Below are 55,408 nucleotides of genomic sequence, written 5' to 3'. Positions count from 1 at the left end.
TTGATGACGTCGGCCCCCATGTCGCCCAGCAGCATGCAGCAATAGGGCCCGGCCATGATCTGGCTGACATCCAGGACGCGCAGATTGGCGAGTGGAAGCGTCATTGTGTAGTCCTCGGATTAGGTAGCGTGGTGAATGCAGGATGCAAAGAGGAGAAGTCAGCGGGCAGGAGTCAGCGGGCAAGAGTCAGCGGCCGACGAAGGCGGGACGCGACTTGGCGAGGAAGGCCCGGTAGCCGATGGCAAAGTCTTCGGTATCGAAGCAGTCATAGGCCTCGTCCAGTTCCGCGTCGGTCAGGGGACGCGCGTCCGCCAGCCGCTGCACGAAGCGCTTGTGCCAGCGCGCGACCAAGGGCGCGCCCGCGGCGATGCGGCGCGCGGCGGCGCTGCCCTCTTCGTCGACCGTGGCATCGTCGACCACGCGATTGACCAGGCCCTTGCGCTGGGCCTCTTCCGCGCCGAAGACCCGGCCTTCCAGCACGATTTCCAACGCCACCGCGCGGCCGGCCAGCGCCACCAGTCCGCTCAGCTCGCCATAGGACATGACCAGCCCCAGCCGGTTGATGGGCGCGCCGAAGCGGCTGGACTCGCCGCAGAGGCGCATATCGCAGACGGCCGCCAGCTCCAGGCCGCCGCCCACGCATGCGCCATGGATGAGAGCCAGGGTCGGGTGGCGGCTATCGGCCACCGCACGCATGGCGCGGTGCGTCACGCGGCCATAGGCGCGCGCGGCTTCCTTGTCCCGCCGAGTGCGGGGGAACTCCTCGATATCGGCGCCGGCCGAGAAGGCCCGTTCGCCGGCCCCGCGCAGGATGATGCAACGCACGTCGTCATCGGCGCCCAGCCGATCCATGGCGTCCGCAAGGCCCTCCCACATGGCCTGGTTCATGGCGTTCATCTTTTCCGGGCTGTTGAGGATGACGGTGGCAATGGCGCCGTCGCGTTCGACGATGATGGGTTCGGACATGAGGATCTCGTTCTGGAGCCGGCGCGGACGGCGCGGCGGAGGTTCAAAGTGTAGGAACGCCCCGCGCGAGGGGCCAAGCGAGAAATATTGCGGCGCCTTTCAAGAAAAACTCGTGCGTGGCTGTGAGAAAAACTCAGCGCCGGTTCAAAAAATTCAACGTTGCGATCCCCTCGCCGGTCTTCCTACACTTCCTGCCATCCATACCGCCGCGCCACGAAGCGTCGGCGGACAACGACGAGGAGACACCCATGAACCGACGCCAGCTACTGACGGCAGCCGCCGCCTCGGCGCTATTGCCCGCGACGCTTGCCCCGTTCGCCAGCCGCGCCCAGGGCGCCTTGCCCAACCCCATGCGCGTCGTCGTCGGCTTCCCACCCGGGGGCGGCACCGACATGGTCAGCCGCCTGCTGGCGCAGAAACTGGGCGCCATGTGGAATATCTCCGTCGTCGTGGAAAACCGCGCGGGAGCGGCAGGCGTCATCGCGGCCGACTATGCCGTCAAGCAGCCGGCCGACGGCAGTTGCCTGCTGATGACCAACTTCAGCAACCACGCGGTTGCGCCCAGCCTCTATCCCAAGCTGGGCTACGACGTCGATCGCGATTTCACGCCCATCATGCTCGCCGGCATTTCTCCCAGCATGCTGGTCTGCCGCGCCGACCAGCCGGCGCGCACGCTGCCGGCGCTGGTGGAACGCTGCCGCAAGGCGCCCGGCACCGTCACCTTCGGGTCGGCCGGCCCCGGGTCCGTGCAGCACCTGGCGCTGGAAATGTTCAAGCTGCGGGCCGGCATCGACGCGCTGCACGTGCCCTACCGCGGTTCCGGCGCGATGATGGCCGACCTGCTGGGCGGACAGATCGACTACAGCTTCGAGACCATGCCGTCGGCGACGCCACAGGTCGCCAGCGGCAAGCTGGTGGCCATCGCGCAGACCCGTCTGCGCCGCTCGCCCGCGCAGCCGGACGTGCCCACCGTCGCCGAACTGGGCTATCCGGGTTTCGACGCCAGCACCTGGTATGGGCTGGTGGGGCCCGCCGGCATGGATGCGGCGCTGGTGAAGCGCCTGAACGCGGACCTCAATACCATCCTGCGGCTACCCGACGTCGTCGAGAAAATGAAGACCTACGGCGCGGAGGACGGCGGCGGCAGCCCCGAACAGTTCGCGGCGTTCATCGCCGCGGAAAAGACCAAGTGGGCCAAGGTCATCCATGACGCCCACGTCACCGTCTGACGCACCTGAGGCCCCTGCGGTCTCTGAGGTCTCTGAGGTCTCTGAGGTCTCTGAAGTGCCCGAGGTCCCCGACGTCCATATGAACCGGCACGGCGCCCGCGCCATGCCGGTCCCGTCTCCACACAGATGCCGCGGGAACACCCCGCGCGCGGTCCAGGCCAGCCCATGACCCCTATTACCTGCATCGAGGACCTGAGGGTCCTGGCGCGCCGCCGCGTGCCCAAAATGTTCTACGACTACGTCGACGTGGGATCGTGGACCGAATCCACTTACCGCGCCAACGAAACGGATTTCCAGCGCATGCTGCTGCGCCAGCGCGTAGCGGTGGACCTGACGACGCGCGACACGCGGGCAACGATGCTGGACCGCGCGGTCAGCATGCCGGTTGCCATCGCGCCCACCGGCCTGACAGGCATGGTCCGGGCGGATGGCGAAATCCTCGCGGCGCGCGCCGCCAAGCGTTTCGGCATTCCCTTCACGCTGTCGACGGTCAGCATCTGCTCCATCGAGGACATCGCCGACGCGACCGACGGCCATCCCTTCTGGTTCCAGCTGTACATGATGCGCGACCGGAACTTCGTGGAAAAGCTGATCCGGCGCGCCCACGCCGCGCATTGCGACGCCCTGGTGCTGACGCTGGACCTGCCCATCAGCGGACAGCGCCACAAGGACTTGAAGAATGGCCTGACCGCGCCGCCTCGCCTGACCCTGCTGAATCTGCTGAACATGGCCGGCAAGCCCGGCTGGTGCCTGCGCATGCTGCGCACGCCGCGCCGCACCTTCGGCAATATCGTCGGCCACGCGGAAGGCGTGGGCGACATGGCATCGATGGCGGACTGGAGCTCGCGCAACTACGATCCCTCGATGACGTGGGACGACATCGCCTGGGTGCGCCGCCTCTGGGACCGCAAGCTCATCCTCAAGGGCATCCTGGACCCCGAGGACGCGGCCAAGGCGCAGCGGGCCGGCGCCGACGCCATCGTCGTTTCCAATCACGGCGGCCGCCAGCTGGACGGCGCGCCGTCCAGCATTCGCGCCCTGCCGGCCATCGTCGACGCCGTGGGCGCGCGCACCGAAGTGCACCTGGACAGCGGCGTGCGCAGCGGCCAGGACGTTCTCAAGGCGCTCGCACTGGGCGCACGCGGCGTTTTCATTGGCCGTGCGATGCTCTACGGCCTGGGCGCGCTGGGCGAGGCCGGCGTCACCCTGGCCCTGGAGATCATCCGCAAGGAACTGGATCTCACCATGGCCTTCTGCGGACGAACCGCCATCGGGCAGGTGGATGCGGACGTGCTGCTGCGGGACACGCCGGAATTGCCGCGGGCGCTGGCGGCGTAACGGGGCTAGCGGGCCTAACAGGCGTAACGGGCGAGGCGGTCGAGGCGGGCGCGAGGCGGGCCTCCCCGCGCGCCAGCAGGAGGGGAAAGCCTGAAGGCTGCGCTGAAAGCCCGCGCGGCGCAGGGGCTGGGCGAAAACCGCTATGCTCCCGGCTTGGCCCCGTCCATCAAGAAAAGGCGACAGCGGCGCGGGCACGATGCCGTCGCTGCAAAAATCATGACCCTCAAGCAACTCGAAGCGTTTTACTGGGCGGCGAAGCTGGGAAGCTTCGCCATCGCGGCGCAGCGGCTGCACGTCACGCAATCCTCGCTCTCCAAGCGCATCGCCGAACTTGAAGCGTCCATCGGCGCGCCCCTCTTCGACCGCTCCAGCCTGCGCGCGGTGTTGACCGACCTCGGCCAGCGCACCGTCCCGCTGGCCAGCCAGATGCTGTCCCTGAGCGATACGGTGCGCGGCCTGGTCGCCGCCCCCGAAGGCCTGCACGGCATCTGCAAGTTCGGCATCAGCGAACTGGGCTCCCTCACCTGGCTGCCCCGTTTCGTGGCCAAGCTGCGCGATGCGCATCCGGGCCTGGTCCTGCGTCCGTACGTGGACCTGGCCCGCCAGCTGGAACGTCGCGTCATGCGGGGCGAACTGGATTTCGCCGTCTCGCCCGGGCCGTCGCCCGAAAGCGACCTGCAGGCCGAGGTCATGAGCGAGGTCCGCTTTTCCTGGATGGGCGCGCCGGCACGCATGGGTTCCTGTCGCGCGCTGCGCCCGGACGATTTCGAGCGCCATCCCGTCATCACGATGACCGAGGACTCAGGCCTCACGCGCGCCTTCGACGCCTGGGCGGCGGCCCAGGGCCTGCAAGTCCAGCGCATCCTGGCTTGCAACAGCCTGCTGGCGATCACGGGCCTCACCGTCGCGGGCATCGGCATCAGTTTCCTGCCGGCGGCCTACATGGGCGCGTGGGTCAAGCAGGGAACGCTGGTGGAGCTCGCCAGCACGCCGCCGCTGCCGACGCTGGACTATTGCTTCCTGTCCCGGCGTGACGACAGCCGCGGCATGATACGCACCCTGCGGAACTTCGTCCGGGAGGCCGTCGACTTCTCCGGCGGCCTGCCCGCTCCGCCGGTCGTCCATGGCGGATGAACCGCGGACAGCCTCTCTTGTTTCTTTTTTTGAATAAAAGCCCAGTCGTTTAAATCGCTTTTCAGCACGATGGCTCCTGTCTCATGATTACGTCCACGAGAACGAAAAATCAGGAGACCAAACATCATGCAGCGCCACTCGACGCGTATCCGCCCCTGGGCTACGGCCCTGCTCCTGGCGGGCGTCCTGCCCGCCGCCCACGCCGCCTGGCCTGACGACCAGCCCATCGAGGTCGTCGTGGGATTCGCCGCCGGTGGCGGCACGGACCTCATGGCGCGCGCGCTTGCGCCCTTCATCGAGAAGCGCCTGGGCGGCCACGCGCGGGTCGTGGTGCTGAACAAACCGGGCGCCTCCGGCGAAATCGCCAATGCCTATGTCGCCCGCGCCAAGGCCGACGGATACACCCTGGGCATCATCAACGTACCCGGATTCAGTTTCCTGCCGCTGTACAAGAAAACGCAGTACCGCGTGGAGGACTTCACGCTCGTCGCGCGCGTGGTGAACGACCCCACGGTCCTCATCGCCAAACGCGACGCCAGGTACGCCAGCCTGGCGCGGATCGTCGACGCCCTGGCCAAGAGTCCGAAATCTCTGTCATTCGGCTACAACGGCGTGGGCACCAACGGCAATCTGGCCTTGCTGCAACTACAAAAGATTGCCAAGGTCCAGCCGAACGATGTCCCGTTCAAGGGGACGGCGGAATCCAAGACCGCCGTGCTGGGCGGCCACCTCGACTACGCCTTCGTCAGCGCCGGCGAAGTGCCCGAGTTGCGCAGCGGAACCTCGAACCTGCGCGCGATCGCGCAGTTCGGCGAACAGCGGTCCTCGGCCCTGCCCGACATTCCGACGGCGACCGAGGCCGGCTATGCGGTGACGATGACCTCGGAGCGCGGATACGCGGCGCCCAAGGGCGTGCCGGCGCAGGTGATCGCGCGGCTGCAAAAGGCCATCGCCGACAGCATCGCCGATCCCGATTTCATCAAGGCGGCGAGCAGCGACGCGCCCGTATTGGCCTACCTGCCGGGCGCCGAGTGGCAGGCATCGCTGGCCAGGCAGGCGCCCGCGCTGCGCGAGATCGCCGACCGGATGCCCAAGGAATAAATGCGCAAGAATGCTGGCGCCGGACTGGCGCCGGCCAGTGATCAGGCTGGAGCGACATCGATGTACAGAGTGAGCAGGCTGGACTTATGGGTCCACCCGGTCTTTGACGAACTGATCGCCCGCGCGGCGGACTTGAGTGTGCTGCCGGCGCGCGGCGACGACGCCGCCACCCTGGCAAGGTTGGGCGCATCGCACGCCTATCTCGTCTCCGCCGCGCGAGACGAACTACCGGCGGCCTGGCACGTATCGCGAGAACTGCTGCGCGCGTGCCCCGACCTGCTGTGCGTGGCCTCTTCCGGGGCCGGCTATGACACGGTCGATGTCGCCGCCTGCACCGACGCCGGCGTCGCCGTGGTGAACCAGGCCGGCATGAATGCCGACTCCGTGGCGGAGCACACATTCGCGCTGCTATTGGCGGTGCAGCGGCGCATCGTCGTCTCGCACCGGAAACTCAGCACCTGTTCGGGCTTCAGCCGTGAATCGCTCATGGGCCACGAGATCCGCGGCACGCGCATCGGGCTCGTGGGCCTGGGCCACATCGGCCGCCGCGTCGTGGGCATTGCGAAAGGCTTCGGCATGACCGTCTGCGCCCATGACCCCTACCTGGACGCAGAGACCATCCGGGCATGCGGCGCGGAGCCTGTCAGCCTGGCGACCTTGCTGGCCACCTCGGACGTGGTCTCCCTGCATTGCCCCTTGAACGACGAGACCCGCGGCCTGTTCGGCGCGCGCCAATACGCCGCCATGAAGCGTGGCGCGGTATTCCTGACGACGGCGCGGGGCGGCATCCACGACGAGGACGCGCTGGACGATGCGCTCGCCTCGGGCCACCTGGCCGGCGCCGGACTAGATGTGTGGCGCGTGGAACCTCCGCCCAAGGACGCGCCCCTGCTGCAACGGGACAACGTCGTGGCATCGTTTCATACCGGCGGCGTCACCCACGAGGCGCGCCGCAACGTCGCGCGCGGCGGCGCCGAACAGATCCTGATGATGCTGCGCGGCGAACGCCCGCCGCGCCTGGTCAACCCCGAGGCCTGGCCTGCCTTCATGAAGCGGCTGGACGGACTGAAGCGGCTGGACGGGCGCTGACCGCGCGAACCGCAACGGCCAAAGGATCCCCGAGGGACATGGCGGGATTTATTCCTATCCAGACTTATTCCATGAAAATTACTCTCTTGCTGTGATCAAACCTCACCCTTAGCATCGGTGGCATCTTCCAGCCGGAGCCGCCATGACCTCGCCTGTCCCGACCTTTTCCCATGCTCTCGTCACCCGCGACGACCGGGGCATCTACACCCTGCAAATCCACGATGCCAAGAGCCTGAATATCCTGGCCACGCCGGTCACCCTCAGCCTGATCGAGGCCGCCCGCTGGATCGCGGCCCAGGACGATGCCCGCGCGGTCGTCATCCGCGGCGCTGGCGACAAGGCCTTCGTCGGCGGCGCCAACATTTATGAAATGGCCGAACTGGATCCGCAAGGCGCCCGCGTCTTCATCACGCGACTGCGCGACCTCTGCGACGCGGTCGCCGCCATCCCGGTCCCGACCATCGCGCGCCTTCCGGGCTTCTGCCTGGGCGTCGGCATGGAACTGGCCGCGGCCTGCGACATCCGCCTGGCGTCGGCCGACGCGGTCTTCGGCATGCCCGAGGTCCGCGTGGGCATTCCGTCCGTGATCCACGCGGTGCTCTTCCCGGCCATCATCGGGCAGGGACCCACCAACTGGCTGCTCCTGACAGGAGACACCGTGGACGCGAACCAAGCCGCGCAATGGGGCTTCGTGGAGTTCGTCAGCGAGACCGGCGGACTCGATGCCCTGGTCGAACGCACGGCGGCGTCCATCGCGGCGAGCGGCCCGCGCGCCGTGCGCGCGCAAAAAGGCTTGCTGCGCTATTGGAGCGAGTCCACGGCGCAGGCCGGGCTGGACCGCAGCGTGGCCGTGTTCGGCGACGCCTACACCACGGACGAGCCGCGGCGCTACATGGCGCCCTTCCTCGACCGCAAGAAGCGCCAGGAGGCCCGGTAATGCCCGGTACGCTCGCGGGCGTGCGCGTCGTCGACATGACCTCGGTGGCCATGGGTCCCTACGCCACGCAGATCCTGGCTGACCATGGCGCCGAAGTCATCAAGGTCGAATCGCCGGAAGGCGATGTGTTCCGCATGTCCGCGCCCGCCGCGCATGCGGGCATGGGCCCCGCCTATCTCAATCTCAACCGCAACAAATACAGCGTGACGCTGGACGCCAAGGCGCCCGCCGACCACGCCAGCCTGCTGCGCCTGATCGACGGCGCCGACGTCTTCGTCTCGAACGTCCGTCCGGCGGCGCTTGGCAGGCTGGGGCTGGACGCCGCGACGCTGCGCGCGCGCAATCCCCGCCTCATCCATTGCGCGGCCGTGGGTTTCGGCCAGGATGGTCCCTATGCGGCCCATCCGGCGTTCGACGACATCATCCAGGCGATGAGCGGGCTGGCAGACCTGCAGGGCCGCAACAGTGGCGCGCCGTCCTACGTGAACACCATACTCGCCGACAAGGTGGCGGGCCTGACACTGGCCTACGCCATCCCGATGGCCTTGTACGAGCGCGAGCGCTCCGGACAGGGGCAGGCCATCGAGGTTCCCATGTTCGAGACGCTGGTCTCGTTCACCCTGGTCGAGCACATGAGCGGCCACAGCTTCGTTCCCCCGCTGGGCCCCATGGGCTACAACCGGGTCTTGTCGCCGCAACGCCGTCCTTATCGGACACGGGACGGATACCTGGCCTTGCTCCCATATACCGATGCCCAATGGCGGCGATTCTTCGCCCTGGCCGGACGCGATGACCTGGCCTCGGATCCCCGCTACGCCGACGCCGCGGCCCGGGCGCGGCATTTCGACGAGCTATACCAGGACCTGGCGGACATCGTCGTCCTGCGCGGCACGGACGAATGGCTGGCGCAACTGGCGGACGCGGACATCCCGCATGGCCCGGTGAACACGCCGGAAGCCCTGCTCGACGATCCTCACTTGCGGGCGACGGGGTACTTCCAGCGCATGGAGCACCCCACCGAAGGGACGTTGACGACGACAGGAATCCCGGTGCGCTTCTCGCGCACTCCCGGCGCCATCGGCCGCCCCGCGCCGCGCCAGGACGCCGATCGCGATATGCTCCCGCTTGCGCGCTGAGGCAGCCATGGCCGAGAGCGCACGCCGGCGACCTCGACCATGAACATCACTCTCAAGCAATTACGCGTTTTTTGCGCGCTCTACGAACTGCGCAGCTTCACGGCGGCCGCCCGCGCGGCCTTCGTCACCCAGTCCGCCGTCAGCAAGCTCTGCGCGGAACTGGAGGCCGAAGTCGGCCAGCCCCTGTTCGAGCGCTCGACGCGCAGCGTCACCCCCTGCGAGGGCGCGGCGGACTTCTATGCCTACGCCCAGGAAATCCTCGGCACCGTGCGCGCCGCCGAGCGCAGCATGTCGGGCCTGCGCACCCTGGAACGCGGCACCGTGGGCCTGGCCACCTCGCCGCTGATGATGGCCGGCCTGCTGGGCGACGTGGTGGCGGATTACCACCGCGCCTATCCCAGTGTGAAACTGGACCTCTTCGAACTGTCGACCGATGACACCATAGAGCACGTGCGCAACGGCTACGCCGACTTCGGCATCGTCTCCATCGAAACCCCGGCGGACGAACTGGCCACGCGCGTCATATACCGCGACACCTTCCACGTCGTGGCCGCGCCCCGCCACCCGCTGACGCGCAAGCGCCCGGTGACGTGGAAGGACGTGGCCGCCCATGACCACATCATGCTGCGCAACGTCTATAGCGTGCGCCGCAGCCTGGACCGGGTCGCGGCCGACCTGGACCTGGAATTCCGCTATCGCGTCGAAGCGGGCATGCTGGTCTCCGCGCTGAAACTCGTGGGCGCGGGGCTGGGCATCACGGTCGTGCCCGGCTATGCCTGTGACCTGGCGCGGCAACTGGGCCTGCGCATCCTCGCCATCGACGGCGCGCGCAGGCACGGACACGAACTGTGGCTGATCCAGCGCCGCAACGCGCGCCTGTCGCTGGCGGCGTCGACCTTCCTGCAAGCGACGGAGAAATATCTCGTCCGGCGACAGGCGGGGGAAATTAATCCCGGACTGGAATAAGTCTATGAAAATTAGTCCATTGTTGAGATAAGCGCCACGCACGCATCATACGGCTTGAGTTAAAGAGGCCACCCACGGCCCCTGACAGGAGACAAGCATGACTCAACCGTCCGGCGCACGGCGCCGACTACTGGCCGCCGGCCGCCTCGCCGCCCTGGCGCTTTTCGCATGCGCGCTGCCCAAGGGCGCGGCGCTGGCGCAGCCGGCCTACCCCGACAAGCCCATCACCATCGTCGTGCCGTTCTCGCCCGGCAGCGCCACCGATACCAGCGCCCGCATCATCGCCGAAAAACTCGGCCCGCGCCTGAGCGTGCCCATCGTGATCGAAAACAAGCCCGGCGCGTCCGGCACGATAGGCTCGTCGTTCACTGCGCGCGCACAGCCTGACGGCTACACGCTGATCCTCACCAGCAGCTCGACCCACTCGGCGACACCTGCCCTGTTCCGCAAGCTGTCCTTCGACCCAACGGGCGATTTCATCCACATCATCCGTATCGCCACCATCCCGATGATGCTGGTGGTGCGTGACGATGCGCCCTATCAGTCCTTGCAGGCCCTGGTCAAGGCGACCCAGGCCAAGCCCTTGAACTACGCCTATGGTTCGCCCACGAGCCAGATCGCCGGCGCCACATTCAACACCGTGGCCGGCGCGGCCGCCAATGGCGTTCCTTACAAGAGCCAGCCGCCGGCCGTGACCGACCTCATGGGCGGCCACGTCGACTACCTCTTCGCCGACCTCTCCGTCGTCACGTCCTTCATCCATTCCGGCAAGCTGCGCGCACTGGCCTACACCGGTCACGAACGCGCCAAGGAATTCCCCGGCGTGCCGACGCTGGCAGAACTGGGCTACAAGAACTTCGACCTGGTCGTCTGGGTAGGGGTCGCCGCGCCGGCCGGCACGCCCGACGCCATCGTGCAAAAGCTGAATCAGGAGGTCGCCGCCATCCTGCGCGAGCCCGACGTTCTCAAGCGTTTCGAGACCCTGGGCATGCAGGTATCGCCCAACACGGTCGAGGAACACCAGGCATTCGCCCAATCGCAGCGCCGGATATGGACGCAGCGCGCGATCGACGCGAAAATCGAACCTCAATAAAGACGGGAAGTCCGGTCACCAGCCATGAAAACGAGGCCATGCCTGGGTGTCGCCATCCGCGGACAGGGCCTCGTATTTCTCGAATTGCGCGCCCGTGGCGCAGGCATGGTTGGGCAGGATGCGCAGCCGCGAACCGATGGGAAAGCGCGCGACGATATCGCCGTCGATCCCGTCCTCACGGGCCACGATGCCATGCTCCTGGTTGGCGCCGACCATCAGGTAGCCGGCCAGCGGCGCGCCGTCCAGGCCGCAAACCTGTCCGTACTGGAAGTCCCGCTGCTGCCTGGACGTCCCCCTGTCCCGGCTCATCGCCATCCATCCGGCGTCCACGATAACCCAGCCCTTCTCGGGCTGGTGGCCGATCACGGTGGTAACCACGCTCAGCGCGATATCGTCCATGGCGCACACGCCGACGTTGTGCATCACCAGGTCGAAGAAAACATAGACACCGGCGCGGACCTCGGTGACGCCTTCCAGATGCGTGGCGCTCAGCGCCGTGGGCGTGGATCCGACACTGACCACGGGGCAGGGCAATCCCGCGGCGCGCAGCCGCTCCGCGGCCATCACGCAGCCGGCGCGCTCCTGTTCCGCCATGGCGCGCAAGGCGTCCGGCGTATTCAGTTCATAGCTCGATCCCGCGTGCGTCATCACGCCCTTCAGGCGCATGCCGCCTTCATGCAGGACCATGGCCACCTGCAATAGTTCGTCGCCTTCGGGATGCAGGCCGGAACGGTGGCCATCGGTATCGACTTCCACCAGGACCGGGAACGCTTCGTCATGCGCACGGCCGAAGGCTACGATTTCCCGGGCGGATGCCACGCTGTCCGTGATGATGGTCAGGTCGCATCCGCGCCGGCGCAGCTCCAGCGCGTGCGGCAGGCGATGCGGCGCGATGCCGACCGCGTAGAGAATGTCCACGACCCCGCCGGCGAAGAACTGCTCGGCTTCCTTCAGCGTGGAGACCGTGATGCCCCGCGCGCCCGCGTCCCGTTGCGCCTGCACGACGGCCGCGCACTTGGTGGTCTTTACATGCGGGCGGAAGGCGACGCCCAGCGCGTCCATGCGATCCTGCATGCGCGCGATGTTCCTCATCATGCGCGGCAGCTCGATGACGGCGGCGGGGGTGTCCAGGGTGTTCAGTGTCGAGGTCATGATGCGATTGCGTATGCGATTGTGGTTTTCCCGGCATGTACTCTACGCGGCGCGACGGCGTCCGTGGTTTAAAGATCCGACATCAATCGTTAAATAGAATTTAATGCCGGCGTCCACCACCGGCAGCTTGCGACGGGCTTGGCTCCTGAAAACCAGCCCGGTACGCGGGCGCGTTTCAATTGATTCCCTTATTGCTTCTTTGACACGCAACAAGTATGTTGCATCTCCAAAGGGTCATCCGCGCACCCCCCACGGCGGCCAGTCCCTGCAACAACAAGAGGAGACAACGATGAGGCCCATGGTTTCAAGCAAGGCCCCCGGCCGTCGACAATTCCTGCGCCAGGCAGGATCGCTGGGGCTGGCGAGCGGGCTGGGTGGCGCCACGCTGGACGCGCTGGCCGCCGCCCCGGGGACGGCGACACTGCCCTTTCCCAACGGCGAGCGCGACCTGGTATCGGGTTATCCACAGAAGCGCGCCATGATCCGCCAGACCACGCGGCCGCCGCAACTGGAAACACCCTTCCAGGTATTCAACGAAAGCATCATCACTCCCAACGACGCCTTCTTCGTCCGCTATCACCTGGCCAACATTCCCACCAGCATCGACGTGGCGAAGTACCGCATCAAGGTCGGCGGCCTGGTGACGAAGCCGCTGGAAATCAGCGTGGACGACCTGAAGAAGAACTACGGCAAGCCCGTGGACATCGTCGCCGTCACGCAATGCTCCGGCAACAGCCGCGGCTTCTTCCTGCCGCGCGTGGGCGGCGGCCAGTCGGGTAACGGCGCCATGGGCAATGCGCGCTGGACCGGCATCCCCTTGAAGCGCATCCTGGAAAAGGCGGGCGTGGGCGCCGGGGCCAGGCAGGTGTCCTTCGAGGGCCTGGACCGCCCGGTGTTGCCCGCCACGCCGGAATTCGTCAAGGCCCTGGACATCGCCCACGCCATGGACGGGGAGGTCATGCTCGCCTTCGCGATGAACGGCGCCGACCTGCCCATGCTCAATGGCTATCCGGTGCGCCTGATCGTGCCGGGCTATTACGGCACGTACTGGGTCAAGCACATCGCCGACATCAAGGTGCTGGACCACGAGTTCGACGGCTTCTGGATGAAGACTGCCTATCGCATCCCCGACAACGAGACCGCGTCGGTGGAGCCGGGCACGGCGCCGGCCAAGACCCGCCCCATCGGCCGCTACAACGTCCGCTCCTTCATCACCAGCCTGGCCGACGGCGCCGGCGTGCAAAAGGGCAAGCCGGTCGCGGTGAAAGGCATCGCCTTCGACGGTGGCAAGGGCATACGCTCGGTGCAGTTTTCCGCCGACGGGGGCAAGACCTGGAAGAATGCGACGCTGGGCAAGGACCTCGGCCCCTACTCCTTCCGCGAATGGCGCATCGCCTTCACGCCGGAACACGCGGGCGCCTACGAACTGAAGGTGCGCGCCACCAACAATGCCGGCCAGACGCAACCCATGGAGGCCTTGTGGAACCCCGCGGGCTATATGCGCAACGTCGTCGAGACCGTGCGCGTGAACGCCGCCTGAAGGAGCCGACATGAACCTGCCATCATCGAACGTCCGCGCGGCCGCCCGCGCGCTTTTCGTGACTTGCTGCGCGGCTTGCGGCCTGCTCGCGTCCGGCGCGGCCTGTGCGCTGGACGTGCAGCTTCCGCAAGAGACCGCCACGCTGCGACCGTCCAGCCTGCCCGGCGCCGCCAACGCCGCGCAGTGCCTGATGTGCCATTCCGCCGACTACATGTCGTCGCAGCCGCCGATGGGCAAGAGCTTCTGGGAAGCCGAGGTCAACAAGATGATCAAGACGTACGGCGCCCCCATCCCGGTCGACCAGGTCTCCGCCATCACGGAGTACTTGAACAGCGTCTATGGCGCGGATGCGCAAAAGCCGGCGAAATAGTAGATAAAGGCTGAAGCCTGAAAGCGGGAACCAAGCAAGCCGCACGGCTGTCCATCCTCCCGGATGCCGGGCTGGCGGGAAGACCTGTAATCTTCCTGTCAGCGCCGGATTGATATCGTCGCTTGCCCCACCGTGCCGTGCGTCCCGCACGGGCCGGCGCCAAGCTTTCAGCGTTTTTTCAGCAATATGAAGCTATCCCGCCGTACGTGGCTGCGTCACAGCCTGGCCGCTCCCTGCGGCCTCGCCATCGCCCCTTTTCTGTCCCTGCGGGCCGACCCCGCCCTGGCCGCCGCGTCGCCTTCCTATGCCATCGTGATGAATTCCGGCGAGGCCAGCGTCTCCGTCATCGACATGGCGACGCGCAAGATCGTCCGCACGCTGCCCACGCTGCGCGAACCCAGCCACTGGGCGTTGACGCCGGACCGCAGCCAGCTCTACATCGCCGACGCCAGCGGCAACGCGCTCTTCGTGGTGGATCCGCGCAAGGCCACCGCGATCGGGCACAAGACCATCGCGGATCCTTATCAGCTGGGCTTCAGCCCGGACCATCGCTATCTCGTCGTCAATGCGCTGCGGCTGAACCACGTGGACATCTACCGGGCCGACGACCTGTCGCTGGTGAAGCGCTTCGCGGCGGGCAAGATGCCCAGCCACCTCGATTTCGCGCCCGACGCCCGCACCAGCTTCAGCTCGATGCAGGAGTCCAATTCCCTGGTGGCCTTCGACCTGGCCAACATGACGGTGCGCTGGACGGCCCAGGTCGGCGCGACCCCCGCCGGCGTGCTGTGGCACAACGGCAAGATCCTGGTCTGCGTGATGGGCGCCGACCATGTCGCCGAGGTGGACCCCGCCAACGGCAAGGTGCTGCGCAGGATCAAGACCGGCGTGGGCCCGCACAATCTCTTCCTCGCGCCCGACAGGAAGACCCTGTACGTCAGCAACCGCATCGGCGGCTCCCTGGCCGCGCTCGATCCCGTCACCTACGAACTCCGCCGCACCTACCCGTTCCGCGCCGCCGGTCCGGACGATATCGGCATCGCGCCGGACGGCAAGCTGTGGATCGCCCTGCGCTTCCATGAACAAGTGGCCGTGCTCGATCCCGACAGCGGCAAGTACGAGACCATAGACGTCGGCCGCTCGCCCCATGGCATCTTCCTCACCACTCAGCTGGACCGGCCTGGCCTGGTCACGGCCGAGGTCCTGTGAGGGAGGCGCGATGCTGACCGCCATCGACCGCTACTTCAACATCCTGGCCGGCAATATCGACCAGTACCTGGTCCTGCCCCTGCTCTACCACTTCGGCTGGATGCAATGGGAAGAACTGTCCTTCGACTGGGCCCTGGTCTGCGTGTATGGTTTTTTCGCGGTCATCGCGACCTATGCCATCTGCTGGCCCCTTGAAGCCCTGTTCCCGATCGAGCGTTGGGACGACCGCAAGGCGGTCTTCACGGACGCGATATACACCGTCCTCAATCGGGTAGGGGTACTGCCCATCGTCAGCTTCCTGCTGTTCTACGAAGTGCAGGTCTGGGTCAACGGCTACATCGTCGATCTGGGCTATATCCCGCCCACCCTCGAATCGCTGGTGCCGTCCCTGATCGGCCATCCGGTCATCACCTTCATCGCCTACGCGCTCATCCTGGATTGCGCGGACTATTGGCGACATCGCCTGTCCCACATGTTCCGCGGCTGGTATGCCCTGCATGCGCTGCACCACGCGCAGCGGCAAATGAGCTTCTGGTCCGACGACAGGAATCATTTGCTGGACGACCTGGTCGCGGGGGTGTGGTTCGGCATCGTCGGCCTGGCCATCGGCATCCCGCCGCTGCAATTCCCCCTGCTCTTTCTCTTCATGCGCTTCATTGAAAGTCTCAGCCACGCGAATATCAAGCTGTCCTTCGGCTGGCTGGGCGACAGGCTGCTGGTATCGCCGCGATTCCACCGGCTGCACCACGGCCTGCGCGCGGCCGGGCGCCGCTCCTGCAACTACGGCGCCGTCTTTCCGTTCTGGGACATGTTGTTCGGCACCGCCGACTTCTCCAATGAATACCCGCCTACCGGCGACAAGCGGGCGCCGGAAGCAATGGCCACGGGCGGCTACCTGGCGCAGCAACTCAGCGGCCTGCGCTTCTTCCGCGATGAATTGCGCGCGGCGCGGGCCGGATCGAGGTCGCGGCACTGACGCAAGCTCCCGGTTCCTCTGCAGCGCGGCTGCCGGGCAGCCCCGCCAGCATGTTCGCGAGGAATCGGTTAGCGTTAGGATTCTCAAAAAAGAGTCGGAGCCATCCATGCCGGAACAGAGTCCCGAGCCCCCTCACGCCGAAGGCGGCATAGCCGAGGACAACCTGCCCTTTCTTCAGACGCATCGCAGGCTTCTTCTTTGCGGCCTGCTTCTGCTGATCGTGGCGGGCGGCGCGTACGGAATGAAGTGCCCGCCCAGCCTGGCCTTGCTGTTGGGATTCGACGTCGCCGCGCTGGTGTTCCTGCTGGCCACCGCGCGCGTTTTCGTCCGCGCCAGTCCGGCTTCCATGCGCCTGCACGCCAGCCAGCAGGACGTGGGGCGCTTCGGCGTGCTCTGGAGCAGCGCGGCGCTGTCCTGCATGGTGCTGGTGGCCCTGTGGGTGGAGCTGCGCGGCCAGACCGGCGGCAATGGCGCAATGGACATGCTGGCGGCCGCCACGACCATCATCATGTCATGGCTGTACATGAACATGATCTTCGCACTGCATTATGCGCATAGCTATTACGGCGATGACTCCACCATGCGGGAAGGCCTGGATTTTCCGGGCACGGAGGAGCCGGACTACTGGGACTTCGCCTACTTCGCGATGGTACTGGGGATGACGTTCCAGGTTTCCGACGTCCAGATCGTGAACCGGCGCATACGCCGCATGGCCCTGGTGCACAGCATCATCGCCTTCTTCTTCAACGTGTTCGTCATCGCCATCAGCGTCAATGTGGCCGCGGGCAAGGCCTGACGCACGCCAGGCCTGATGGAGCCGCCTGGCGTGCGCACCAGGGACGCTAGCGGCCTTCCCTCATCGCGTACGGACTCTCCCGCGCGCTCTCGCGAGTCAGCTCGATCGCATACTTGAGCGCACTGGACGGCGCCTTCGGGCGATAGGCGATGGCCAGGTTCGCGATGGGAGGCTGCCCGGTCAGGGGCACGTAGCAAACGCCTTCGGCTTGCAGTTGGCTCATGGTCTCGGGAATGACCGATACGCCCATGCCGGCCGCGACAAACGTCACGACCGATGTCAACTGCGGGACTTCTATGCCTTCGGCCGGCGTGAAACCTACCGATTCGCAGGCCTGCACCACGGCGTTGTACAGGCCCACGCCTACCTTGCGAGGGTAGAAGATGAACATCTCCGTCGCCAGTTCGCGCAGATCGATAGCGTCGCGTCCCGCCAGCGCGTGCGTGGCGGGGATCACGGCCAGCATGGGTTCGGACAACAGGGTTTCGACCCGGACGCCGGGCATCTCCGCGGTGGGCGCACGCACGAAGGCAAGGTCGACCGAACCCTTGTGCACGCGCTGCATGAGTTCCAGCGTGGAGTTCTCCACCAGGGAAACGTCCACGCCCGGATAGCGCCCCCGAAAGGTACGAATCAGGCGCGGCACGAAAGGATGGATGCTGGCCGAAACGGTGAAGCCCATGGACAAGGCGCCCAATTCGCCACTGGCGATGCGCCGCGCCGCCTGCCTGGCCCGGTCCGCCCCTTCCAGCACCAGCCTGGCCTCGACCAGGAACGCCTGCCCGGCTTCGGTCAAGGCCACTCCCCGGCGGTCCCGCACGAATAACTGCGCATTGACTTCGCGCTCCAGCTGCCTGATCTGCTGGCTCAAGGGCGGCTGCCCTATCCCCAGGCGTTCCGCCGCGCGCGTGAAATGCAGTTCGGTCGCCACGGCGACAAAGTATCTGAGATGCCGCAGTTCCATATCGAAAACGTCTTACAGAGGTTTTTTCATATATTGGACAGATTCTACCCGCGCACCTACGATCTCGCGTAAATCAGCGTTCATTTCAATAACGACTCCGCGAGACACCCGTCATGCCCCTGCTCAAGCGCGACAACGGCCCCAGCCTGCACTACACGGTCACCGACTTCACCGATCCCTGGACCGATGCGCCCTACCTCTTCCTGCAACACGGCTATGGCCGCCGCGGACAGTTCTGGTATCAGTGGGTGCCGCTACTCAGCCGCCATTTCAAGATCGTCTGCCCCGACATGCGCGGCCAGGGGCTGTCGTCCAAGGATTTCGACCTGAAGACCGGCTTTACGCTTGAAACCCTGAGCGACGATGTCATCGCGATCGCCAACGACCTGGGCGCGGACACCTTCCACTATTGCGGCGAATCCATCGGAGGGCTGACCGGCCTGGCCGTGGCGGGTCGCTATCCGGACCGCGTGCGCACCCTGATCAACGTGTCCGGCCCCGTGTTCATCTCCGACGGCGCGCGGCAAGGCTATGCGCTGGGCGAAGCTTCGTGGGCAGAGGCGATACGCGTCCTGGGCCCGCGCACCTGGCTGGACCGCACCAACGCCAGCACCCGCTTCCCGCCCGATTTCCCGCCCGGCTTCCTGCGCTGGTACACCGACACGGTGGAGCAGTCCGGCACCGAGGTCCTGGCCTGCCTGGCCCAGTTCGCCCTGGATGCGGACGCCCGTCCGTACCTGCCCAGGATCACCGCGCCCGTGCTGTGCCTGTACCCGCAAAAAGGCGCCATCGCCAACGACGAACAGCAGAACGCCTTGAAGACGCTGGTGCGCAACCTCGACCTGCGCCAGGTCGGCACCACCTTCCACATGATCCAGCACATCGTTCCCGAGGAATGCGTGGCGCTGGTACTGGCGCACATCGCGCGACATAGCCCAGCGGCAGCCTGAAACACGCCAGGCGCCAGGCGCCATTGCCCCGCCCGGCGCGACGGCGCTGGCCGCACAACAACATTCACGGAAATCCGGAGACACGCCATGCGTACCCTCAACCTCACCGTCCTCGCGACGGCGCTCGCGATCACCTGCTGCACCCCCGCACTGGCCGCGGGCAACCCGCCCATCACCATGCTGGTGCCGTTCTCGGCCGGCGGCTCCACCGACATCCTGGCCCGGGTGCTGGCCAAGGACATGGGCGAAAACCTGGGCACCGCGGTGATCGTGGAAAACAAGCCGGGCGCGGAAGGCTTCATCGCCGCCCGCCAGCTCAAGGTGGCCAAGCCCGACGGCAACACGGTCATGCTGGTGACCACCAGCGTGTACGCCATCAACCCGGCCATCTTCAGCGAAATTCCCTACGACTCACAGAAGGACTTCGCCACGATCGACGTGGTGGCCTCCTCGCCCAACGTGATCCTGGCGCCGGCGAACTCGAAGTACGTCACCCTCAGGGATGTAATCGATGCGGCCCGTGCCAAGCCCGAGGGCGTGTACTACGGCACCGGAGCGACCATGCACTTGCTCAATTCGAAATGGCTGGAAGCCCTGTCGAACACCAGGATGACCGGCGTCCCGTACAAGGGCAGCGCCGCGGTGTATCCCGACCTGATCGCCGGTCGCGTCGATTTCATGGTGGACCAGCCCCTGTCCTCCCTGTCCTTCATCCAGAGCAAGCAGCTCAAGCCGCTGGCGGTCACGTCCGCGCAGCGCTGGCAGCAGATGCCCGATGTGCCGACGGTAGCCGAGCAAGGCTATCCCGAGTTCACGACCACCTCGTGGTGGGCCTTGATCGCCCCAGCCGGCACGCCGGCCGCAACGCTGCAGAAACTGCATGACGCCGTGAGCAAAGGCCTCGCGACACAGGCCACGCAGGAGAAGATCCGCCAGATCGGCGCCGACATCACCCCCATGTCGCTGGCGCAGTCGCAGGCCTATACCCACAGCGAACTGGACAAGTGGAAGTCCATCGCCAACACCGCCAAGGTCAAGCTCAACTAGGACATGGAAGAAAAAACGTCCAAAAAAAACGGACAGATACGGTGCTGAAGCTATCCGCCAATATCTCGCTGCTCTTTGGCGAACGCCCCTTCCTCGAGCGATTCCAGGCCGCCGCGCAAGCAGGCTTCACCGCCGTGGAAGCCATGTACCCCTATGACCAGCGCATCGAGGACATGGCCCGCGAACTGCGCGCTCACGGGCTGACGCAATCCGTGATCAACCTGCCGCCGGGCAATGCCGCGGCGGCGGAGAAAGGCCTGGCCGCCCTGCCCGGCCGCGAGCGCGATTTCGATGCCTCCCTGGAGCTTGGCCTGGCGTATGCCCAAGGCCTGCAATGCAAGCGCGTCCACCTGCTCACCGGCAACCTGCCCGACGGCATGACGCTGCAAGACGTGCGTCCCCTGCTTGCGCGCAACGTCGAGCGGGCGGTCAGGCACTTCGAGCCCCACGGCATCGTCGTCCTGCTGGAGCCCTTGAGCTTGCAGATGCTGCCGCGTTATTCCCTGCCGCGCGTCGAGGACGCCATTGCCCTGATCCAGGACATAGGCTCACCCTTCCTGCGCCTGCAACTGGACCTGTACCACACGCAGATGGAACAGGGGAACCTGGCGGCGTTGATCGAGCGCCATCTACCGCATATCGACTACGTGCAGATCGCCGGCGTGCCCGGACGACATGAACCCACCGTCGGCGAGATCAACTACGCTTACCTGCTGGACCTGCTGCAACGACACGGCTTCCAGGGCTGGGTAGGTTGCGAATACATCCCTGCGGGCGATACGCTGCAAGGCTTGCGCTGGGCGCGCGACTGGGGCTTGCTGCCGCAGCGACGCCCGCGGGACCAGGGAGTCCAGGCATGACCTATATTGCCACGCAAGATGCGCCATTGTGCCTGGCGCCCGGCGCCACCTTCGCGGCGCCGCTGTTTGCCATGCCCGAGTTAGCGTGCGACGCGCACGCCCACGTCGTGGCCGCCGACCCGCACGCCTATCCGTTGGTGGCCGATCGGAGCTATACGCCCGTCCCCACCCCGGAAAGCGATTACCTGGCGATGCTGGACGGGACCGGCATGCAACGCGGCGTACTCGTGCAGATAAGCGTCTACGGCACCGACAACCGGTACATGGTCGACGTCCTGCGCCGAAACCCGAAGCGCCTGCGGGGCGTCGCCGTCGTGGCGCCGGACGTGTCCGAGCAGGAACTCGCGGCGCTCCACGACGCGGGCGTCAGGGGACTGCGGCTGAACGTCCTGTTCGGTGGCGGCGTCGGCCTCGACGCCATGGAAATATTGGCGGCCAAGATCCAGGATATGGGCTGGCATCTGCAACTATTGGTCGACGCGCGCCAGTTCCCCGGTCTCATGCCGCGCCTGACGAAGTTGAAGCTTCCCGTTGTCGTCGATCATATGGGACACACGCCCGTCGGCCTGGGAACCGGCCATCCCGCGTTCCAGGCGCTGAAGTACCTGCTGGTCAACCACGGCTGGTGGGCCAAGCTGTCGGGCGCCTATCGCATCAGCGAAATGGGCGCCCCCTATCCGGACGTGATGGAATGGGCGCAAGCACTGGTCGACGCCGCGCCGGACCGTCTGGTCCATGGCAGCGATTGGCCCCATGTCGCCACCAGGCCCATGCCCGACGCCGGCGCGCTGCGCAACCTGCTGGCGACCTTCATTCCTGACGAGCGTACCCGCCACAAGGTGCTGGTCGACAACCCGGCCCGGCTCTATCAATTCGACGCACCGGCTTGATAAGGTAGCCACGCTTCAGGCCCCGGGGCCTCTTCAATCCAATAGGGAAAGCGGCACGGCCCGCGCCATCGCCGCATACCCCGCATCGCTCGGATGAACGTGGTCCCCGCTGTCGTAGGTCGCTTGCAGCCTGTCCGGGCGGCCCGGGTCGCGCAAGGCCTTGTCGAAGTCGATGACGCCATCGTAGCCGCCACCCTCGCGTATCCAGCGATTGACCTGAAGACGCACCGCCTCCCTATCCGGTGGCAGCGACGCCGGAGTGAGCGTTCCGCCCAGCACCCGCAGGCCATGACGGTGCGCCGCGGCGATGACGCGCCGGTAACCGGCGATGAGGTCTGCCGCGCTCACATGCCTATGGGGATAGTCGCAATCCAGGCCTTGCCTGGCAGGCATCGTGGCGAAATTGATGTCGTTGATGCCAACCAGCACGACGACCGTATGCACGCCCGGCAGCGCCAGCGCATCATGCTCCAGGCGTGACGCCAGGCTGTCGCCGTAGCACGGCGAATCGGAGAGCAGGCGGTTGCCGCTGATGCCTGCGTTCAAGATGCCCCTCGGCGTGGCGCCCTCCGCGGCCAGCCGGGTGGCAAGCACGCTGGGCCAGCTTCGATTGGCGCCGAATGTCGACCGCAAGCCATCGGTAATGGAGTCCCCGATGGCCACCACGGCGTTGGCATGCCTGCTGGTCACGGCCAGGCCGGTGACCCATGCGTATTGCGTGTAGCGTATGCTGAACGCCGCGCCGGACACGTCGCCGACATGGTTGCCCTCGGACGATACGTAATTGACCCGCCCCGCGATCCTGTGCCAAGCCTGCATCACGTTGCCGGCGCCCGAGGCCAGGCTGATGGCGACCGGCACGCCGCGCGCAATCGCGAAGGGGATGGCGTCGCTGTCCATCTCCATGCCCGGCTGCAATACCACCGTGCGGCTCGCGCCGAAAGTCACCGCACGCTCGGTGCCCGGCACGATGCCCGCGCCCACGGCGCTGCGGGCGATGCTCGCCCCTGTAATGACCAGGGGGCGCGTGCCGTGACGATTGCTCAGGCGGATCCGCGCCTCGCTGCCGCTCAAGGTAGGAACGATGATCTGGCGAACGCTGCGATCCGCCACGGGAGGCGGCTGGTAAAGCGGCGGTGTCACGGCCACCCGCGGAATGGCTTGCAGCGCCGTGGTCCACGATGCTTGCCATCCCTGCGCCGCTTGCGCGCAGGCAGGCGCGGGGAGCGCGGCCAGCGTGACGCCCAGGACACACGCGGACAAAGCCACGAACAGGCGGCGACAGGCCGGGAAAACGCCGATCAAGCATCGCATCATCAAGGGGACTTCCTCTGCTCCTACGGACAGGTGGGTGAACTCGACGGACCATCTCAAACCGCGTCGACCAGCCGGCGACGCACGGCGGGCACAGGTCCGCGGACCTGCCCACCTCCGGAATTCTACTTGTCCCGGCCGCCCAACGACCCGGATCGGATCAGTACAAACCCTGGAAAAACGGGCCGATGTGCTGGTATGACAGAGCGAAATGTGCGCCTTACGCACATTTCCGGGAAAAGTTTTGATCCAGCGCAAACATGCCTACGATTCGAGTCACTTTCAACCCGACTCGTTCGTAGGCTCTCATGACCAGACCAAGCGATATCAAGCCTCGCGAAGGCTCCGTCCCCGGCACTCCGTATGCCGTCTTTGCCGAAGGCCAGGCCCTGGGCCCGGTTTCCTTCGACATCACGCCAGAGATCGTGGAGGAGTATTTCCACGCATCCCAGGCGGACCCCGCGCTCTATCTGGTCGATGGCCGCCAGGCGGCCGCGCCCAATGTCCTGCTGCCCTACATGACGGTACCCGTGTACCAGACCTATCCGCCCATACAGGGCATCGTCATGGCGGAGCTGGAGATGAAATGGCAGCGTCCCATCTGGGCGGACGAGACCACCCATGTCACGGCAACCGGCAGCATCGTCAAGAAGTTCGAGAAACGCGGCCGTAAGTACATCCAATGGCGCGGCGTTTTCGCCAACGACAAAGGCCAGCCGATCGCCGAACTGCTCAACACCTTTCACGTGCCGGAGTAAGCATGGAACGCACCCTTGAAATTACCCAGGAAATGATCGATGGGTATGGTCGCATCAACGGCGACAACGACATCATTCACTACGACCACGCGTACGCCGTCGACCGCGGCTTCCGCGGAACCCTCTTGCACGGCCCGCACATGACCGCGTTCGCCGCGGACCTCGGTGCCCGGCGCCACGGCAAGGAATGGCTCACGCGCGGCAAGCTGCACACCAAGTGGATCGGCCCTGTTTGCCCGGGAGACACCTTTGTCGCGGCCATCGACGACGAGGGCACGCTTACCGCCAGCTCCGGCGGCGCAACGACGATGGTCGGCTCCATCTCCCTTACGGACTGACGCCGCGCATCATCATGCCCAGCACCTCCACCCAGCTTGCGGCACACGACCTCGCGGTCGGCGCGCACGTCGCCCGGCGCGAACTGACGCTCGATACGGCCGAGTTCATGCAGTTCTCGACGCTTACCGGAGATCGGCATCCCATCCACTACGACCCCGTCTACGCGCGGGACAAGGGATTCCGTGGGCCTGTCGCCCATGGACTCCTGCTGCTGGGCATCAGTGCGCTGGGCGCGACCACGCTATCCGAGCGCCTGCATGACTGCATGGTGGCGATGACCGGGACTAGCGCCCAGTTCCTGCGGCCTGTCATCGCCGGCGACCGCCTGCGACTGGATTACCGCGTTGCATCCATCCAGCCGCGCGACGCTGATCATTCGCTGGTCTCCTTCGATGTCGAGGTCGCCGTCCTGGCGCCCACGCCGACTCGCAGCGGTAGCCCGGCATGCGTCATTTCGCTCACCTTCCTGCTAAAGAACCGTCTGGGTACCTGACATGCATCCAAGCATAGAACCGATAGTGCCGCCAGGCCATCACAACAAGTCCACATTCTCGCCCGCCGTGCGGGCCGGGGACTATATCTTCGTCTCCGGCAATACCGCCGTGGGCGACGACCGAAAGATCGTCGGCGAAGGCGACATTGCCGCGCAGGCCCGCGTCATCTACGGGAAGATCGCGAAAATACTCGAGGTGGCCGGCACGGACCTTGGCGCCGTGGTCGAAACGACCGACTACGTCACGACATTCGATGGCTACGAAAAAACCGCCGCCGTGCGTCGCGAGGTCTTCGGGGACGGCCCCTTTCCCGCGGCCACCGGGGTCATGGTCTCCGCCCTGGTACGGCCGGGCGCCCTGATAGAGATCCGGGCGGTGGCCTATGTAGGAAGAAAAAGCTGAACGGGACTGGAGCATCCCGGCGGTACATGGCGTCTAGATCACCTCAAGGGGCAGGCCCGCAAACGCATCATCATTCCAAAATTCAAGGGGTTAAATCGTGTGGAAAGCTCTTGTTGCAGCACTATCGATATTTGCGTCCGCGTCGGTCATGGCGGACACCTATCCCAGCAGGCCGATAACCATCGTCGTCCCCTATGGCGCCGGCGGAACCAACGACATTCTCGCCCGCGCCCTTGCGGCCGGCATGTCGCCGCTGCTGGGCCAATCGGTCATCGTCAGCAATCGTCCTGGCGCGGGCGGAAACCTGGGCGCTGCCTATGTCGCCAATGCGGCGCCGGACGGCTACACACTGCTTCTCGCGTCCTCCGGCGTATTCGCCATCAACAAGTGGCTCTATCGTGACCTGCCCTACGATCCCTCGCGACTCACGCCCGTCATGCTCGCGGGCAAGGTTCCCAACGTCCTGCTGGCCAGTCCCACCCTGCCCGTGAATACGGAAAAGGAACTGATCGAGTACGCCAAGGCGCATCCCGGCAAACTCAATTTCGCGTCCATGGGAACGGGAACCAGCGGGCACCTGATGTCCGAGCTCTTCAAGCAGGACGCAGGCATCCAGGCCCAGCACGTGCCGTACAAGGGCAGTACCGCGGCCCTGACCGACAGCTCGGCGGCCAGGTCCAGCTGATGTTCGACAACCTTCCCACCGCCCTGCCGCAAGTGAAATCAGGCAAGCTGCGCGCGCTTGCCGTTTCGACGGACAAGCGTTCCCCCTTGCTTCCGGATGTCCCCACCGTCGCGGAGGCGGGGGTGCCGGGCTTCGAGGCCACGGCCTGGTTCGGCGTCGCGGCGCCGCCGGCGACACCCGCCGACATCACGCGCAAGTTGAACGAAACCATGGCCGAGGTCATGGCGGACCCGAAAACCAGGGAAATGCTCCAGGCCCAGGGTGTGTCCTACGAACCCAATACCGTCGCCGACTTCGCCGCCTTCATCGCAAGCGAGTCGCCCAAATGGAAAAAAGTCGTCGAAGTATCCGGCGCGACCGCAGACTGAACAGGAACTCCAAGTCCATGCAAGCCGAAACGCATCAAATAATGGCCGCACAGGCGGGCGAAGATTGGATAGCAGCCGCCTTGAAGCCGCGTTCCATCGCGATTATCGGCGCCTCCGACAACCCGGAGAAGATCGGCGGTCGGCCGATCAAGTACATGCTGCGACATCAATATCGCGGCGTGATCTATCCCATCAACCCCGGTCGCCGGGAAGTCCAGGGCATCAGGGCCTGGCCCAGCCTGGATGCCCTGCCTTCGACCCCGGACCTCGCGGTCGTCTGCGTGCCCGGACTGGCCGCGCTGGAGGCGGTCGCGGCTTGTGCGCGCATGGGGGTCAAGCTGTGCATCGTCATCTCGTCGGGTTTCGGTGAAACGGGACCCGCGGGCCTGGCTACGCAGCAGGAAATGGTAAGCGTCGCCAAGGACGCGGGAATGCGCCTAGTCGGCCCGAACAGCCAGGGCCTGGCCAGTTTCGACAGTAACGCCCTGGCGACCTTTGCCACCCTGCTGGGGGAAGTTCCCCCACGGGACGGCCCCGTGGCTATCGTCAGCCAGAGCGGCGCGATGAGCATGGTCCCCTACGCCCTGCTTCGCAACCAGGGCATCGGAGTCCGCTACTCCTTTGCCACGGGCAACGAGGCAGACCTTACCGTTTCTGACTTCGCGCTCGCCGCCGCCCGCGACCCCGAGGTCAAGCTGATCCTGCTGTACCTTGAAGACCTGCTGGATCCAGCGACACTGGCGCAGGCTGCCCAGTGCGCGATGGAACGTGGCATACCCATGCTCGCGCTGAAGGCAGGCGTGTCGGACCGGGGCAAGGCGGCGGCCCTGACGCATACGGGTGCGGTGGCTACCGAAGACAAGGTCCTCGATGCGTGGTTCCGGCAAAACGGCATCCTGCGTGTCGCCGACATGCGCAGCCTGGTGCAAGGCGCCCGCCTGCTGCTGCGCGCCCCCCGGATAAACGGACGCCGGCTGGTCATCCTGAGCAACTCGGGCGCGGCGTGCGTCATGGGCGCCGATGCCGCGGAGCGCCATGGGCTGGAGGTGCCGCCTTTCCCCCCGGCGGTGCAGGCCGCGATCGCGGGCAGCCTGCCTTCTTTCGCCAGTGCGCAGAATCCTGTCGATCTTACCGCCGCGCTCCTGACCAACAATCACCTGTTCGGCGACGTATTGCCGAAGCTGGACGCAAGCTGCTGCGACGCGCTTTTCATCAGCCTTCCGATGTCCGGACTGGGCTACGACGCGCGGCAGTTCGCGCAAGACAGCGCAAGATTCCAGGAAGCCACCGGCATCCCCGTTGTCCTGGCCTGTCCGTTGGAACAGACGCGGCGAATCTTCGATGAAGCTGGCCTCGTTGCGTTCGAACACGACGAGGACGCCATGGCGGCGCTCGGCCAGTTGGCACGGATCCGCACCCTGCAACATGAAGCCGGGCGGCTGTGGCGCGGCATCGCCAGACCGCACCATCCGCGAAAAGGCCCCCTTCCCGCCACGCGTTTCCTGTCCGAAGCCGACAGCCTGGAATTGCTGGAGAGCGCCGGCGTGCCCACCGCCCCGTGGCGCCTGTGCAAGAACGAGGACGATATACGCCAGGCCATGCGCACCCTGGACCTGCCCGTGGCGGTCAAGGCGTGTTCGGCCGAAATTCCCCACAAATCGGAATACGGCCTCGTCCGACTGGGCATCGGCGATATCGAGGAGGCTTGCGCCATCGGGGCGGAGATGCGCGCCACAACCCAGACGTTGGGGAAATCGTGCGAAGGCATCATCGTGGCGTCCATGGTCCGAGGCCGGCGCGAACTCGTGATAGGCGCACGCTGGGATGAGAAATTCGGCAGCGTCCTGCTGATAGGCGACGGCGGCAAGTACATCGAGGCCATGCCTGATGCCGTCACGCTGGTACAGCCGTTCGATCTCGCCCACACACTGGACCGCCTGCGGGAGCTGCGGATTGCACCGCTGTACAAGGAAACCCGCGGCGATCCCCCGCTACCCGTCGAAGCGCTGGCCAAGCTCGCCGTCCAGGTCGGCGCCTGGGTGCAGGCACAGGGCGGAAGGGTCATGTCGGTGGATATCAACCCCCTGATGGCGCTGGCCCACGGAGGCCTGGCCGCGGCAGACGCGCTTGTCGAGATCAACATCAATGCGGACAATGTTCCAGCCGGGGAAACATGAAATACGCGGGCGCCAAGCCTGACGCCGCGTCGCCAGGGGCCGATCATGGATGAAAGCAAATCCGAAGACTACTTCATCAATGGGCTCGCCAAGGGTCTCGCGGTAATACAGGCCTTCAACAACGAAGCCCGGGCGCTGACGCTATCGGAAGCGGCGTCCCGGACCGGCTTGACCCGGGCGACAGCCAGGCGGGTCCTGTTGACCCTGGTGGAACTCGGCTTTGCCTCGCGCTTTGGCGACCGGCACTTTGCCCTGACGCCCCGTGTCCTGGCGCTGGGCTATGCCTATCTTTCGTCCATGCCGCTCTGGCGCTTCGCGGAACCGGTCCTGGAAGGGCTGGTGGCCGATTTAGGGGAAACGTGCAGCATCGCTGCGCTGGACGGGCATCAGCTCGTCTATGTCGTGCGCATCCCCGTGCACCGGACATTGGTGCAGGACGTGTCGATCGGCTCCCGCATACCGCTGTACTGTCACTCGGCCGGGCGCGTGCTGCTCTCCGGCTTCACGCCGGAACAGTTGGACGACTACCTCCGCCACGCGGATTTCCAGCCGCTTACGCGCTATACCAATACGAATCCAGCGGAACTTCGCCGCATCGTGGGCGACGTACGGCGGCAAGGCTACGCCTGGACTTCCGGAGAGGTGGAGGAAGGGACCTGCGGCCTGTCCGTACCGATCTTTCAACAAGGCCGCCTGATCGCCGCGTTGAACCTGAGCCGGATGAATGCCAGTCCCAGTGAATCGGATTGGCTGGCGCAGTACCTGGAGCCGCTCAGGCGGGCCGCCGCGCAACTGAGCAATGCCCTTTCCGTAGACAAGACGCCCCGTGTCGTGCGCAAGCTCGCCGACACGGCCACTTGGGCCAAGAATGCAAAATAATTCCTACCTATCGTCGGCGCCGGCATTGCTCGGCGGCCTGTCCCTTCGGAATCGGCTCGCTGTCGCGCCCATGTCGAGAATGCAGGGGCAGGACGATGGCCTGCCATCCCCTGATACCGCGCCCTATTACGCACGTTATGCACGGCATGGCGTCGGGCTGATCATTACGGAAGCCCTGTATACCGACGACATCGCCAGCCGCGCCTATTTCAACCAGCCGGGACTCGCCACCGATCGACACATCGAGGGTTGGCGTCCGGTGACCGCCGCCGTGCACGCGGAGGGCTCGAAAATCTTCGCGCAGTTGCAGCATGCGGGCCGTCTCGCGGAGCCTGGGTTGAACCGCCTGGTCCTGGGCGCCACAGGAAGAGCCGCGACAGGGACGACCTGGCAGACGGGGGCCGCGAATCCCACGCCTACCGCCGCAACGGAAGAACAGATCGAGGAAATCATCGCGGGATTCGCGGCGGCGGCGCGGCGCGCACTGGCGGCCGGCTTCGACGGTATCGAACTGCACGGCGCGCGAGGCTATCTCATACACGAATTCCTGAACGACGGAAACGACCGCGGCGACGCATGGGGAGGCAGCATCGAGAACCGCTCGCGGCTTGCGGGCAGGCTGCTGGAGTCGGTCCGGGAAGCCGCGCCGGGGCTACCCATCGCCTTCAATTATTCGATGTACGCGATGGACGAATACGCCTACCGTCCTCGTGCGGAACTCGCGGAAATGGAGGCGATTTTCCGGACGCTGCGCCAGGCTGGGGCGGACATCCTGCACGTCAGCACGCGGCGTACGCTACGGCCCGAGCCCTGGGGCGAAACGCTGGCCCAGACGGCCGCGAGAAGTGCGCCCGGCCCATTGATCGCCGGAGGCGGCCTATCGAGCCTGGCCGAATGTGAACGCGCGCTGGCATGGCCCGGCATCGCCATGGTTGCCCTGGCCCGCCCCTTCCTGGCCAACCCCGACTGGATCGCGCGATCCCAGGCTGGCCAACCGATACGCGAATACACGCCCGGCATGGAGCGCCAGCCCTTGCTGTCATAGGCCCCTGCTGTCATAGGCCCCTGCGCTACCTTGCTCCGTCCAGTCCAGGCGCCACAGGATCAGGCAAAAAGCTCACAGGAATCCGGCAATCGGGCCGGCGCGCTCCGTCCCATACTGGCGACTGCCAACCAGGAGCGTTCCATGAATAAAATCGCCATCGTTACCGGCGCCAGCCGTGGCCTCGGCCGCAATATCGCCTTGAATATCGCCCGCCGCGGCAGCGACGTCATCATCACTTATCAAAGCCGCGAAGAGCTGGCCCAGTCCGTAGTCGCCGAAATCACGGCCATGGGCCGCCAGGCCATTGCCTTGCAGCTGGACGTGGGCGACGTTCGCGGCTTCCCCCTGCTGGCGGAGCGCTTGCGCGCCGCGCTGCGTGAGAAGTGGCAGCGTGACAGTTTCGACCATCTCATCAACAACGCCGGCCATGGCGACATGGCGCCGTTCGAGGAAACAACCGAAGCGCAGTTCGACAAACTGATGAACGTGCATGTTAAGGGCGTGTTTTTCCTGACGCAGGCACTACTGCCCTTGCTGGCGGATGGCGGACGTATCGTCAACGTCTCCAGCGGATTGACGCGCGTTTCCTATCCCGGCTTCAGCGCGTATTCCGCGGCCAAGGGCGCGGTGGAAGTCCTCAGCGTCTACCTGGCCAAGGAATTGGGACGCCGCGGCATCGCCGTCAATACGGTAGCGCCCGGCGCCATCGAAACCGACTTCCTGGGCGGCGCCGTGCGCGATATGCCGGACCTGAACCGGATTTTCGCGGAGATGACCGCCCTGGGCCGCGTGGGCGTGCCCGATGATATCGGTCCCATGATCGCCAGCCTGCTCACCGAAGACAACCGCTGGATCAATGGCCAACGCATCGAAGTCTCCGGCGGCCAGGTGATCTGATCACGCAACCAGCCGCATCCGATCGCGCGCGGCGGCGACGTCACGCGAGGGCGGCAGCCCGAACATGCGCCCGTATTCGCGGGTGAACTGGGGCACGCTTTCGTAGCCGACGGCAAACGCCGCGACGCTGGAGCTGGCGCCCTCCGCCAGCATCAGGCGGCGCGCTTCGATCAGGCGCAGCTGCTTCTGGAATTGCAGTGGCGTCATCGACGTGACCGACCGGAAGGACTGGTGGAAGGTATGGGGGCTCATCCCGGCGGCCTCCGCCAGCCTTACGATCGGCAGGCGCGACGCATAATGGGCACGAAGCATCGCAATGGCACGCGCCACTTTCTGCGCATGGCCGTTGGGCGCCCCTATGCGGCGTATGGCCGCGCCATGGCGGCCGGCGAGCAGCCAATAATGGAATTCGCGCAGCAAGGCGTTCTTCAGCAAGGGCAGCGCGGCCGGCCGTTCAAGCAGGCGCACCAACCGGAGCGCGCTGTCGGCGACCTCGGCATCGGTCTGGTCGATCTGTACGGGAAACGGGGCCGACTCCTGCAGGGCGCTCATTTCCGTGGACAGATCGGCGATCATGGACACGTCCAGGTCCACGACCAGGGAGCAGTACGGCTCGGCCTCGGACGCCGCGAGGATCTGGCTGCCGGTCGGGACATTCGCCATCATGAGCAGGGAACTGCCCGCCCCGAACGTGAACGACTGCTGGCCCATGGTGACATGCTTGCTTCCTTGCAGCACCAGGCAGGCCAACGGACGCTGTACGGCATACACCAGTGCCGTGGGCCGGTTGGCGCAGATGGCCGTGATCCCGTCTATCGGGGTGGCGGCAATACCGCTCCCGTCGGCATGCAGCCGCGCGTAGCGAAGGACAGCATGCCGCAGGTCATCGTTCATGGCGCAACATCGGGGACAGGAGCATCGTCGGGAGCACGTCGGCGCATAGCCCAGGCCTCATCCGTTGGGGCGTGGGGAACGCGACACGATCAGGTAGTACTCGCATTGCGTCTTGCCCCGGTTGACGAAAGCGTGGTCGACGTCGGCCTCGAAGTACATGGCATCCCCTGCTCGCAGCAAGGTATCGCCGCTTTTCATCGAGACCGTCAGCGTGCCGCTGACCACGACCACCTGTTTCTCCGTGCCGGCCGGATAGGCCGGCAAGGTTCCCGTCGACGTCCCGGGCTTGAGCAAGTGATATAGCACCTCGGTCGCGATGCCGGCGATGGCGGGCGAAAGCAGGTGCCGCTCGAAACCGCTTTCGCTGTCGCGGAAGACATGACGCTCGTCGCGGCGAACCACCGCCACGGCGCGATGCGCCTCTTCGCCGTTGGTGAGATAGGTCAGCGAAGTACCCAGCGCCTTGGCGATCGAACTGGCGACGCCGATGGTCGGGCTTTTCTCGCCACGCTCCACCTTCGACAGCATGGCCCTGCTGACGCCTGATCGCTGGGCCAGCTCTTCCAGCGTCAAACGGGCGTGCTCGCGCAAAAGACGCACGCGCTCGCCAAAGATCTGGCTGACATTGTCGGTCTCGCTGCCGTCTTCCTGCTTGTTGGGGTCTATCGGATCAGTCCTTGGCATTTCCTGTTCCTAGGGGATAGGCACGAATTATATCTCCTATCGAAGATTATTTTCTTGACGTTATTCTTCTAAAGGAGATATTGTTCCACCGATACATCTTCTATAGAAGATCAAATTCTCACCGACATCGATGCAGCCGGTCGTCCGTCCTCTCTCGAACGCCGAAGCTGCACACCTGAAAAAGGAGACAAACATGGCAAGAGGCATTCGTTGGCTGGTGGTTTTCATGCTGTTCCTGGGAGGCGCGGTCAGCTATCTGGATCGCGCCGCATTCGCCATCGCCGCCCCCTTGATCGCCAAGGACCTGTCGCTATCCGCCAGCCAGCTCGGCCTGGCGTTCAGCGCTTTTTTCCTGGGCTATGCTGCTTTTTGCTTCGTCGGCGGGTGGGCGTCGGACAAGTTCGGCGCCTATCGGGTCATGACCTCGGCCATGCTGGCCTGGTCGATATTCTGCGGCCTGACCGCGGCGGCAATCTCCCTGCCCGTCCTGCTGGTCATCCGACTGTTCTTCGGCATGGGCGAAGGCCCGTTCTGCTCCACCGCCAGCAAGGTGGTCAGCAACTGGTTCCCCAGACGCGAGCAAGCGTCCGGCGTCGGGCTCGCCAACGCGGGGCAACCGCTGGGCGCCGCCTTGGCGGGCCCGGTGGTTGGCGGCCTCGCCACCCTCTATGACTGGCGGGTTTCCTTCGTCGTGATCGCCTGCATCGGCCTGCTGTGGGTGGCATGCTGGCTCTGGCTGGCGACCGACCAGCCCAGCCAGCACAAGCGCGTCTCCGCGCGGGAACTGGCCCATATCGAGCAAACGGAAGACACGGTCGCGGCCACCGACGCGCACGACGGGCCGCAGGCCAGCACGCTGTTCACGCCGGCCATCCTTGCCACCGCGCTGGCCTTCTTCGGCTTTTCCTACGTGCTGTACTTCTTTCTCTCCTGGTTTCCGACGTACCTGTCTTCGACCTACCACCTCAGCTTGCAGAAGATGTCCCTGCTGAACGTGATTCCCTGGATCGTGGGCTTCGTGGGCCTGGCTGGCGGCGGCTTCCTGACCGACTACCTGTACCGCCGCACCGGCCGCGCCTTGTATGCGCGCAAGGTCGTACTGGTGTCGAGCATGACGGTGGCGGCGCTTTCGGTGGGATTGGCGTGCCTGGCGACCGAGCTGGCCGCGGCCGTCACGTTGAGCACGTTGGCCGTGTTCGCCATGTACCTGTCCACCAATACGTACTACGCCATCGTGTTCGACACCGCGCCCAAGAAGCGGGTCGGCACCACGACCGGATTCGTACACATGATCGCCAACTGCGCCGGCATCGTCGGGCCTGCCCTCACCGGCTACCTGGTCGAGTGGACCGGCAGTTTCGTCTCGGCCTTCGTCGTCACCGGCCTGGTGGCGTTCAGCGGAGCGCTGGCGGTCTTCATTTTCGTCAAGGCGCCGCCGCGCGCGGTACCGGTCCCGGCGACGCTGTCGGCCAAATCCGCATGACGCACCCCACCTCAAACCAGGAGAATTGCATGACCCCGACCTTTCCCTTGCTCATCGACGGCCGGCTGCGGCCCGGCGCCGACGGCGCCAGCGAGGACGTCATCAACCCGGCCACCGAAGAAAGCCTGGGCCACGTCGCCCACGCCGCACCGGCCGACCTCGACGAAGCGCTGGAGGCCGCCCGGCGCGGCCTGGAGGAATGGCGGGCGGTCCCGCCCTGGACACGCGGCGCCATCCTCAAGCAGGCGGCAGCCAACCTGTGCGCCGATATCGAACAGATCGCCCGCACGCTCACCCTGGAACAAGGCAAACCCCTCGCCGAGGCGCGCGCCGAAGTCATCCGGTCGGCCGAATTCCTCGAATGGGGAGGCGAACAGGCCCGGCGCGTCTGCGGCCGCAGCATGATGGGGCGCGATCCCGGCCAGCGCGCCGAGGTCGAGACACTGCCTATCGGCGTGGTCGCCGCCTTCACGCCGTGGAATTTCCCGATGGCCCTGGCCGCGAAGAAGTTCGCGGGTGCGCTCGGCGCGGGATGCGCCATCATCTGCAAGCCTTCGGAAGAGACGCCCGGGTCGGTCCTGGCCCTGGCCCAGGCCCTGCTGGACGCGGGGGTCCCCAAGGCGGCCATCGGGATCGTATTCGGTATTCCCAGCGAAATATCCCGCTATCTGATCGCTTCTCCCATTGTGTCCAAGATAACCTTCACCGGCTCCATTCCGGTCGGCAAACTATTGGCGGCGCAAGCAGGCAGCCTTATGAAGCCGGTGACCATGGAGCTGGGAGGGCACGCCCCGACCATTATCTGCGGCGATGTCGATCCGGAGCAGGCGGCCGACCTGCTGGCGCGCGCCAAGTTCGCCAATGGCGGTCAGATCTGCTTGTCGCCGACCCGCTTCTTCGTCGAAAGGAATATCGCCGAGCGATTCACGGCCCGGTTCGCGGAACAGGCGCTGGCCTGGCGGGTCGGCAACGGCCTCGAAACCGGCAGCCAGATGGGCCCCCTGCTGAACAACCGGCGCCTGCAGGCGATTACGTCGCTGGTCGACGACGCCTTGGCGCGTGGCGCGGTGGTGCGGGCCGGCGGCAAGCGCCTGGGCGACCGGGGTTACTTCTACGCCCCGACCGTGCTCGATACCGTGCCGGCGGACGCCCGCATCCTCCATGAAGAACCGTTCGGACCGATAGCCCCCATCCTGCCCTTCGATGACGAGGAAGACATGCTGAGGCAGGCCAACGGCCTTGAATTCGGCTTGTCGGCCTATGTCTTCTCGCATGACGTACGGCGGCGCGAACGCCTCAAGGACCGGCTCCAGTTCGGCACGGTCGGGATCAACGACGTTCCCACCCATCCTCCGGAAATACCGCTGGGGGGCTGGAAGGAGAGCGGCTACGGCACCGAGGGCGGCATCGAGATTCTCGAGCCCTATCAAAAGACCCGATTTGTCAGCACCCGGCACTGACGCTACACATACCATCGAGGAGACAGGCATGACCGCCAACAAAACCTTTATCGTCACCGGCGCCGCGCGCGGCATCGGCGCCGCCATCACGAATCGACTGCTCGACGATGGCCACCGCGTCCTGGCCATGGACATCAACGCCCTGCCGCCGGACCACCCGTGGCTGCGCCGCGACGCGCTGCGCTTCGAGCGCGGCGACGTCACCCGCGCCGACGACGTACGATCCATCCTGGATTGCGGCGTGCGCCATTTTGGCGGCATCGACGTGATCGTCAACAACGCGGGGATCGCCCAGAGAAAGGGAGACCTGCTGGAGACGGACGAAGCCGAATTTGACCGTCTCATGGCCGTCAACGTCAGGAGCATCTATCTGTTCGCTCGCTATGGCGTACCTATCCTGGAAAAATCCGCCGCGCCATCGATCATCAACGTGGGGTCTGTCATCGGCCTGCGCCCGCGGCCCAAGCTGACCTGGTATAGCACCAGCAAGGGCGCGGCCAATGTCATGACGAAGGCGCTGGCGGTGGAGCTGGCCCCGCGGGGGATACGCGTGAACGCGGTGTGTCCGGTGGCGACCGAAACCGACATGCTGGAAGCACTGGCCGGCGGCGATACCGAAGACGATATCGCGCCGCTCCGCGCCAGCGTGCCGCTGGGTCGCCTGGCCAAGGCCGCCGACGTATCCTCGGCGGTGGCTTTCCTCGCTTCCGAAGAGGCCGCCTTCCTGACGGGCGTCAACCTGCCCGTCGACGGCGGACGCTCGATCTGACGGCGTCATCGTGAAGGAGCACAAACCGGGGGCAAGGTCTCGCACAAGAGGCTACTTGGCCAGCCTAGCGTGATCGGCCGGATTGACCCGCCCGAACTCCAGGATGTCCCGCTTCGGCGGGGCGCCGAACATCCGGGCATATTCCCGATTGAACTGCGAAGCGCTTTCGTAGCCCACCCGTATCGCCGCGGCCTGCGCATTGGCTTCGCCCGCGGCCATCAGGCGCCGGGCTTCGAGCAGGCGGATCTGCTTCTGGTACTGCAAGGGCGTCACGGACGTCAGGGCCTTGAATTTGTGATGAAACGCCGACGGACTAAGCCTTGCAATGGCCGCCAGTTCCTCGATCCGAAACGAATCTGCATACCTTGTACGCAATACGTGCATCGCCTTGACGATGCCGTGGTGCCGCTCGCCGCTGGCGATGATACGCGCGATGCGCCCGCCATTAGGCCCGCTCAACAGCCAAAAGCAGATTTCCCGCATCAGCAGCGGGTACAGCACCGGGACCGCGGCCGGCGTGTCCAGCAGGCGTATCGCGCGCAATGCGCAGTCGATGAGTTCGCTGCCCAGCGGAATAACGAAAGCGCTGTCCGGGGATTCCACGTCCATCGCCGGCGGTGTGGCGATCTGCGCGAGGACCTCGCGCATCGCAGCCTGGTCCAGTTGTATCACCACGCTCAGATACGGCATGTCCTCGCTCCCTTCCATCACCTGGCTGGAACCGGGCATTTCGAGCGAGACCACCATGGCCTGGCCCGCCCGGTATTCGAGCCTGTGGCTGCCAAAAGCGCTCCATTTGGCGCCCTGGACGACGATGCACAGTGCGGGTTTATGTATCAGCTGGGTCGGATGCCGATGGCGGAGGGAGCGCAAGACGATCAAGCCGTCCGCCCTCGTGTAGAACGGGCTTGCTCCCTGTTGCCGCGCGGCATAGCGGCTCACCGCGTCGACCAGTGCGGTCAAGCGCGTAGCGTGGCTGGTTGGGGTATCCATTCCGTGGACGCTAACGCAAAAAGCAGGATCAGGCAATAAATAGGATGGTTTGAGCGTAGGCGCTTCAGCCTTGCGCCTCTAATCTGCGTGTTCCGCACCCTATCTCGGAGTAAAAATTGGCTGACACGATTTATACGGCCTCCACCAACGCAATCGCCCTGGTGACCGGAGGCAGCAGAGGCCTTGGGCGCAGCACCGTCCTGAGCCTGGCCAGGCGCGGCGTCCGCAGTATCTTCACTTACCATTCCAACCGCGCGGAAGCCGACAAAGTGCTTGCCGCCGTTGCCACCGAAGGCGGCCGGGCCGTCGCCCTGCAACTGGATACCGGCAAGGTTTCCACCTTCGACGACTTCCTGGGGAAGCTGCGGACAGCCCTGCGCGAACTGGACGCCGACAGGATCGATTTCCTTGTCAACAACGCGGGCACCTCGCATCACAACGCGATCGAGTTCACGACCGAAGAAGAGCTGGATGCGCTCTACAACGTCCACTTCAAGGGCGTTTTCTTCCTGACGCAAAAACTGCTGCCTGTCCTGCGCGATGGCGGGCGCATCGTGAATATCTCGTCGGGCCTGACGCGGATCACGATTCCGAACAGTGCGCCCTATGCGGCGATGAAAGGCGCCGTGGAAGTCTTTACCCGCTACCTGGCCAAGGAACTCGGCACCCGCGGCATCGCCGCGAATACGGTCGCGCCCGGCGCCATCCAGACGGATTTCAGCGGCGGCATCGTACGGGACAATCCGGACCTGAACCGCTTTGTCGCCAGCAATACGGCCCTGGGCCGCGCCGGCCTGCCCGACGATATCGGCCCGTTGATCGCGTCGCTGTTGACGGAGGACAACCGCTGGATCAACGCCCAGCGCATCGAGGCCTCGGGCGGGATGTTCATCTAGGAAAGGCGCGAGCCAGGCAGCCCGGGAGAAGACCGCTCATTCGCTTTCGACATACCGCCAGGCGTATCCGCTCCCGGTTTCATGAATCCGTCCCGCGGAAGTCTCGGGGAAATGCGCGGGAAAGACGGTTGCCACCGTCCTGGCCGCATGGTCGAGCAGCCATTTCCGGGAGGCGCGAGCCTGCCTCTGATCAAGACAGAACATCGAGCTCCACTCCGGACGATAAACCTGCACGGGACTGTGCATGACATCGCCGGAGAAAAGCGCCGTCTGCCCCTCGGAAGTGATTTCTATCGCGATGTGGCCTGCGCTGTGCCCCGGTGTCGGAAAGAAACGGATGCCTTCGGCGAACTGCAATACGCCATCCGGCACCATGCGCGCCTGTTGCGCCTCGATAATCGGCGCAACGCTGTCGTCGTACACCATGCGGCGCGCCTCGCCCTGCGGCGTGGCGAAGTATTTGCGCTCACGCTGCGGAAACACATACGTCGCATTGGGAAAGAAAGGCGTCCACCGGCCGCTTTCCCAATAGGTATTCCACCCCACGTGGTCCACGTGCAGGTGCGTCAGCAGCACGTAGTCGATCTGCTCGCGCCGGAATCCCGCCGCCTCGAACCGCTGCGGAACAGGATTATCGAGCTGGTCGAAAAGCTTGCCGAACGGCCTGGCCTTGCCGTTGCCTATGCCGGTGTCGACGACGATTTTCAAATCGCCCACTTCGACTACCCACAGGTGGGTGTGCAACGCCACCTGGCGGTTGCGGAGATCCAGGCTGGCAGTAGACAGATGCGCTTTCAAGTCGCTCCCTGCTCCCTCACCCCACTCGGGGAAAAGCACCTCGGGCGCGAGCGCGAATGCCGTCTCTTCGACACGGGTAATCGTCGCCGCGCCAACGCGGTAGGTAGAGGGGGAATTTTTCATGTCCTGCTCCTATGATCCTGATTCGGATTTCCGTGGCTTGATGTTGCCGCCGGTCATGTCGCCGCGCCGCATGTCTACGCCAAGCCATGACCGGCGGGGCAGCCCTACTGCTTCCCCCTGCCAGGAAAACGATTGAGCAGCATCACGCCCGCACCGAGCAGCATCAGCCCGACCATCGGCAACAGTCCCGATTCCACGCGTCCGGTTGCGGACGTGATCAGGCCCATCAATACCGGGCTGAGAAAACCGCCCACGACGCCGAGCACGTTCACCACTGCAATGCCGCCTGGAGCAACCTCCGTACCCATATATTCGCCGGGTATCGCCCAGAGGACCGTATAGGCCGCCCACATCGCCGCCGTGGCTATCGTGACCGCGGGCAATGCGATCTCGAACAGGGAAGCGTATCGACTTGCGACCAGCAGGCCCACGGCGCCCATGAGACTGGCCAACGCGAAGTGGCGTCGCCGCTCGCCCATCCTGTCCGAACTGACCGACAGCCCGTACATCGCCGCCAGCGAGGCAATATATGGCAGTGCCGACCACCATCCGATGGCACGCGTGTCATTGAGTCCCGCCGCCTTGAGAATGGATGGCAGCCAGAAGCTGACGGCGTAGATGCCGCAAATGACACAGAGATTACTCAATCCCAGGCCCAGTATCCGGCGGTCCGCGAGGGCATTGAGCAGTCCGCGCAGGGTTTCCACATGGCCGGAGTCGCCGGGAATCGCCGCGCGCAACATGGCTTTCTCCTCGCCGGTCAGCCAATTCGCCTGCTCGGGCCTGTCGGTCAACCAGAACCACGCGAAAAGTCCGAACAGGACGCAAGGCAGCCCTTCAACAATGAACATCCATTGCCAACCAGCCAGCCCATACGCGCCTTCGAGCGAGGTCATTGCGATGGTCGATACGGGACCGCCAAGCAAGCCGCCGAGGGGGCCTGCCGCCATCACGATGGCCATCGTCTTGCCCAGGCGGGCGCCGGGAATCCAGTACGTGAGATACAGAACCATTCCCGGCGCGAAGCCGGCTTCGAACACCCCCAGGAGAAAACGCAACACATAAAAGCTGATCGGGCCTTGAACGAAAATCATGGCCGCCGAGGTCAGTCCCCACAGCACCATGATGCGCACCATCGTCCGCCGCGCGCCGATCTTCGGCAGGCGTAGATTGCTGGGAATCTCGAACAGCACATAGCCGAGGAAGAAAATGCCGGCGCCCAGGCCGTAAGCGGCATCGGATAACCCCAGGCTGGATTGCATCTCCAATTTCGCGAACCCGACATTGATGCGATCGAGGAACGCGAACATGTAGCACAGGGTGAGGAAGGGCAAGAGGCGTAGCGATATCTTCCGGTGTAGGGGGTCCTGCTTCGGCTCGCCGATCAACGTAGCGGTCATGGACACGATGCGTCTCCTTCCTTAGCGAACGCTGGTGTCGTCCGCAAGAACCGCTATGCAATCGCCGGGCTCGACACCGGCAAAGGATCGCAGGCAAACCACCCTGCCCTCGCCGGCGAAACGCAGTTCGAGCGGCTCGCTCCATGGCGCGTGGGGATTGAACACGCGCGCCGCGATATCGCCCTTCTTCACCCGATCGCCCAAGGAAACCGCGGATTCGAAAACACCGGCGATGGACGTGAATACATAGTGCTGGTGTCCGTTCACCCGCATGTAGCTCGTGGCCGACGCGGGCAAATCCAGGTAGGTCGATGACGTGATGCGCAGGGCGTGAAGCAGGCGATCAAGCCCCGCTTCCACGATGGGCAGGTTCTTCGGGTTGCAGGTACCGAAGCCGCCGAATTCGCCGCACAGGAAGAACTTGCCTTGTCGTTCGACGGCGGCGCCGTAGGTCCGGTCCTCGCCGAGCAGGTCCATGATCATGGCGTGCGGCGAGGCAAAGGCTTCGACCACTGCCAGGTATTGCTTTCTCCTGGCTGGGTCTTCGGGAGGATAGACGAGCAGCGTGGGCAGATGATCGAACGACTGGCCCCCCGAGTGAATGTCGAAGATGAAATCAGCGCGCGGAAACAGCTCCGTATCGACGTAGTGGGCGATCATTTCGGTAATCGTCCCGTCGCGTTTGCCCGGGAATACCCGGTTCATGTTCGCGCCATCGATGGGGCTGGTTCGCTTGCCGGCAAGATAGGCGGGGAAATTCAGTCCAGGCACCACGATTATTCGTCCCTGGACCGGCAAGGAGGGGAGCCGTTGCAGCAGCTTCATCAGTGCCACCGGCCCCTCGTACTCGTCGCCGTGGTTGCCGCCGGTCAACAGGAGGGTCGGCCCCTCGCCGCCCTTCTGCACGGCGATGGGAATGGGGATGTGGCCATAGCCCGAACGGTCGACGGAGTGCGGCACTCTCAACGTGCCCGTCTGGAAACCTTCCTGGTCGAAGTCGATATTCGTGGTAATGCGGGATGCCTGCGTGCTCATTGGTGTTCGTCTCCATCGTTCGAGTACTTCTGGATAACTCAATGATGGAGAAGCGCAATCGAACGCGCCAATGCCGATTTTTTAGGTCGCGATGCTTAAAAAGCATCGCCCGGCGACTCCCGGTTTCCCTCGGTGCCTGGCCTTACGCCATCTCGCGCCGCAAGACCTCGAGGAGATCGAGAAAGCGATGCAAGGCAGGATTGCCATTCGCCTGCGCGTAGACGAACCCCAGCGGTATCCCGATCTTCAGGTCTTCGAATTCGAAAAAAGCCACTCTGTCGGGGGGCCGGCTTCTGTTGCTCGCATTGACGATGGCGGCGCCTATGCCCGCCGATACGAGGGAAAGAATCGCGGCTTCCGTCGTGACTTCCTGGACGATGTTGAGGGCCAGCCCCGCGCGATGGCAACTGCGAAGCAGGTAATCGTAGTAGGCGGGATACGTGTGACGAGGAAAACCAACGAAGCGCTTGTCGCGCAATTCCTTCGCGCTGACGCGCCGGTCAGCCGGCCACATCCACTGCTTGGGAACCGCCAGCACGGCATGCCGTTGTTGCAATGGCAACAGGCTGAGCCCGGGCGGCAAATCGTCGAATGAATAAACGAAGCCCCCATCCAGCGTATCGGCCACGATCTGTCGTATCTGTTCGGGCGAATTCGACGGCACCAGCTGGAGCTGGAGGTCGGGCGCCTGCTCCTGGAATCGGGCAAATGCATCGGGAACGACGCCGTCCCAGCTTACGTTTTCAACGAACCCGATCCTGAGGCTGCCCGCCAATCCCGCCCCGATATTGCGGGCCGAACGTACCGAATCTTCCAGCTTGAGCAGCACGGCCCGCGCATCCTTCAGGATGTGCTCGCCCGCCGGCGTCAGCGCAACGCCGACCGAACTGCGTTCAAAAAGCGCCACACCCACTTCCGCTTCCAGGTCTTGTATCTGCCGTGTAATCGCGGGCTGGGTGATATGGATACGCTCGGCCGCCACCCGGAAACTGCGGGCCTCGGCGACGGCAATGAAGTACCTGAGATGGCGCAGTTCCATTACCAGCGCACCGTCCGGCCGCGATAGTCCAGGTATTCGAGGCCGGGTCGCCCCCGCTTTTGTAGAAGCACGTCCACGACGCCCGGAACGCTTTCCTCGATGGACAATCTTCCCTCCGGGCCGCCCAGTTCCGTGCGCACCCAGCCGGGAGCCATCAGCAGCATGGCCCGCGGTGTTTGCGCCTGGCGGGCGGCAAAGCTGCGCATGAACTGGTTCAGCGCGGCCTTGCTGCCACGATAGAGCTCGCGCTGGCCGGACTCGTTGTCGGCGACGCTCCCCTGGCCCGACGACATGATGCCCAGCAGACCGGCCGGCACGACCAGGTCGGACAGGCGCTCGATGACCCGCATCGGACTCAGCGCATTGGTGATCATGAGCGCCACGAAGTCCTCCGTCGTAACCTCGCCGATGGTCTGGCTCGGGTCGGGGTTGGTCGTGCCCGCATTGACGAACAGGATATCGAACATGCGGTCGCGAAGGCGCTCGCGCAAGGCAGCGATTTGTCCGGATTCGGTGATGTCAAGAAACGCTATCTCGACCTGGTCCGGGTGCGCCTCGGCCAGATCGTGCAGCAAGGTCTTGCCGCTACCGGCACGGACGGTACCCACCACGTGCCATCCCTTCTTTACGAACTCGACGGCCATGGCGTGACCAAGCCCGCGCGAAGCGCCAATGAGAAGGATGCTGGGGGAATGGACGGAGGCGTTAACCATGGCGTTCTTCTTGAAGCTGATCGACCCCATGGATTATGGGCTTTGCGGCAGGTTTGCACCAGACGCCTTTCCTGCAATCATGGGTTGCGCCAGACGCCATGGCTCAGCGCTTTTCGTTTATGCTGCGTGGATGCCTCGCATGGACCTGAATCTACTGACCGCGCTGGACGCGCTACTGAGCGAACGTAGCGTCACGGGAGCCGCACGACGCCTGGGGATCAGCGTGTCCGCCATGAGCCGCACGCTGACGCGGCTGCGCGTGGCGACAGGCGACCGCCTGCTCTTGCAGGCTGGACGATCGCTGGTATTGACGCCTTACGGCGAGCAGCTGAGCCAGCGCGTGCCCACCCTGGCTCGCGAAGCGGCGGCGACGCTGGGGCGCGCCGAGCATCAGTTCGATATCGCCACGCTAGCGCGACGCTTCACGCTACGTGCTGGCGAAGGTTTTGTCGATTTGCTCGGGATGGCCTTGCTGGAGCGCGTCCAGCGGGCGGCCCCTGGCGTGCAGTTGCGCTTCGCGCCTAAGCCGGATTGGAACGCGCAACCGCTGCGGGACGGCGCGATCGACCTGGAGGTCGGTACCGCCAGGGCCTCGGCCCCGGAAGTCCGCACCCGGGTGCTATTCCGGGACCGCTATATTGGCATTTGCCGCCGCGGCCATCCTCTCCTGCGCAAGCGCGGCGTGAGCAAGGAAAACTGGGCGGAGTACCCGCACGTGATGGTTACGCGGACCGGGGTCGCGGAAAACCCGTTCGATGCGGCGCTGGAATCCTCCAGTCTAGTGCGCAAGCTTCCGGTGGTGGTCCCATCCTATTTAAGTGCGATGCAACTCGTCCATCGCTCGGACTTGCTTGCTGTCATCCCGCATTCCTGCGTGGGCAATACCTTCGTGCCGGATTACGCGCAAGCCATCGGTGTCGAGGTCCTGGCATTGCCGCTGGAACTCCCCGACTTCAACGTCTGTGCGATCTGGCATCCGCGCCTGGATCACGATCCGGCGCAGCGCTGGTTCCGTGCGGAAGTATTGGCGCTGTGCCAGGCGGCTTATCCACACTCCGTCTTGTAGGAATCCCCCTACAAACGTAAGCCACTCCTGTCATCCTTTCGCGCCGTCCCCCGATAGCGCGCGGCGGCGCGGGCGTCGACAATCTCGTTGTCAACGTCGCCCACCTGGAGTTCCTCATGCAGCCCCCCTCAGCGTCCAGCTCGTCCCGCGCGCCGATCGCCATCGCACAGTCGCCGGTCCTGCCGCGTCGGCCTGACGACATGCTGCGCACCCGCGGCGGCCCACGCTGCACCAGCTGCGCGCTACAACCGGCCTGCCTGGAAGCCGAGAGCTGCGAGCAGATGTTGGCGGACGGCGCATCCCTGGCATCGGGTTGGCGGATGATCCGGCGCGGGCAGCCGCTGTACCGCACCGGCGATGTATTCGGTCATTTGTACGCGGTGGTGTCCGGCTCGCTGAAGACCGTGCTGTTCCACAGCGAAGGCCGCGAGCAGATCTGCGGCTTCCCCGGCGTGGGGGACCTGCTGGGCATGGATGGCATCGATACTGGCCGCCACGCCTGCGACGCCATTGCGCTGGAAGATACCCAGGTCTGCATCATCCCCTTCGATATGCTCGAACAGCGTTGCCGCCAGGCGGCCGCCACCCAGCATCATCTGCTGCGCGTCATGAGCGCCGAGATCGTGCGAGAGCAGCGTTTCTTCATGCTGCTGGGCCGCATGTCCGCCGACGAGCGCCTGGCTTCCTTCCTGGTCGGCATGTCGAACAAGCTGTCCGCGCGCGGCTATTCCGCGTCCGAGTTCCACCTGCGCATGACCCGCGAAGATATCGGCAATCACCTGGGCATGAAGCTGGAAACCGTCAGCCGCACCCTGTCCAAGTTCCAGGCCCAGGGCTGGATCAGCGTCCGCCAGAAGCACGTCGCGCTCCGGGACCTGCAAGCGCTGCGGACCTTGTCCTGCCAATAGGCGATTCGGGCATCTCCCCTGGATTCGAGGGGGACTGGATAGGCGCCGCAAAGATGGTGTAGAATAGCGGGCTTGCTCGACTCCATCCTAATGGACGGGGTCTTAGAGCACAACGGGAGCAATTCCCGGCCTGCTGGCGCAATGGCAGAGTGGTTATGCAGCGGATTGCAAATCCGTGTACGTCGGTTCGATTCCGGCTTGCGCCTCCAAGATTTCCAAGGCTCTCCAAAAGGGGAGCCTTTTCCTTGCTGCGCGCGGACTACGCAACCGGTACCGGCCGCGGATTAGGAACCGCTTGCGCCACGATGCCTGCAAGGCACTGCGCGGTTGCGGCGGACAGCGTCCACCCCAAGTGCCCATGCCCCGTGTTGTAGAACACGCCGTCCTGCCGCCCCTTGCCGACGCACGGCATCATGCTGGGCATCATTGGCCGCAGCCCGGCCCACGGCACGACGCGATCCGTGGGCATGCGCGAAAAGGTACGCCGGGTCCAATCGATAAGAGGCTGGATTCGATCCGCCCTGATATCGCGATTTTCACCATTGAACTCGGCCGTACCCGCAACACGGAACCGCGCACCCAATCTGCTGGTCACGATCTTCGCGGCCTCGTCCAGCAAGCTCACACGCGGCGCGGACGCCTCCGGATCCGCGTCGTCCAGATGCACGGTAATCGAGTAGCCCTTGACCGGATAAATGTTTACCCGATCGCCGAACATTGCCGCCACGCGACGGCTGCCCACGCCGGCGCAAACCACCACGGCATCGGTTTCAATAACGCCTGCGTCCCGCCCGCTATCGTCCACCAAATGCAACTCATGGCGTGCCACCTGCCGTTTCACCCGATCAACGACCGTATTCATCAGGAACCGCACTCCCCGCCGTTCGCAAGCCATCGAAAGGCCGCGAGTAAATTTATGGATGTCCCCCGAAGCATCCGAAGGCGTGTAGAAGCCCGCATGGTAATGACCATCAAGAGAAGGTTCGATATCGCGTATCTCGCTCGGCGTCACCGCATAACGCTCCAACCCCGCGGCCAGCATCAATTCGTGCCCCCGCTGTGCAGCCGCGAAAGAACGGGCATCGTGATAAATGTGCAAGATGCCACGGCGCTCAAGATCAAAATCTATGCCTTCATCGCGCGCGATGGCGTATAGATGCTCGCGCGCCTCGATAGCTAGCCGCGTCGTATCCATCGTATGCACCCGATGGTTCCTGATCTGCCCCATGAATTCGGCGAACCATGAATACTTGTGCCAGCCAGGCGACGGGTTCACCAATAATGGCGCATTGCGCCGGCACATCCAGCCCAGCGCCTTGACGAGCGTAGCGGTGCTATTCCAGACCTCCGCATTACTGGCGGAAAGCTGCCCGCCGTTGGCGAAAGACGTCTCCATGGCCGCATATCGATTGCGGTCCACGACAGTGACGTCATAGCCCAGGGAATTCAAGGCATAGGCGGAAGTGACGCCGGTGATACCGGCGCCAATGATGGCAATGTGGGGCATGAGCCCTCCAGTCGACAGCGTTGCGGGGGCCATTGCCATATGGCAATGACGCCCCATCTGTCCTGTGACCTGAGAGTTTCGACCACCATGCAGGCGGTTCCCCTTCGGTGGACGCATTGCGTCGCTCTCCAGATTGTCCTGGTCGCGCGGTCCTTTTGCCTGAGAGTTTCCGGGGCGGTTGCTCCTTCGGCGTCGACGCAAAGTCGAACTCTTCCGCGCGTCCGCATACGGACGCCTCGATAGACATGGCGCAATGGCGACGTCTATCGAAGGCCGAAATCTAACGCGGCCCCACGCAACTTAACACCCGGGGGAAACCCTAAAACCATTGTTCCCGCTGGAAGAAGAGGTTGGACTGGAACAGCCTATCCCCATAGACTTCAGTGCAAGTCGATGCAGCGTTGCTGGCACCGCGCGAAGCGAATCCACGAAGGTGATATGAGATGGCAAAAGGAGTGATCACGCATCGGATGATCGAAGTCTTCAGGGCGGCGATCATGCATGGCGGAATAAGCGCGGGCGCCGAGGCATTGGGTATTCCACAGCCGTCAATGAGCCGCGTCTTGACCGATCTCCAAAAAATCGTGGGTTTCCCCCTGTTTCTCAAATCGGGGCGGACGGTAAAGCCAACCGCGGAAGCACACGCGCTGATGGAAAAAGTCCAGCAGTCTTTCCTGGGAATGGACGAGATCGCCAAGTTCTCGGCGCAACTGCGATCGCAGCGTCTTGGCCGCCTGTCCCTCTGCGTAATCCCATCGGTAGGAAACTCGACGATTCCACAACTGATGGAACATCTCAGCGTCGCCTTCCCCGATGTGGCCGTCAGCGTCAGAATCGCTTCGTACATGGACGTCTGGCGCCATGTCCTGAATCGTCAGGCCGATATCGGGATAACCGCCGACATCGTCGCCAGCGGCGAGCTCGAGACCGTGGCGGAATTCTCGGGAGATTGCGTATGCGTGGGGACCAGCAAATGGCTGCCCCCTTGCAAGTCATCCATCACTCCGCAGCAATTGGCGGGCATTCCCCTCATCGGACTCACCGACTCCTTCCAAAGGAGACTCGATGCCCTCTTTTCCGCACATGGCGTGCAACCGAATTCGAAGATCGAAGTTTCCGCTTCTCACACGGCAAGCGAACTTGCGCTTCGCGGCATGGGCGTCGCCATCGTCGACCCCCTGACCGGGGAACACCACCGCCAACGCGGCGGGGTGGTGGTCGCTCTACGACCCGGGCTGGCCTACACCGTTTACGCGACGGCGATGAGCGACACGCGCCTGGGCAAGCCCGCCCTGGAGGCACTGCGCTTCCTTTCCAATGCCAACGAGCGCGCGAAAAAGCATGTCATCGATGGATAAGTCCATGACCTGCCTGCCATAGATACCCCCTTGCAAGGCCCATAGAATTTCCGGGATCCAGCGCCGTCCGTTAAACGGCGCCTTCCAACTGATTTTCTATGAGCCGGCATATGAAGATTTCTGAACTGCGTACCTATGTTCACCCCAACGCGAACAAGCACTATGTGATGATCGCCATCGAAACCGATGACGGTACCGTGGGGTTCGGCGAGGCAACGCTGGACCATAGATGGCCATCCGTCATCGCCGGCGTCAAGGAAGGGTTTCGCGCCATCGCAGGCCAGGATCCCACCACCATCGAGAAGCATTGGGCCACGCTCAAGGAGCAGGTATTTTGGGGGGACGGCGCCAGCAGCAGGGCAGCGCTCGCCGCCATCGACCAGGCACTGTGGGATATCACCGGGAAGGCCTACGGCTTACCCGTGCACAAATTGCTCGGCGGCGCTGTCAGGGACAAGGTGCGGGTCTACCTCAACCAGTGGTGGGCCGGATACAAGAATACGGACGACCTGATTCAAAAAGCCAAAGCGGCAATTGAGCGGGGTGGGAGGACGCTCAAGTGGTATCCGTTTGGAACCCCGGATAACTTTCAATATCGAATTTCCGCGCACGATGTGCGCAGGGCGATCGCCGAGGTCAAGGCGGTTCGCCTGGCGCTAGGTCCCGATACGGGCCTGATGGTTGACATATGGCGGCGGCTGGACTGGGCGTCCGCCGCGGAGTTCTGCTCAGGAGTCGCTGACTGCAATCTGTTATTCGTCGAAGAGCCGACGGAATACCAGAGCGCGGATGCGTTCGCACGCCTGGGCACCGCCACACGAGCGCGGATTGCCTTCGGCGAACGTCTCCACTCGCGCAAGCAATTCGCCGAGATCATCGAGAAACAGGCGGTTGGCCTGGTGCAACCCTCCATCATTCGTGTTGGCGGCCTGACGGAAGCCGTGAAGATAGGCCACGCCGCCGAGGTCTATTCAATCGGCGTCGTACCGCACAACCCCCACGGTCCGGTCGCGATCGCCGCAACGGTGACGTTGTCGGCCGTACTGACGAACTTCGTCATCCAGGAATCCTACGAAAACGACAATCCCCCGACCCGCAAGCAGTTCGTAAAGTCGGGGCCGGAGATCGAGGATGACTTTTACCGTGTATCCGACCAGCCGGGTCTGGGCATACGCATCGACGAAGACGCACTGCGTCCGCTCTGCTGCGATTTCACGAGGACGGCAGCGAAGAGCTGAGTCTCCAGCCCGTCGACTTTTACCGACGTCTTTTTCAAGGGGAAAAACATGAAAAGAAAATATGCATCGCTATGCCGTGCCGCAGTCGCAATCCTGGTCCTGTTCGGCGGCTCCATGGCTGCCGAGTCAGCACAGGCGGAGTATCCGGACAGGCCGATCACATTCGTCGTCCCCGCGGTAGCCGGCGGCGCGGCTGATGTATTGACCCGCGTGTTGACCGCCGAAATGACGAAGCGCCTGGGCCAACCCGTCATCGTTTTGAACAAGCCTGGAGCGTCCGGTGCGATAGGCCTGGATTCCATTGCGAAGGCCAAGCCCGACGGCTACACGATAGGTATGCATAACCTGGCGATCCTCGTCGGTGAGTTGACCGCTGCGAAGACCCCGTACCGGCCGGAGGATCTTATCCCTATCGCGAAGATGTTCACGCAACCCAACCTCCTGGCCGTGAATCCGAAGCTGCCCGTGCACTCGGTCGCAGACCTCGTCACTTATGCCAAGGCACATCCCCATGCCGTGTTTTACGGTTCGAGCGGCACGGGTACGTCACTGCACGTCGTGACGGCGCTGTTCGCCCAGAGCACCGGCATCCAGATTGAACATGTGCCCTATAAAAGCGCCCCATTCGGCGAGGCGGATCTTGCAAGCGGGCAGATCCAGATGATGATCAGTAATCTGACATCCCTTGGTCCTCAGGCGAAGGCCGGCCGCGTGCGCGCATTGGCGATAACAGGACCTAAACGTTCACCGATGTTGCCCGACGTTCCCACGATCGCCGAGGCTGGCGTACCGGCCGCGCAAATGGAGACCTGGGGTGGCGTCGTCGGTCCGAAAGGCCTGCCTGATGCCATTGTCGGAAAGTTGAATGCCACGATCAATCAGATCCTTGAGGATCCGGAAGTGATCAGGCGTTACGACGAAATGGGAAGCGCAGCGACGCCCCAGACCACGGCGCAATTCGAAGCCTTGATCAAGTCGGAGCGCGCCCGATGGGAAGCCGTCGTGACAGAAGCGCACATCACCGCCGACTAAGTCCAGCCAGCCTTCGGGCCGCGCCACGCACGCAAGAACGCGCTCCAAATATTGATCGATACTATTTCCAGAACGGCAGGACCCATGGCATCAAAGGATCAGTTCTACAGCTCTCTCAGCCAGCAGCTTCGCGAGATCGACGAAGCGGGGCTCTCGAAACACGAGCGCGTCATCAACTCGCGCCAGGGCAGCCGCGTTTCATTGACAGGTGGCAAGGAAGTCATCAACCTGTGCGCGAACAATTATCTTGGCCTGTCTTCGCACCCGGATGTCATCGCCGCGGCGCACCTGGCGCTCGATTCCAGGGGCTACGGTTTAAGCTCGGTACGGTTCATCTGCGGCACGCAGGATATCCATCGCACCCTGGAGGAACGTCTCGCGATTTTCCTTGGCACCGAGGACGCCATTCTGTATGGCTCCGCTTTCGACGCCAATGGCGGCTTGTTCGAAACACTTCTCGGACCTGATGATGCCATCGTAAGCGACGAGCTCAATCACGCATCCATCATCGACGGCATCCGCCTATCCAAGGCCAAACGTTACCGCTACCGCCATGATGACATCAGCGATTTGCGGCGCCAACTCGAACACGCCGCATCGGAAGGCGCAAAACACATACTGGTTTTCACCGACGGGGTTTTCTCCATGGACGGAACCATCGCGCGGCTTGACAGCATACGTAGCCTTTGCGATGAATTCGGCGCCCTGTTGGGAATAGACGACTCGCACGCCACGGGGTTTGTGGGCAAGACCGGTCGCGGCACCCACGAATTCCGTGAGGTCTTCGGCAAGGTCGACATCATTACCGGCACCTTGGGCAAGGCCCTGGGCGGCGCGTCTGGAGGGTTTACCGCCGCGCGGCATGAAATGGTAGCAATGCTGCGCCAGCGGTCCAGACCGTATCTCTTCTCCAATACCTTGTCGCCTGTGATCGTCGGCGCCACCTTGAAAGTTCTCGACCTGCTCGAAGCCGATACCCGGCTGCGCGACACCCTGGAGCAGAATACATGCCATTTCCGAACGGAGATCGTGACATCCGGCTTTGAAGTAAAGCCAGGCACGCATCCGATCGTGCCGGTGATGATCCACGACGCTGCCCGTGCGCAGCACTTTGCCCGACGTCTGTTGGAGCTCGGCGTCTACGTTACTGCATTTTCCTACCCCGTCGTCCCGCAGGGACAGGCACGCATCCGCGTACAACTCAGCGCCCTGCACACGGCAGACGACTTAAGGCGTGCGCTTGCGGCCTTCAGGCAAGCAGGCACCGAACTGAAAATAGTTTGAGTCGAACAATGAAGATTCTTATCACTGGCGCCAATGGCCAGCTAGGTACCGAGCTGTCGCTGGCATTGGCGCACCGCCATGGCAGCTCGAACGTTATAACGACGGATATCGTTCCGAACAGCCGCCATCCGCATATCACCCATGAACTGCTGGATGTCACGGATGCTGGGCAACTTGACGCGATCGTCAAGCGGCACGGCGTGACGCAAATATACCACCTGGCCGCCGCGCTCTCGGCGACGGGTGAAACGTCGCCACACTGGGCCTGGAACCTCAACATGGCCGGACTGTTGAACGTTCTGGAAACGGCACGGAAATTCAAGCTTGAAAGGATATTCTGGCCAAGTTCGATTGCGGCATTCGGGCCTACGACGCCGGCGGACGCAACCCCGCAAAAGACCGTAATGGAGCCGTCAACCGTCTACGGCATCTCCAAGCTTGCGGGCGAAGGATGGTGCCGCTGGTATTTCGAGAAGCACCATGTGGATGTGCGCAGCATCCGCTACCCGGGACTTATCTCTTTCAAGACGCGTCCTGGCGGAGGTACGACCGACTATGCGATCGAAATTTTCCATGCCGCGCTGAGGGGCGACACCTACAAGTGCTTTCTTGCTGAAGACGAAGAGTTGCCGATGCTGCATATGGAAGACGCAGTTCGCGCGACCATCGAGCTGATGGAAGCGCCCGCCTCCGCAATCACCGAACGTGGCAGCTACAACCTGGCTGGCGTCAGTTTCACCCCGGGGCAGATAGCGGCGGAGATTCAAAAGCACGTCCCGGGTTTTGATATGAAGTACGCACCGGATTTCCGTCAGGCCATTGCGCAGGGTTGGCCGAACTCGATCGACGGCAGCCGCGCCAGCGAGGACTGGGGTTGGCTACCAAGGCTGCAACTGGCGCAGATCGTCGAGAACATGCTGGCCAACCTTTCGTCTTAGCAGTTGCCTTTCTTGGCTTGGCCCGGGGGACAGAAACCGCCACCACCCCCGCCGCCGCCGTGCGGATCGACGACCACGGCGCCGCTGGGCGTATAGACGGCACAGCCGGAGAGCAGGCTGGTCAGGATAGCCAAGGATAGTAATAGCCGCACGGGTTGTCTCCACAGGTTCGCGTAAGGCTGTGAAGTGTAACGGTGGAGTGATAGGGCGACGTGTTCAAACGTAACCGTTAGCAAATACGTCGATCCTGGCCCCTCCCCTGGCTGCCATCAGCGCACCAGGCCACGCGACCGAGACCTTGCCATCCTATGGAAACAAGGAACTCCCCGAACCGGCGCGCGACCTATCGGAGCCTGTCTGGCGGCGCGTGGAAAATCCCTTGCGAGACGGCGCATGAGGCGTGGATGCCCTGAGCATGGATGAAAACGGCGCCACCGGACCAGTTCCGCAAACCCGTAAGGACGCAACAATGGAAATGACCTTGGACATCGTCAAGCTCGAGGCGGAGGTCTCGAAGATGATATCGGAGAACATGAAGCTGATCGCGGAGACTCGCAAGCTGAACGCGGAAGCCTCCAAGATGATCCGCGAGCGTGCCTGGTACCCGATGGTCGCCATCGGGGCAGCATTCGCCAGCGGCGCGGCGCTGGCAAAACTGATGATTGGATGATGGGGAAGTCGCCGGATGACGATCCCTTGGCCGTGGCCCAAGCCTCCTGGCCGTTGACGCCGAGGCATCCGGCCGCGGCGCCGGACACCCCGCCGCGTTGCCAACGCGCTCAGGCCTTCAGGCCGCGCAACAGCTTTGCCAGCTCCGGCGCCGTCATGAAGGCGATGCCGTTTTTCGCGGCATAGTCCCGCGCGGACGGCGAGATATCCCCCAGGGCGATGTAGATGGCTTCCCGTGCGCCGCGTCTTTCACGGGCGGCTTGCAGCTCCCGGACTGGCTCGACACCCGTGCGGGCAGCCTTCCAGCGCTTGGCGCTGACCAGCGCGACATGACCTCCCTTGGTCAATGCGAAGTCGGCGCCGCCGCTCAGGCGCTCGACCTGGCAGCCGTCGCGCTCGAACCCCGCCTGGACGGCGCCGGCGAACGCCGACCAGGGCATGCCCGCCATGGCCGCGGCGACCGTTTCCACTTGGCTGGCGGACGGCGCGCGCAGTTGACGCCAGGCGGCCAGGATGGCGATGACCGCGAACGGCACCGAGCCGAATACGCCGACCGCCCAATACGTCGGCGGCAAGGCCGAGATCGCCCCGACGACGAAAACCAAGGCGATGCCGGCGCTTATCCACCACGGCGAACGTAGCAGCGCGCCGAAGACGGAGTCGTTCAAGGCCTTGAGTTTCATGCTTAGTCCGCCGTCCGAACGACGATCCGCACGTCCGCGCACGTCACCGTCTGGCCCGCCCGGATTTTCGCCGTCTTGCGCGTCTCCACCACGCCGTCCACACGGACCATGCCGTCCGCCACCATGGCCTTGCCAGCGCCGCCGCTGTCGCTGATGCCCGTGGCCTTGAGCAACTGGTTCACTTCTATGTAGGACGCGCCAGGCGCGAGATCGAATTCTATGGTTTGCATGGGAAATGACCAGCGAGGGCCCAAACGTAAACGGCCGCGCGGCTGGAAAGGCGCCGGGGCGTGGGCGTAGTGTACGCGCGCCGCCGATCCCGATGCGGATGGTGATGCCCGACCGACGCCGGCACCGCGCAGATGGTAAAAGTAGGCCGATCCCCTGGCTCCTTCAGCACATGTCCACGTCCCCTGTCCCCATCCTCTATTCCTTCAGGCGCTGCCCCTACGCGATGCGCGCCAGGCTCGCGCTGGCGACCAGCGGCCTACGTTGCGAACTGCGTGAAGTCGTGTTGCGCGACAAGCCCGCGGCATTGCTGGAAGCATCGCCGAAAGGAACCGTCCCCGTGCTGGTCCTGCCCGCCGGACAGGTGATCGACCAGAGCCTGGACATCATGCACTGGGCGCTGGACCGCCACGATCCCGAAGGCTGGCTGGCCCCGGAACGGGAATCACCCACGGCCATGGCGGAACTGATCGCGCAATGCGACGGCGCATTCAAGTCCGACCTCGACCGTTATAAGTATCCGGACCGCTATCCCGGCACCGATCCATTGGCTCACCGGGCCGCTGGCGCCGCCTACCTGGCGGCCCTTGAAACCCGCCTGGCGGTCTCCCCGCATTTGTTCGGAAGAAGGCCCACCCTGGCGGACATGGCGATCGCTCCCTTCGTACGCCAGTTCGCCCAAACCGACGCCGCCTGGTTCGGCGCCCAGGCCTGGTCCGGTCTGGCGCGCTGGCTGGACGCTTTCGTCAAGAGCCCCCTCTTCAGCCTGATCATGGGCAAATACCCCGCCTGGACGCCCGGCACGCCAGGCATACCGTTCCCCAGAAACTGAATACCGGGCTATTTATCGGACTTCAGTATCTCGCGCCACTGCCGCGTCTGCTGGACGATGGCATCAGCCACGTCCTTCGACGGCTCGCCTCCCGGCTCCGCGCTGATGGTCTGCAAGCCCTTCTGCATGTCGGGCGTCTTCAGCGCCGCCGTCACGCCCTGATAAAGCCTGGCCTGGACATCCGCCGGCGTGCCCGCCGGCACCATCAGGGCGTACCACGTCTTGAACGCGTAATCAGGAAGATGCGCGGCTTTCGCAATGGACGGCAGACCGGGGAAAT

At 64.5% G+C, this 55,408-nt stretch carries 57 protein-coding genes, 1 tRNA gene, 1 pseudogene and 2 riboswitches (2 of these 61 only partly in view); of the genes and pseudogenes, 41 read left to right on the top strand and 18 right to left on the bottom strand.

The features are described 5' to 3' along the window. Both C7R54_RS28390 and C7R54_RS28385 read right to left on the bottom strand, forming a co-directional pair. Window positions 1-104 carry the beginning of a CaiB/BaiF CoA transferase family protein gene (locus C7R54_RS28390; RefSeq protein ID WP_129154269.1) on the bottom strand. 1,114 nt of this gene lie to the left of the window's left edge, so the window shows 104 of its 1,218 coding nt (coding positions 1-104); the start codon lies at window positions 102-104; its stop codon lies off the left edge, out of view. An 82-nt stretch (window positions 105-186) separates the two neighbouring features. Continuing rightward, on the bottom strand, window positions 187-966 hold the full coding sequence (locus C7R54_RS28385) for an enoyl-CoA hydratase/isomerase family protein (RefSeq protein WP_129154268.1): 780 nt from the start codon (window positions 964-966) through the stop codon (window positions 187-189). 248 nt (window positions 967-1,214) lie between these two features. Here C7R54_RS28385 and C7R54_RS28380 point away from each other — a divergent pair, with 248 nt between their 5' ends. From C7R54_RS28380 to C7R54_RS28340, 9 genes are all read left to right on the top strand, one after another. Then, window positions 1,215-2,195: a Bug family tripartite tricarboxylate transporter substrate binding protein gene (locus tag C7R54_RS28380; RefSeq protein ID WP_129154267.1), complete on the top strand. Its 981-nt coding sequence runs from the start codon at window positions 1,215-1,217 to the stop codon at window positions 2,193-2,195. A 165-nt stretch (window positions 2,196-2,360) separates the two neighbouring features. Continuing rightward, window positions 2,361-3,533: an alpha-hydroxy acid oxidase gene (locus C7R54_RS28375; protein WP_129154266.1), complete on the top strand. Its 1,173-nt coding sequence runs from the start codon at window positions 2,361-2,363 to the stop codon at window positions 3,531-3,533. Between the two features lie 216 nt (window positions 3,534-3,749). Next, a complete protein-coding gene (locus C7R54_RS28370; protein WP_129154265.1) occupies window positions 3,750-4,667 on the top strand; it encodes a LysR family transcriptional regulator in 918 nt (305 codons plus the stop codon). Between the two features lie 126 nt (window positions 4,668-4,793). Beyond that, window positions 4,794-5,768: a tripartite tricarboxylate transporter substrate binding protein gene (locus tag C7R54_RS28365; protein WP_129154264.1), complete on the top strand. Its 975-nt coding sequence runs from the start codon at window positions 4,794-4,796 to the stop codon at window positions 5,766-5,768. Window positions 5,769-5,828: 60 nt separating this feature from the next. Beyond that, window positions 5,829-6,857, top strand: coding sequence for a hydroxyacid dehydrogenase (locus C7R54_RS28360; RefSeq protein ID WP_129154263.1), 1,029 nt, complete (start codon window positions 5,829-5,831; stop codon window positions 6,855-6,857). Window positions 6,858-6,999: 142 nt separating this feature from the next. Further along, window positions 7,000-7,794 carry an enoyl-CoA hydratase gene (locus C7R54_RS28355; RefSeq protein WP_129154262.1) on the top strand — a complete coding sequence of 265 codons (795 nt, stop codon included), beginning with the start codon at window positions 7,000-7,002 and terminating at the stop codon, window positions 7,792-7,794. After that, entirely contained in the window at window positions 7,794-8,930 is a 1,137-nt protein-coding gene (locus C7R54_RS28350) for a CaiB/BaiF CoA transferase family protein (RefSeq protein ID WP_129154261.1), read from the top strand. Before C7R54_RS28355 ends, C7R54_RS28350 begins: the two co-directional genes overlap by 1 nt. A gap of 39 nt (window positions 8,931-8,969) precedes the next feature. Further along, window positions 8,970-9,896 carry a LysR family transcriptional regulator gene (locus C7R54_RS28345; RefSeq protein WP_129154260.1) on the top strand — a complete coding sequence of 309 codons (927 nt, stop codon included), beginning with the start codon at window positions 8,970-8,972 and terminating at the stop codon, window positions 9,894-9,896. Between the two features lie 97 nt (window positions 9,897-9,993). After that, the gene (locus C7R54_RS28340) at window positions 9,994-10,989 is read left to right on the top strand and encodes a Bug family tripartite tricarboxylate transporter substrate binding protein (RefSeq protein ID WP_129154259.1); all 996 of its coding nucleotides are present in this window, start codon (window positions 9,994-9,996) and stop codon (window positions 10,987-10,989) included. A gap of 15 nt (window positions 10,990-11,004) precedes the next feature. On the opposite strand, the gene C7R54_RS28335 is transcribed toward C7R54_RS28340, so the two are convergent. Continuing rightward, a complete protein-coding gene (locus C7R54_RS28335) occupies window positions 11,005-12,141 on the bottom strand; it encodes a DSD1 family PLP-dependent enzyme (RefSeq protein ID WP_129154258.1) in 1,137 nt (378 codons plus the stop codon). Window positions 12,142-12,430: 289 nt separating this feature from the next. Here C7R54_RS28335 and sorA point away from each other — a divergent pair, with 289 nt between their 5' ends. From sorA to C7R54_RS28310, 5 genes are all read left to right on the top strand, one after another. Continuing rightward, on the top strand, window positions 12,431-13,681 hold the full coding sequence (sorA, locus tag C7R54_RS28330; protein ID WP_377812869.1) for a SorA family sulfite dehydrogenase catalytic subunit: 1,251 nt from the start codon (window positions 12,431-12,433) through the stop codon (window positions 13,679-13,681). Window positions 13,682-13,691: 10 nt separating this feature from the next. Beyond that, window positions 13,692-14,051, top strand: coding sequence for a SorB family sulfite dehydrogenase c-type cytochrome subunit (gene sorB, locus C7R54_RS28325; protein WP_192903762.1), 360 nt, complete (start codon window positions 13,692-13,694; stop codon window positions 14,049-14,051). 186 nt (window positions 14,052-14,237) lie between these two features. Next, window positions 14,238-15,257, top strand: a complete 1,020-nt coding sequence (locus C7R54_RS28320; protein ID WP_129154256.1) for a YncE family protein — start codon at window positions 14,238-14,240, stop codon at window positions 15,255-15,257. A 10-nt stretch (window positions 15,258-15,267) separates the two neighbouring features. Further along, window positions 15,268-16,233, top strand: a complete 966-nt coding sequence (locus C7R54_RS28315; RefSeq protein WP_129154255.1) for a sterol desaturase family protein — start codon at window positions 15,268-15,270, stop codon at window positions 16,231-16,233. Between the two features lie 106 nt (window positions 16,234-16,339). Next, window positions 16,340-17,029 carry a DUF1345 domain-containing protein gene (locus C7R54_RS28310; RefSeq protein ID WP_129154254.1) on the top strand — a complete coding sequence of 230 codons (690 nt, stop codon included), beginning with the start codon at window positions 16,340-16,342 and terminating at the stop codon, window positions 17,027-17,029. A gap of 46 nt (window positions 17,030-17,075) precedes the next feature. Here the strand turns inward: C7R54_RS28310 and C7R54_RS28305 are convergent, their stop codons facing one another. Then, a complete protein-coding gene (locus tag C7R54_RS28305; RefSeq protein WP_129154253.1) occupies window positions 17,076-17,993 on the bottom strand; it encodes a LysR family transcriptional regulator in 918 nt (305 codons plus the stop codon). Between the two features lie 113 nt (window positions 17,994-18,106). Between C7R54_RS28305 and C7R54_RS28300 the strand changes: the two genes are divergently transcribed. The 4 genes from C7R54_RS28300 (at window position 18,107) to C7R54_RS28285 (ending at window position 21,740) form a co-directional block, all read left to right on the top strand. Then, complete coding sequence (locus C7R54_RS28300) at window positions 18,107-18,943, top strand: alpha/beta fold hydrolase (protein ID WP_129154252.1); 837 nt, start codon at window positions 18,107-18,109, stop codon at window positions 18,941-18,943. An 87-nt stretch (window positions 18,944-19,030) separates the two neighbouring features. Further along, window positions 19,031-19,990: a Bug family tripartite tricarboxylate transporter substrate binding protein gene (locus C7R54_RS28295; protein WP_129154251.1), complete on the top strand. Its 960-nt coding sequence runs from the start codon at window positions 19,031-19,033 to the stop codon at window positions 19,988-19,990. Between the two features lie 41 nt (window positions 19,991-20,031). Further along, window positions 20,032-20,850, top strand: a complete 819-nt coding sequence (locus tag C7R54_RS28290; RefSeq protein WP_129154250.1) for a hydroxypyruvate isomerase family protein — start codon at window positions 20,032-20,034, stop codon at window positions 20,848-20,850. Beyond that, window positions 20,847-21,740, top strand: coding sequence for an amidohydrolase family protein (locus C7R54_RS28285; RefSeq protein WP_129154249.1), 894 nt, complete (start codon window positions 20,847-20,849; stop codon window positions 21,738-21,740). Before C7R54_RS28290 ends, C7R54_RS28285 begins: the two co-directional genes overlap by 4 nt. Before the next feature lie 33 nt (window positions 21,741-21,773). Here the strand turns inward: C7R54_RS28285 and C7R54_RS28280 are convergent, their stop codons facing one another. Further along, a complete protein-coding gene (locus C7R54_RS28280) occupies window positions 21,774-23,057 on the bottom strand; it encodes an SGNH/GDSL hydrolase family protein (RefSeq protein ID WP_240039763.1) in 1,284 nt (427 codons plus the stop codon). Window positions 23,058-23,362: 305 nt separating this feature from the next. Between C7R54_RS28280 and C7R54_RS28275 the strand changes: the two genes are divergently transcribed. The 9 genes and pseudogenes from C7R54_RS28275 to C7R54_RS28235 all read left to right on the top strand — a co-directional run bounded on the left by C7R54_RS28275 (window position 23,363) and on the right by C7R54_RS28235 (window position 31,098). Beyond that, window positions 23,363-23,812: a hypothetical protein gene (locus C7R54_RS28275; protein ID WP_129154248.1), complete on the top strand. Its 450-nt coding sequence runs from the start codon at window positions 23,363-23,365 to the stop codon at window positions 23,810-23,812. 2 nt (window positions 23,813-23,814) lie between these two features. Further along, window positions 23,815-24,150, top strand: coding sequence for a MaoC family dehydratase (locus C7R54_RS28270; protein WP_129154247.1), 336 nt, complete (start codon window positions 23,815-23,817; stop codon window positions 24,148-24,150). A 14-nt stretch (window positions 24,151-24,164) separates the two neighbouring features. Further along, window positions 24,165-24,644 (top strand): MaoC family dehydratase, encoded by a 480-nt coding sequence (locus tag C7R54_RS28265; RefSeq protein WP_129154246.1) that lies wholly within the window; start codon window positions 24,165-24,167, stop codon window positions 24,642-24,644. 1 nt (window position 24,645) lies between these two features. Then, window positions 24,646-25,047, top strand: coding sequence for a RidA family protein (locus tag C7R54_RS28260; protein WP_129154245.1), 402 nt, complete (start codon window positions 24,646-24,648; stop codon window positions 25,045-25,047). Window positions 25,048-25,195: 148 nt separating this feature from the next. Next, a pseudogene (locus C7R54_RS29520) lies at window positions 25,196-26,100 on the top strand (Bug family tripartite tricarboxylate transporter substrate binding protein). 80 nt (window positions 26,101-26,180) lie between these two features. Beyond that, a complete protein-coding gene (locus C7R54_RS28250) occupies window positions 26,181-28,277 on the top strand; it encodes an acetate--CoA ligase family protein (RefSeq protein ID WP_420809127.1) in 2,097 nt (698 codons plus the stop codon). Window positions 28,278-28,322: 45 nt separating this feature from the next. After that, window positions 28,323-29,156: an IclR family transcriptional regulator domain-containing protein gene (locus tag C7R54_RS28245; protein ID WP_129154244.1), complete on the top strand. Its 834-nt coding sequence runs from the start codon at window positions 28,323-28,325 to the stop codon at window positions 29,154-29,156. After that, the gene (locus C7R54_RS28240) at window positions 29,146-30,201 is read left to right on the top strand and encodes an NADH:flavin oxidoreductase (protein WP_129154243.1); all 1,056 of its coding nucleotides are present in this window, start codon (window positions 29,146-29,148) and stop codon (window positions 30,199-30,201) included. Before C7R54_RS28245 ends, C7R54_RS28240 begins: the two co-directional genes overlap by 11 nt. Window positions 30,202-30,342: 141 nt before the next feature. Further along, the gene (locus tag C7R54_RS28235) at window positions 30,343-31,098 is read left to right on the top strand and encodes an SDR family NAD(P)-dependent oxidoreductase (protein ID WP_129154242.1); all 756 of its coding nucleotides are present in this window, start codon (window positions 30,343-30,345) and stop codon (window positions 31,096-31,098) included. Here the strand turns inward: C7R54_RS28235 and C7R54_RS28230 are convergent, their stop codons facing one another. Beyond that, a complete protein-coding gene (locus C7R54_RS28230) occupies window positions 31,099-31,992 on the bottom strand; it encodes an AraC family transcriptional regulator (RefSeq protein WP_129154241.1) in 894 nt (297 codons plus the stop codon). 57 nt (window positions 31,993-32,049) lie between these two features. Then, complete coding sequence (locus C7R54_RS28225) at window positions 32,050-32,676, bottom strand: helix-turn-helix domain-containing protein (protein WP_129154240.1); 627 nt, start codon at window positions 32,674-32,676, stop codon at window positions 32,050-32,052. 193 nt (window positions 32,677-32,869) lie between these two features. On the opposite strand from C7R54_RS28225, the gene C7R54_RS28220 reads away from it, so the two are divergent. The 3 genes from C7R54_RS28220 to C7R54_RS28210 are packed head-to-tail and all read left to right on the top strand — an operon-like array spanning window position 32,870 to window position 36,388. Further along, a complete protein-coding gene (locus C7R54_RS28220) occupies window positions 32,870-34,159 on the top strand; it encodes an MFS transporter (protein WP_129154239.1) in 1,290 nt (429 codons plus the stop codon). A 29-nt stretch (window positions 34,160-34,188) separates the two neighbouring features. Continuing rightward, window positions 34,189-35,619 (top strand): NAD-dependent succinate-semialdehyde dehydrogenase, encoded by a 1,431-nt coding sequence (locus tag C7R54_RS28215; RefSeq protein ID WP_129154238.1) that lies wholly within the window; start codon window positions 34,189-34,191, stop codon window positions 35,617-35,619. A 28-nt stretch (window positions 35,620-35,647) separates the two neighbouring features. After that, window positions 35,648-36,388, top strand: coding sequence for an SDR family oxidoreductase (locus C7R54_RS28210; protein WP_129154237.1), 741 nt, complete (start codon window positions 35,648-35,650; stop codon window positions 36,386-36,388). Between the two features lie 51 nt (window positions 36,389-36,439). Here C7R54_RS28210 and C7R54_RS28205 read toward each other — a convergent pair whose 3' ends face one another. After that, a complete protein-coding gene (locus C7R54_RS28205) occupies window positions 36,440-37,381 on the bottom strand; it encodes an AraC family transcriptional regulator (protein WP_129154236.1) in 942 nt (313 codons plus the stop codon). Between the two features lie 116 nt (window positions 37,382-37,497). Between C7R54_RS28205 and C7R54_RS28200 the strand changes: the two genes are divergently transcribed. Continuing rightward, window positions 37,498-38,277, top strand: coding sequence for an SDR family oxidoreductase (locus C7R54_RS28200; RefSeq protein ID WP_240039759.1), 780 nt, complete (start codon window positions 37,498-37,500; stop codon window positions 38,275-38,277). A gap of 36 nt (window positions 38,278-38,313) precedes the next feature. On the opposite strand, the gene C7R54_RS28195 is transcribed toward C7R54_RS28200, so the two are convergent. From C7R54_RS28195 to C7R54_RS28175, 5 genes are all read right to left on the bottom strand, one after another. Further along, window positions 38,314-39,198 carry an MBL fold metallo-hydrolase gene (locus C7R54_RS28195; protein WP_129154235.1) on the bottom strand — a complete coding sequence of 295 codons (885 nt, stop codon included), beginning with the start codon at window positions 39,196-39,198 and terminating at the stop codon, window positions 38,314-38,316. Window positions 39,199-39,302: 104 nt separating this feature from the next. Continuing rightward, the gene (locus C7R54_RS28190) at window positions 39,303-40,598 is read right to left on the bottom strand and encodes an MFS transporter (RefSeq protein ID WP_129154234.1); all 1,296 of its coding nucleotides are present in this window, start codon (window positions 40,596-40,598) and stop codon (window positions 39,303-39,305) included. A gap of 21 nt (window positions 40,599-40,619) precedes the next feature. Beyond that, a complete protein-coding gene (locus tag C7R54_RS28185; RefSeq protein WP_129154233.1) occupies window positions 40,620-41,633 on the bottom strand; it encodes a succinylglutamate desuccinylase/aspartoacylase family protein in 1,014 nt (337 codons plus the stop codon). Window positions 41,634-41,775: 142 nt separating this feature from the next. Next, entirely contained in the window at window positions 41,776-42,672 is an 897-nt protein-coding gene (locus tag C7R54_RS28180; RefSeq protein ID WP_129154232.1) for a LysR family transcriptional regulator, read from the bottom strand. Beyond that, window positions 42,672-43,385, bottom strand: coding sequence for an SDR family NAD(P)-dependent oxidoreductase (locus C7R54_RS28175; protein ID WP_129154231.1), 714 nt, complete (start codon window positions 43,383-43,385; stop codon window positions 42,672-42,674). Before C7R54_RS28175 ends, C7R54_RS28180 begins: the two co-directional genes overlap by 1 nt. A 130-nt stretch (window positions 43,386-43,515) precedes the next feature. Here C7R54_RS28175 and C7R54_RS28170 point away from each other — a divergent pair, with 130 nt between their 5' ends. From C7R54_RS28170 to C7R54_RS28160, 3 genes are all read left to right on the top strand, one after another. Continuing rightward, window positions 43,516-44,451, top strand: a complete 936-nt coding sequence (locus C7R54_RS28170) for a LysR family transcriptional regulator (RefSeq protein ID WP_129154314.1) — start codon at window positions 43,516-43,518, stop codon at window positions 44,449-44,451. Window positions 44,452-44,567: 116 nt separating this feature from the next. Then, window positions 44,568-45,359, top strand: a complete 792-nt coding sequence (locus C7R54_RS28165; protein WP_129154230.1) for a helix-turn-helix domain-containing protein — start codon at window positions 44,568-44,570, stop codon at window positions 45,357-45,359. A 135-nt stretch (window positions 45,360-45,494) separates the two neighbouring features. Further along, window positions 45,495-45,568 (top strand) — tRNA-Cys (locus tag C7R54_RS28160). A gap of 50 nt (window positions 45,569-45,618) precedes the next feature. Here C7R54_RS28160 and C7R54_RS28155 read toward each other — a convergent pair. Then, entirely contained in the window at window positions 45,619-46,866 is a 1,248-nt protein-coding gene (locus C7R54_RS28155) for a D-amino acid dehydrogenase (protein ID WP_129154229.1), read from the bottom strand. Window positions 46,867-46,919: 53 nt separating this feature from the next. Next, window positions 46,920-47,002, bottom strand: a riboswitch (glycine riboswitch). A gap of 1 nt (window position 47,003) precedes the next feature. Further along, window positions 47,004-47,092, bottom strand: a riboswitch (glycine riboswitch). Between the two features lie 217 nt (window positions 47,093-47,309). Here C7R54_RS28155 and C7R54_RS28150 point away from each other — a divergent pair. From C7R54_RS28150 to C7R54_RS28130, 5 genes are all read left to right on the top strand, one after another. Beyond that, window positions 47,310-48,224, top strand: a complete 915-nt coding sequence (locus tag C7R54_RS28150) for a LysR substrate-binding domain-containing protein (protein ID WP_129154228.1) — start codon at window positions 47,310-47,312, stop codon at window positions 48,222-48,224. Between the two features lie 110 nt (window positions 48,225-48,334). Beyond that, window positions 48,335-49,462 carry a mandelate racemase/muconate lactonizing enzyme family protein gene (locus tag C7R54_RS28145; RefSeq protein ID WP_192903760.1) on the top strand — a complete coding sequence of 376 codons (1,128 nt, stop codon included), beginning with the start codon at window positions 48,335-48,337 and terminating at the stop codon, window positions 49,460-49,462. Window positions 49,463-49,510: 48 nt separating this feature from the next. Continuing rightward, entirely contained in the window at window positions 49,511-50,494 is a 984-nt protein-coding gene (locus tag C7R54_RS28140; RefSeq protein ID WP_240039757.1) for a Bug family tripartite tricarboxylate transporter substrate binding protein, read from the top strand. A gap of 84 nt (window positions 50,495-50,578) precedes the next feature. Next, window positions 50,579-51,778, top strand: coding sequence for a glycine C-acetyltransferase (gene kbl / locus C7R54_RS28135; RefSeq protein ID WP_129154226.1), 1,200 nt, complete (start codon window positions 50,579-50,581; stop codon window positions 51,776-51,778). An 8-nt stretch (window positions 51,779-51,786) separates the two neighbouring features. Then, the gene (locus C7R54_RS28130; RefSeq protein ID WP_129154225.1) at window positions 51,787-52,716 is read left to right on the top strand and encodes an NAD-dependent epimerase/dehydratase family protein; all 930 of its coding nucleotides are present in this window, start codon (window positions 51,787-51,789) and stop codon (window positions 52,714-52,716) included. Here C7R54_RS28130 and C7R54_RS29015 read toward each other — a convergent pair. After that, a complete protein-coding gene (locus C7R54_RS29015) occupies window positions 52,713-52,868 on the bottom strand; it encodes a hypothetical protein (RefSeq protein WP_192903759.1) in 156 nt (51 codons plus the stop codon). The genes C7R54_RS28130 and C7R54_RS29015 overlap by 4 nt on opposite strands. Before the next feature lie 263 nt (window positions 52,869-53,131). Here C7R54_RS29015 and C7R54_RS28125 point away from each other — a divergent pair, with 263 nt between their 5' ends. Continuing rightward, window positions 53,132-53,386: a hypothetical protein gene (locus C7R54_RS28125; RefSeq protein WP_129154224.1), complete on the top strand. Its 255-nt coding sequence runs from the start codon at window positions 53,132-53,134 to the stop codon at window positions 53,384-53,386. Window positions 53,387-53,495: 109 nt separating this feature from the next. Here the strand turns inward: C7R54_RS28125 and C7R54_RS28120 are convergent, their stop codons facing one another. Continuing rightward, complete coding sequence (locus tag C7R54_RS28120; protein ID WP_129154223.1) at window positions 53,496-54,068, bottom strand: restriction endonuclease; 573 nt, start codon at window positions 54,066-54,068, stop codon at window positions 53,496-53,498. A gap of 2 nt (window positions 54,069-54,070) precedes the next feature. Next, window positions 54,071-54,298, bottom strand: a complete 228-nt coding sequence (locus tag C7R54_RS28115; protein WP_129154222.1) for an RNA-binding S4 domain-containing protein — start codon at window positions 54,296-54,298, stop codon at window positions 54,071-54,073. Between the two features lie 170 nt (window positions 54,299-54,468). Between C7R54_RS28115 and C7R54_RS28110 the strand changes: the two genes are divergently transcribed. Next, a complete protein-coding gene (locus C7R54_RS28110; protein WP_129154221.1) occupies window positions 54,469-55,128 on the top strand; it encodes a glutathione S-transferase in 660 nt (219 codons plus the stop codon). Window positions 55,129-55,136: 8 nt separating this feature from the next. Here the strand turns inward: C7R54_RS28110 and C7R54_RS28105 are convergent, their stop codons facing one another. Continuing rightward, a protein-coding gene (locus C7R54_RS28105) for a Bug family tripartite tricarboxylate transporter substrate binding protein (RefSeq protein WP_129154220.1) crosses the window boundary here: on the bottom strand, window positions 55,137-55,408 show its 3' end. The gene runs 694 nt beyond the window's last position; the window shows 272 of its 966 coding nt (coding positions 695-966); its start codon lies beyond the right edge, outside the window — the gene reads right to left on this strand; the stop codon is at window positions 55,137-55,139.

This window comes from Achromobacter aloeverae, assembly GCF_004121055.1.
GTDB classification, from domain to species: domain Bacteria; phylum Pseudomonadota; class Gammaproteobacteria; order Burkholderiales; family Burkholderiaceae_B; genus Bordetella_C; species Bordetella_C aloeverae.
This window is presented reverse-complemented; position numbering and strand designations above follow the sequence as displayed.

Bases quoted from the DNA above. Each gene is read 5' to 3' on its own strand.
- C7R54_RS28385 (WP_129154268.1), bottom strand. From the start codon at position 966: ATGTCCGAACCCATCATCGTCGAACGCGACGGCGCCATTGCCACCGTC.
- C7R54_RS28380 (WP_129154267.1), top strand. From the start codon at position 1,215: ATGAACCGACGCCAGCTACTGACGGCAGCCGCCGCCTCGGCGCTATTG.
- C7R54_RS28375 (WP_129154266.1), top strand. From the start codon at position 2,361: ATGACCCCTATTACCTGCATCGAGGACCTGAGGGTCCTGGCGCGCCGC.
- C7R54_RS28370 (WP_129154265.1), top strand. From the start codon at position 3,750: ATGACCCTCAAGCAACTCGAAGCGTTTTACTGGGCGGCGAAGCTGGGA.
- C7R54_RS28365 (WP_129154264.1), top strand. From the start codon at position 4,794: ATGCAGCGCCACTCGACGCGTATCCGCCCCTGGGCTACGGCCCTGCTC.
- C7R54_RS28360 (WP_129154263.1), top strand. From the start codon at position 5,829: ATGTACAGAGTGAGCAGGCTGGACTTATGGGTCCACCCGGTCTTTGAC.
- C7R54_RS28355 (WP_129154262.1), top strand. From the start codon at position 7,000: ATGACCTCGCCTGTCCCGACCTTTTCCCATGCTCTCGTCACCCGCGAC.
- C7R54_RS28350 (WP_129154261.1), top strand. From the start codon at position 7,794: ATGCCCGGTACGCTCGCGGGCGTGCGCGTCGTCGACATGACCTCGGTG.
- C7R54_RS28345 (WP_129154260.1), top strand. From the start codon at position 8,970: ATGAACATCACTCTCAAGCAATTACGCGTTTTTTGCGCGCTCTACGAA.
- C7R54_RS28340 (WP_129154259.1), top strand. From the start codon at position 9,994: ATGACTCAACCGTCCGGCGCACGGCGCCGACTACTGGCCGCCGGCCGC.
- C7R54_RS28335 (WP_129154258.1), bottom strand. From the start codon at position 12,141: ATGACCTCGACACTGAACACCCTGGACACCCCCGCCGCCGTCATCGAG.
- sorA (WP_377812869.1), top strand. From the start codon at position 12,431: ATGAGGCCCATGGTTTCAAGCAAGGCCCCCGGCCGTCGACAATTCCTG.
- sorB (WP_192903762.1), top strand. From the start codon at position 13,692: ATGAACCTGCCATCATCGAACGTCCGCGCGGCCGCCCGCGCGCTTTTC.
- C7R54_RS28320 (WP_129154256.1), top strand. From the start codon at position 14,238: ATGAAGCTATCCCGCCGTACGTGGCTGCGTCACAGCCTGGCCGCTCCC.
- C7R54_RS28315 (WP_129154255.1), top strand. From the start codon at position 15,268: ATGCTGACCGCCATCGACCGCTACTTCAACATCCTGGCCGGCAATATC.
- C7R54_RS28310 (WP_129154254.1), top strand. From the start codon at position 16,340: ATGCCGGAACAGAGTCCCGAGCCCCCTCACGCCGAAGGCGGCATAGCC.
- C7R54_RS28305 (WP_129154253.1), bottom strand. From the start codon at position 17,993: ATGGAACTGCGGCATCTCAGATACTTTGTCGCCGTGGCGACCGAACTG.
- C7R54_RS28300 (WP_129154252.1), top strand. From the start codon at position 18,107: ATGCCCCTGCTCAAGCGCGACAACGGCCCCAGCCTGCACTACACGGTC.
- C7R54_RS28295 (WP_129154251.1), top strand. From the start codon at position 19,031: ATGCGTACCCTCAACCTCACCGTCCTCGCGACGGCGCTCGCGATCACC.
- C7R54_RS28285 (WP_129154249.1), top strand. From the start codon at position 20,847: ATGACCTATATTGCCACGCAAGATGCGCCATTGTGCCTGGCGCCCGGC.
- C7R54_RS28280 (WP_240039763.1), bottom strand. From the start codon at position 23,057: ATGATGCGATGCTTGATCGGCGTTTTCCCGGCCTGTCGCCGCCTGTTC.
- C7R54_RS28275 (WP_129154248.1), top strand. From the start codon at position 23,363: ATGACCAGACCAAGCGATATCAAGCCTCGCGAAGGCTCCGTCCCCGGC.
- C7R54_RS28270 (WP_129154247.1), top strand. From the start codon at position 23,815: ATGGAACGCACCCTTGAAATTACCCAGGAAATGATCGATGGGTATGGT.
- C7R54_RS28265 (WP_129154246.1), top strand. From the start codon at position 24,165: ATGCCCAGCACCTCCACCCAGCTTGCGGCACACGACCTCGCGGTCGGC.
- C7R54_RS28260 (WP_129154245.1), top strand. From the start codon at position 24,646: ATGCATCCAAGCATAGAACCGATAGTGCCGCCAGGCCATCACAACAAG.
- C7R54_RS28245 (WP_129154244.1), top strand. From the start codon at position 28,323: ATGGATGAAAGCAAATCCGAAGACTACTTCATCAATGGGCTCGCCAAG.
- C7R54_RS28240 (WP_129154243.1), top strand. From the start codon at position 29,146: ATGCAAAATAATTCCTACCTATCGTCGGCGCCGGCATTGCTCGGCGGC.
- C7R54_RS28235 (WP_129154242.1), top strand. From the start codon at position 30,343: ATGAATAAAATCGCCATCGTTACCGGCGCCAGCCGTGGCCTCGGCCGC.
- C7R54_RS28230 (WP_129154241.1), bottom strand. From the start codon at position 31,992: ATGAACGATGACCTGCGGCATGCTGTCCTTCGCTACGCGCGGCTGCAT.
- C7R54_RS28225 (WP_129154240.1), bottom strand. From the start codon at position 32,676: ATGCCAAGGACTGATCCGATAGACCCCAACAAGCAGGAAGACGGCAGC.
- C7R54_RS28220 (WP_129154239.1), top strand. From the start codon at position 32,870: ATGGCAAGAGGCATTCGTTGGCTGGTGGTTTTCATGCTGTTCCTGGGA.
- C7R54_RS28215 (WP_129154238.1), top strand. From the start codon at position 34,189: ATGACCCCGACCTTTCCCTTGCTCATCGACGGCCGGCTGCGGCCCGGC.
- C7R54_RS28210 (WP_129154237.1), top strand. From the start codon at position 35,648: ATGACCGCCAACAAAACCTTTATCGTCACCGGCGCCGCGCGCGGCATC.
- C7R54_RS28205 (WP_129154236.1), bottom strand. From the start codon at position 37,381: ATGGATACCCCAACCAGCCACGCTACGCGCTTGACCGCACTGGTCGAC.
- C7R54_RS28195 (WP_129154235.1), bottom strand. From the start codon at position 39,198: ATGAAAAATTCCCCCTCTACCTACCGCGTTGGCGCGGCGACGATTACC.
- C7R54_RS28190 (WP_129154234.1), bottom strand. From the start codon at position 40,598: ATGACCGCTACGTTGATCGGCGAGCCGAAGCAGGACCCCCTACACCGG.
- C7R54_RS28185 (WP_129154233.1), bottom strand. From the start codon at position 41,633: ATGAGCACGCAGGCATCCCGCATTACCACGAATATCGACTTCGACCAG.
- C7R54_RS28180 (WP_129154232.1), bottom strand. From the start codon at position 42,672: ATGGAACTGCGCCATCTCAGGTACTTCATTGCCGTCGCCGAGGCCCGC.
- C7R54_RS28175 (WP_129154231.1), bottom strand. From the start codon at position 43,385: ATGGTTAACGCCTCCGTCCATTCCCCCAGCATCCTTCTCATTGGCGCT.
- C7R54_RS28170 (WP_129154314.1), top strand. From the start codon at position 43,516: ATGCCTCGCATGGACCTGAATCTACTGACCGCGCTGGACGCGCTACTG.
- C7R54_RS28165 (WP_129154230.1), top strand. From the start codon at position 44,568: ATGCAGCCCCCCTCAGCGTCCAGCTCGTCCCGCGCGCCGATCGCCATC.
- C7R54_RS28155 (WP_129154229.1), bottom strand. From the start codon at position 46,866: ATGCCCCACATTGCCATCATTGGCGCCGGTATCACCGGCGTCACTTCC.
- C7R54_RS28150 (WP_129154228.1), top strand. From the start codon at position 47,310: ATGGCAAAAGGAGTGATCACGCATCGGATGATCGAAGTCTTCAGGGCG.
- C7R54_RS28145 (WP_192903760.1), top strand. From the start codon at position 48,335: ATGAAGATTTCTGAACTGCGTACCTATGTTCACCCCAACGCGAACAAG.
- C7R54_RS28140 (WP_240039757.1), top strand. From the start codon at position 49,511: ATGAAAAGAAAATATGCATCGCTATGCCGTGCCGCAGTCGCAATCCTG.
- kbl (WP_129154226.1), top strand. From the start codon at position 50,579: ATGGCATCAAAGGATCAGTTCTACAGCTCTCTCAGCCAGCAGCTTCGC.
- C7R54_RS28130 (WP_129154225.1), top strand. From the start codon at position 51,787: ATGAAGATTCTTATCACTGGCGCCAATGGCCAGCTAGGTACCGAGCTG.
- C7R54_RS28125 (WP_129154224.1), top strand. From the start codon at position 53,132: ATGGATGAAAACGGCGCCACCGGACCAGTTCCGCAAACCCGTAAGGAC.
- C7R54_RS28120 (WP_129154223.1), bottom strand. From the start codon at position 54,068: ATGAAACTCAAGGCCTTGAACGACTCCGTCTTCGGCGCGCTGCTACGT.
- C7R54_RS28115 (WP_129154222.1), bottom strand. From the start codon at position 54,298: ATGCAAACCATAGAATTCGATCTCGCGCCTGGCGCGTCCTACATAGAA.
- C7R54_RS28110 (WP_129154221.1), top strand. From the start codon at position 54,469: ATGTCCACGTCCCCTGTCCCCATCCTCTATTCCTTCAGGCGCTGCCCC.